Below are 53,802 nucleotides of genomic sequence, written 5' to 3'. Positions count from 1 at the left end.
AGGGTACGCGCCAGGACATAGTCCTTGATGCTCTGACCTTTGAGCGCTGCAATGGCTTTGAGCTTCTGATGCTCTTCCGGGGTGATGTCGATTGAGAGACGTGGCATGGGCTCAACATAGACCCTCCTGACCCACAAAACAACATTTGTTGTAGGACAGGCGCCCACATGACGTCTACGCAGCGGCGCGTTCCATCGACTTCTTCACTGCAAGCGTGAGATTGTCGAAGTCCTCGGCGGCCATGGTCACACCGTATTCGGTTCCGCCATCCTGGTTTTCCCATTGCGACTGACGAAGTGTCCCACGGGCATTCACCAGATCACCGGGAGCGACATTCTCGAGCGCCCATTTCATCACGTTGGGATTGAAGATCGTCACCTCATTCCAGTAGGGATTGGCCTGGAAATCGCCCCGATCATCCTTGCGCCCGTATTCGGCAGCGATCGTGATCCGCACGGTCTTGCCAACTTCCTTGACCTTGCCGACCCGGCCGAGAATCTGAAATTCCGCAAATGTGCGCATGACTGTCTCCTGTGAGGGACTGGCTGCCCCGAGTGAGTATTCGCTTTCTAAACAATATTATAATATTGACAGGTTAACAATCGAACCGCTGCCGGCATAGCGGAAATTCGCCAACACCCGATTGGCTTAAGTCGTAGGAAGCAAGCGCAGCGGAGGAATCACGTGGTGCGTGTCTCGATTTGCCCCCAACAACGAACTTATTCCGGGCAGATCAGTTCCAGGGACGGAAAATAGGTCCGGTACCGCCGCGCATCCCGCGTGAGCAGGGGCACGGACAGCACCGTCGCATGTGCACCGATGAAAAAATCAGGCAGAACATTCTTCTTCGTCCCCTTGGACCGCCGATAGGAGGAGAAGGCTTTCCCTGCCAGGAACAGGGCATCTTTTGGCATCATTTCGTGGCGGAGCCCAGCGGCCTCGATGAAGGCATCGAGCCGTTCCTTCTCGCGATAGCCAACAGAGAGCTCGGCATAGACACTGTCATTGATGAGGAGATCGCCTTGCAGCGCGGCGGCTTCCAATTGCGCAATGGACCATTCAGCGAAGGTCTCGTCATCCGTCACAACATCAAGAAGGACATTCGTGTCGACGAAGATCACCCGTCGCCCCGCGTCAGCGCCATGATATCGTCGGTGCTGAGCTCTGTTCGCGCATGGCCGCGAAGGGCGCCAAAGCGCGAGACCGGCGCAGTCTTATCCTCAGGAACAATCTCGACCCGGCCATCCTTCGTACGATGGAAGGTTACCTTGCTGCCCGCCTTAAGTCCCAAAAAGTCGCGAACGGCTTTCGGGATCGTAACCTGGCCTTTGGTTGTGAGCGTCGTTGGCACGTGCGCCTCCAGTAATACCTTCATTCAATCAGGTATTACTTCGCAGGCCGTTTTGCAAGCTCTGATGCCGGTGATGGCCAACAGCCTGCCCTTTCTGACTGTACGCGGCGAGCTGCCCGGAAGCCTCGCTCTGGTGTCACGAACCAGCGTGAGGGCGGCATCTCTGCCGCCCCTCTGCTCGATATGGTCTTATTCCGTGACCTGGCCATCATCGCCGTCCGCCTTGGGCGGGAAGGCGACCAACTCGGTGACCGCAACCGGGAAGTCGAGCTTGATGGACAGCACGGTCTCGCCATTCTCGCGGGTGTTCTCGAAGACCGCGCCGACGCGGCGGAAGCTGGTTTGATCCTTGCCGTCTTTCTTGAAGGTGACGGGAACGGTGAGGGTGAACATCTTGTTGGACATTGTCGATCTCCTTGTTTCGATGCGGGTGACCCGGCGGATCGACCAAGGCAGATCGCGCAAGTGGAAATTCGGAGGCTCCGCCCTGGAGGGTGGAAACCGTCTTTCTGCTTGCCGGAGCAAAGCGACGGGCACGCGAGCGGCCGAGATCCGCAACCCGTAGATCGGAAAGAAACAAGGCAGATCGACACGCTCCAACGGCTTCAGACCACCCTGATCCCAGAGACATGAGAGACGGGGGTCCATCCCCGCAGCCGACATCAAACGCGGTCTTCAACAAAATCCCGCGCGATGCGCGATACGCACCACCTCTTGCACGCATCCGGGCCAATGGTCGCTATGAGTGGGTTGTTCCCAAAGACGAGCGGTGCTGTTTATTCAGACCTCGGACGACCGACAGACGGGGAGCAGAGGTCCTGCCCAAACACGGTGGACGACATTCAGGCGAGGCGATGAAAACGGCCTGCCCTAGGGATCGTCACCCGCATGGGCGAAGACAGCCTGGCTGGCTTCGTGCGCAGCATAGAGCCCGGTCGGCTCTGCCGAGGGGCCAACCAACAACGAAACTGGAAGAGTCCTACCGATCCTTTGATAACAGGCCACGTGGGGTAATGGCTGTCAGGTTGTCCGGTGTCCGCCGCGTCATTTCCATGCCATCGGAAGAAACCGCGGCCTCGACAAACTCGGTCTTCTTTAGGACACCGCCATCTGCCTCGACCCATGTGGTGCTATCGCCGTCCTCGCGCGTGATCGAACCGTCAGGATTGATGCGGATCGACACGCCGCCGACCTTGACGGCGACGGAATGGGCATCCGCGATGATGCCCTCCCAGGCACCGTCGAAATCCCGGCGCAGCACCACCATGTCGGGCCGTAACTTGATCTGCACATCCTGATCGGCATCGCCATCGGCACTCTTGAGCATCAGGAAGGTTTCCTGGATGTCCGGATCGGCGTGGATGCTGGCCCGCGCATCCTTCGGGGGCCAGACCTTTGGCGCGCTGCGCTGCCGGCCCTCCCGATCCCGGTGAAACCCAATGTAAAGCTGTGCCGATTTCCAGACGCGAGCGGCTTGCGATGCAATCTTTGACATGGTCGGTCTCCTGAGCGGGGCGAATGCGTGGCTCTTGGCTAGTGCTAGCCTGGAGCCGCGCAAACCGAGGGACTTGGGGAAGCGAGGGCAGGGAGGCTGCCCTCGCCACTGTCCACATTCAATCGTAATAGTCCGGCACCCAAGCCTCAATCCGGGCCTTCTGTGCCGCTGTGACGCCGAGCAGTTTCTGCTTGGTCTCGTCCGAGAACAGGTCTTCCAGCGTCTTTGCTTTCTCAGCCTTCTTCAACTTGGCGAAGGCTTTGGCCTCGGCGCTCGTTGGCGCAAGGTCTAGGACGTCGCAGTAGATGCTCTCCAGCATCGGTCCCGCCACGCGTTTGAAGAGGTTCTCTGCCGTAGGCGTCCAGACCTTGCGAATATCGGCACCTGCTTTTTCTGACAGAACCTCGTGGAAGACGGCATCTCCGCCTGTCAGCAGTTTCGCCAGCTGTCGGGTCAGTTCCGCACCGCGATGCTTCGGCCCTTTCTTCTTGAAGCTGGCGAAGGCTTTCTTGAGATCGCCCCCCCAAGCGTCTGCCGGGCTGACACCGGGTTTGCTCAACCGCTTGTCGGTCTCGAACCCGGCCTCGACGGAGGGAGCGTTGCTGGGTGTCCCGAGGCTGACATCGAACACGTCGCGAAACCCGGTTGCGCCGCTCAACTGGAATGCCAGCAGATCGAGCAGGAGATCGGGTTGATCCAGCATGGCGTTTTGCAGCGCGGCCAGCTTGATCGCGTCGAGATCGTCCCGAAGCTTCTGCGAATAGGGGTTCTTCGGTGCCTTATCGTCACCGCTCCCATGCGCGGATGTCTGCAACACGCCCGCCGCAATGGCAGGTTTCTTGTCTTCGGGCCGGATCAACCCGGCCTCGACTTTCAGGCCGCCGCTCTGATCGACAAACACCACGCATCCGGCATGGGCTTTCTGGGCGTCGGAGAAGGCACCCTGCAAAATGGCATGAAGGCCTGCCAGTTCTTCCTCTCCTTCCGCATTGAGAACGTCATTGTCGGCCATTTCGCAGAGGTCCTCGTAGCGCTCCATCTGATCATCGGAACGAACACCTTCGACCGGATAGACGCGGGCGAACTTGTTGTCTTCGATGAAGTTCCAGCCGAGATAGGCTTCGCTGTGGGTTTCCACCCATGCCCAGCCATCGGTGACACGCACCTGCTCCGCCGCTCGGGCCAGTTGCGCGGCAAAGGCTTCATCCAAGATATCCTGATCGTCGAAGAAGACATCCTCGGAGAAAAGATCGCGGGTGATTTTGCCGCCACCGGCCTCGTAGGCCTCGACACCGACAAACACCGCGCGGCGGTCCGTGGCTTTGGCCGCTTTCGGATGCAGGAAGTGGTCCAACTGGCTCACGTTGGACAGGCGGCCCTCTTCAATCGCCTGCAGCGCCTCAAGGACCAGCTTCTCGTCCTGAGCGGTCGTCATCTTCTGCGCCGCCGAGAGATTGATGGTCTTGGCTTTCAACGCATCAAGGGCCGCGTCGGGCAGGTTGGCGAGTTTCAGGCGGCCTTTGACATGGGCGACGGTCACACCGAAGGCGCTGGCAATCGCCTCGGCATTGGCATTGGTTGCAGCCATCCGTCCATAGGCCCGGATTTCGTCTGCCGGATCGAGCGCTTCACGGGCCGTGTTTTCCGCATTGGCCCAGAATTCCGCCTGCTCCAGATCACGGGCCAAGAGAACAGGGATCGAAGATGTGCCCTCGAAGTCAGGATATTTCGCTTCGACATAGGCCAACGCCCTGAAACGGCGACCGCCGGACACGATGCCGATCTTGCCGTCATCGTCCTGAATGCCGCCGAGGTTCTGCAGAAGCCCGCAGGTCCTGATACTGTCTGCAAGTGTCTCCACGTCCTCCTGTGCCACATCTTGGCGGGGATTGAGATCGTGCAGGTAGAGCTGGTCGAGCGATGCATAGATGATCGCCGCGTCGTTCGGGATGGTTGATTGATTGGTCATGTCTTTTCCTTTGATTTTGAATGAAGTTGGGTGCGACGGGGCAGGGGGCATCTGCCCGCCGCCCGCCGTTGCAAACGGGGTGGATCACCTCCTTTTCTTGGGAGTTTTGAGGCCTGCTCCGAGGACGGGTCAGGCGGCTCAGTATTCGGAGGCGTGAAGGATGGTTAGGACGCGGCGGGTCACATTGAGGTTCGCGGGATCGTCGCTGCCCATGGCATAATCCGTGTCGTAAAGATCGATCTTCCAGAAGATGCGATGGCTGTCGCCCGCCATCTCGATATTGAAGGCCCCGAAACTGTGATCTCCGTAGGGATCGTTCTCCTCGGTGAAGGTGTCGAAGGCCTGGACCCGCTGCATGATTATAGCTTTCACGGCAGGCGAGAGGTCAGCCACACCGCGCGTCATCACGATCTGACCGGGCACGGTGAAATCCGCGCCCCATGTCGTCCGGAATCGGTCGTTCTGTTCTGCGATCTTGACGGCGTCGGGTGTAGGGGTCTCTGATGTGGCACGCATCGGCTTGCTCCTTTGTGTCTGGTTTTGAGAGCAGCCCCCGAGGGGCGTCGTCTCTGAAACCTGACCCACTGGCGAAGTGCCGGAGTGAGCAAAGGCACACCCCAATCGATGGGACGTGGCGCGGCCCGCAGCGCCTGGGGCGCGAGGACACGGGTCCTGTCTATTTGGGTTGCCTGCGCGAGAACCCAGCGGGTTCTAAAGTATCCCTTTTGATCAAGCTCTAATTTCGACCCATTCTCTGTCTTCTTTGACGAGTGTGTTTGCGAGGATGAGGAGCTTTCGCATGATTGCTGTGATGGCGACTTTGGATGGTTTGCCTGCAGCTTTCATGCGCTCGTACTGCGCTTTGAGATCTGGATTGAACTGGGTCGTGACGATGGCGGGCAGATAGAGGGCATCGCGTAAGGGTTTTCGACCGCCCTGGATGAAGGACTGCCCGCGCCATCGCCCGGATTGTCTTGTGATCGGAGCGATCCCGGCCAACGATGCGACGGCCTTTTTGCGCAGGCTACCGATCTCGGGCATTTCGATCAGGATCGTAGTGGCGGCAACTGCACCGATCCCCTTGATGCTCTGGATTAGTTGCAACGCACGTTTGCGGGTTGGACAGGTCTCCAGTTGCGTCCGGATCGCGTGATCCAGTTCAGCGATATCAGAAACGACCTGGCGCAGCCGGCGCCGGGTCAGCTTTTACGTCAAATTCTGTTGCTGCCGATCCAGCTGGTTCTGGAGACGCACCTTGTCTTTGATCAGCGCGGCGCGGGCGGCCTGTAACTCTCTGAGAATAGGGCGATCCTTTGCGACTGGCGCGTCTGGTTCCAGGCCATGCGCCGCACCTATCTGTGCCAAGACACGCGCGTCAGCTCGATCTGTCTTGGCCAACTGCCCTTTGCTCTCCGCAAAGCGGCGCGCGTGTTTTGGGTTGACCTTGACCAGCGGCAAATGGTCGGCCAGCGCCGCCTCGAACGCGCCGTGATAAGGGCCTGTCGGCTCATAGACTACACGGGCTGGTAGCTCGGGTCCGATCCAGCGGCGCAGCTTCTGGAAGCCGGGTTTGCTGTTGGGGAACTGCGCGAACTCACCATCGCTCAATCGGTGGCAATCGAGTTTGTCTTTGGAAATGTCTATGCCAATGCTATCGTCTGTCATCTTCGTCATGTCCTATGATTGTCATCCGAAGCTCCAACTTCGGGTATCCCTTCAGGCCTCATGAGAAGACGGTGTGCGATCGCACTTTAGAACGGTCCACTACGACCAAGCGTGTCCCGATCCACACACCGCCTCTGCCTGCCATAAATGGCGTGGCTGGCAGAGGCTCCATCTTCGCATGGAGACAGGCAAAGTCATAAGACAAGCAACGTCCCCGCAGTGGCGTATCGCGCTCGCGCGAACCCCAAGGGGACCAGGAAAAGATCACACATTCTGCGCTTCGTCCTTGGAAACAAGGCGATTCGGTATATCGGGAACACGTGATCTGGCTTCTGACGTGACTGGTTATGGTCACGCCTACGGTTAAGAAGGGAAAAGCTTGGCTAATATCGCGTCAGAGTATGGGTGTCTGGGCGCCAACGGCTGCTTCAAGCGTCAGCTTCTTTGCATGTCCGAAGGCCGTTTTGGAGAGCTGCCTTCTGAGACCTCTCCCGGCTTGGTTATTTCTGTTAGAAATTTGGTTAGGTTTGTTATGGGGTTAGGGTACTGAAAAGACTCAGGGAAATCAGTCTTCTGAGGTTGTTTCGCGTTCCTGATGTACCGAACATGCGTTCCCGATATACCGAGGATGTGTTCCTGTTGTACCGAGCCGGGTGTTCCTGATGTACCGAAAGTATGTTCCCGTTGTACCGAGTCACCAGATCGGGTTGGCTTCGATGTACTTCTTGGCGAAGGCGCGGAAGGCAGCGTTGGCGCTTTTCACGGGATCGTCCTTGCGAGCAGCCCATTCCCGCCAGGCATCGAGGATATACTGGATGTCGTATTCCGGGTTGGCGTGCTTGATCTCGGTCAGAACGGAGTGCGAGACGGTTAGGTCAGACAGATTCGGTACATCGGGAACAGTGAGGTCGTCAAATTTCGGCTGAAACCGTACAAGCGCCTGTTTTCCCTTTGTTTTGAATGGGGTTGACACTTCAGTAGGATCCACGATCTCAACATGGTAATCCGGAATGGTGCCGGCCTCGCAGATCTCATTGATCCGGAACTTGAACTTGCGTTCGGTATCGATCGAGCCGCACTTCTCGGCCAGGCGCTTGATCCCAATATACCATTCCGGTTGACGGCCAACATGCTTGCGGGCCAGCTCGTAGAGGCGGCGCTCAAGACCCTTCGAGAGCCGGAAGTAATCCCGATTGATTGTCAGGACCCGGCGATCTTTGACGATGGCATTGAACATCCAGCGGTTCATCGTGACTTCAACAGCGCCCATGACGCGCTGACCGTTGCGGTTGGTGCGTTCGATCACCCGCCAGTCCTCGATCCAGCCAAAGCCGCGCCGTTCGCGTTCGTCGCCGGCGGTGATGTTCGTCAGGATGTTGGTGGAACGCAGCCGATCCAGCGCGTCGAGAAAGAGCTCATAGGCGCGTTTGCCGGAACTACGTCCCGTCACCTTGAGAAAATCGTAGGCGGAGAACTTGATCGTGCGGTCCTGGACGCTGACCGGGGCGTCCACGTCGAACTGCCCATGTTCGATCCGCTCGTTCACAAGCGATGTGAGGTAGATCAGGATATCCTTGTCCCAGATCGTGGCGATGCCCTTGTGCCCCGGCTGAATCTCGATCTTCACCGTGCCGTCGTCAAAGACGAAGGGGGTCATCCGCGGGCGCTTCTGAAGGGAGAAAAACGGGAACTCCATCAGGGCACGCTCGTCTTTGACCGGGGCGTCAGCGAGCTGGTCCAAGAAGAGGTCTACCTGTTTTTCTGACACGATTGTTCCTGAAGTACCGAATCTCTCTTGTTCCCGTTATACCGAGTTTTGCGTTCCTGATGTACCGAATTTTTCAAGATATTGCGGTACGCTCTATAGTTGGCCACAAGAGGCGTCAGTAGTTCACCTGCTCGAAGCCATAGTTTCCCTCGTAATCGCGCCAGTCCACAAAGACCGACCGGTGGAATATACCCGGGCAATGCTCGCCATAGCGCTCGAGCCCCACATGCGCCTCCGGCAATTGGCTGGGACTGGAGCCGCGTGACCAACGGAAGTCACCTTGCGTGCCATACGTCCCGATCCGCATCGAGAGGTAGCGGTTGCATTCTCGATCCAGCTCGCCGCCGCTCTCGCGCTGGCTGGCGTAGGTGACGTTGTACACCCGAATGGAGCGCACGAAGTTGAACTCCGGGCCACTGATATCGATGTCGGCGCCGGGAGAGGCTTGTGCGAGCGTCACAGCGAAGCCATCGGGTAAACGCGCCGCCGATGGGCCGCCTGAGTGATATGCGGCGGGCTGCGCCTGAGCCCGTTGGATTTCTCCCCAATGCTGAAGAGGTGTTTGGTTTCTGCGTAGCGTTTCGGGAACCAGAATGTCCCAGAACCGGGGAAGGGGCGCATGTTCCTGCGGTGTCTGAAGACTTGCTCCCATCGGACAGCGCCAAATCTGAAGTGGTGGCTCAACGGGCCACGGGGTGATTCGCCGAATGAACTCCGCCCGCGCCCGCGCGCACGGTGTCGAGGCTGGCCAACCACCCGAAAGGCAAAGCAGGATCGCACAATCGATCTGATAGCTTTGTGATGCCGCTGGCTGAAGACCTGGCCCGAGGGTTAGTATCCCGGCGAACGCGGCAGTACATGCGTGTGATATCAAGTCAGGCATGGATGATCCAAAATCGACTGCAATATTATAATAATGAGATAATCTGCGAATGGTGGCAAGTGAAACCCGAAGTAGCCTGAAAAATTCATATTTCCTGAGCGTATTCCCGCTCACGTTAGCATAAACGGGCGGATTTAGTCACAGAACAATGGTCACGCTCCGGTTGAAATTGTAATTATGAGTCTCGTACCGTAACTTCAGGTCAATCTCACGGCGCTCAGGCACATGCAGCGCAGAACACGGAGGCACCGACCTGAGAAAACTCATTCGTGAATTCCTCCAACATCAGATAGCGCATGCCTTCGAGTGGCCGTAACGCGTCCGTTCGAACGTCTTAGACAGTCAACAGATTCAAACGCTCCAATACGCTCGCTCGCCCGCAATTCGTGGGTGTATTCAGATCGCTTGACCAATCCGGGAAGTGGCATGTCGGAAAATGAAGAGGATGAGGCTCGTGCGACCGATCGGATTGTTGAGGTCGAATCGGGCGAGACCGTAGGTTTTGTCTACGAATGGCAAGACGGTACGAAACAGCCTTTGTGGTTTGATGGGGAAAAACCAAACTTTGTCTTAATAGACCTGTAAATGCGAGTTTGTGCCATTCGATTGTGCGGTACTGTGCTTCGTCAAATCAGTTTCGCAAATTTGCCGACTAGGTGCGTCCTAACTTCTCAATGGCATAGCACGGCTGACGACAGGACACTTTGTGACCATGTCAACTGACATCCAGGCGCAATCGAAACAAAACGGTCATGCGCCTGTCACGCAGATGTTTCAATCCCTCGAAATCATCCGAATGAATTTCAAATTGGGGGAATCACCATGAAACTTCGATCTGTCCTGGCTGGCGCTGCGCTGGCGATCACTGCTGCTGTCGCGGCCCACGCTGAAACCTGGAAGCTGGCTGTCACTGATGTTGAGGGCATGGAGCGCCTTCAATTGGAATGGGGTCCGTTCAAGGATGCGCTTGAAGCGGCCACTGGCGACACGTTTGAATTCTTTGCCGTGAACTCGCGCACTGCGGCGGCAGAAGCACTGCGCGGCGAAACCGTCGATTTCGTTGTATCTGGCCCTGCGGAATATGTGGTCATCAACAAGCTGACCAACGCCACACCGATCATCGGCCTTGGACGTCCTGACTATCACTGCGCCATCGTCGTGCGCGCAGATAGCGGCATCAACACAGTGGCCGACTTGAAGGGCAAGAAGGTTGCCTTTGGCGACATCGGTTCCACTTCCAACATGCTTTGCCCGATGCAGGTTCTGGCGGATTACGGCCTCGACCCGGTCAACGACATCGAGAAGACGCACACCAGCCGTAACATCGCCCATGAAGCGCTGAAGAATGGTGACGTAGACGCTTTGGGGTCAAACGCAGGCAGCTGGCTAAACGTGCGCAACAAGGAAACCGACCTGCCCTATGGTTTCTTCAAGATGATTGCGCGCTCGGGCGATCTGCCGAACGACATGATCATGGTTGGTGCCCATGTGCCTCAAGAGGCCGCGATGAAAGTGCGCGATGCGATCCTGGCCAACAAGGACAGCATTATTGCGGGCATCACTGCACATGAAGAGAACGACAAATACGTTGGCATGGACCTCGTCTCGATCGAGGACAGCGCCTACGACTATGTTCGTTCGATGTATTCGAATGCAGGCTACCCACAGTTCGACAATTTCATTGGTGACTGAGTTGAGTGTCGAAACACTGGTCGCGCCCGCGCGGCCGGATCAGACCGGGGCAGTAGTGTCTGCCCCGGTTTTGCCTGTTGATCTGCGTGTAGCGGGGCTCGCCAAAAGTTTTGCCGGAACGCCGATCTTCAAAGATGTCTCGTTTGGTCTGTCTCGCGGCGAGGCCGTGGCCATTGTCGGCGCGAATGGCACCGGGAAATCCACGCTGCTGCGATGCCTGATGGGGTTGATCCCAGCCGATGCGGGCGTGATCAATGTGCTGGGCACAGATGTGCAGAACGCGTCTAGCGCGGGCCTGCGCGCCATGCGGGCGCAGATGGGACTTGTGAGTCAGAAGCACAATTTGGTACCGCGCCTGTCGGTTCTTTCGAATGTCGTGCAAGGGCTGCTAGGCCAGCGCCCCGGCTTCCGCCACTGGAGCCAGAGCTTCGCGCCAATCGCGTCGCGCGAGGCGGCGCTCGCGGCGCTTGAAAAAGTCGGATTGGCGCATCTGGCAAACCGCCGAGCGGATCGCTTGTCGGGTGGACAATCACAGCGTGTTGCCATTGCCCGTGCGCTGGTTGGTCAGCCCAAGATCCTGATTGCAGATGAACCGACCGCCTCGCTTGATCCGGCAGCAGGCGAAGACGTCATGGATCTGTTCTTTGATCTTGCCCGCCAGGAGGGTGTGACGGTGATCTTCATCTCGCACAATATTGACCATGCCCTTCGATACGGCGAGCGAGTGCTTGGCCTGGCTGATGAGGGCATGCCGCTGGATGCGCGGGCATCGAGCCTCAGCGCCCAAGACTTGCGAGGGCTATATGACTGACGCGTCTCGTTACATGGGGCTTCCCTCCCGCTATCAGCGCCCCTCGGCGCTGGCCTTTCTGGGCTATGCCGCCGCGATCGTGATCATCCTGTGGTCCTTTGCGGGGGCAGGCTTTTCCATCGACAAGGTCATCTCTTCGCCGCCACGTTTTGCTGACTTCATAGTCCGTGCTTTCCCGCCCAACCTAGACCCGAAAGTGCTGGCGCGGCTGGGCTGGAAAATGCTGGAGACCTTGCAGATCGCGCTCGCGGGCGCGGTGATCGGGATCATTCTATCGGTCCCGATTGCTCTGTTGGCCGCGCGTGGGCTGATCGCGCCGACTTGGATCAATCAGATAGTGCGCACTGCGCTCGGGTTCATTCGGGCCGTCCCGGATATCGCATGGGCCTTGGTCTTTGTTGTTGCTGTGGGCCTTGGACCGTTCGCTGGTATGCTCGCCATTGCCATCGACACGATCGGCTTCTGCGGTCGGTTCTTCGCAGATGACATGGAGGCCGCAGACAAAGGTCCGTCGGAAAGCCTGACAGCCACCGGTGCGCGCAAACTGGACGTGGTCGCCTGCGCCACGATCCCGGCAGCAATGCCCGCATTCATATCGACCTCTCTCTTTGCGACGGAGAAAGCGGTGCGATCCTCGACCATCCTGGGCCTTGTGGGGGCGGGGGGCATCGGGATCGAGTTGAAGGTTGGATTTGACCTTTTTGACTACCCGACAGCCATGACCGTTATCTTGATGATCGCTGTCGTGGTCATCTCAATCGAATACCTTTCGGGCTGGGCCCGGACCAAGATCATCGGAGAACAACGTTGAACGTCATCACCAAGACCGACACGGCGGACCAGCATTGGAGCAAGATCTGGGACGAGATTGAAGTAGGCTCCAAATGGCTGACGCCCGAGCCGGATGTCAAACGCTGGGCCGAAGGGCTGGCAGCAGGCGCCGCCATCCTTGACCTCGGGGCCGGAGTAGGCCGTCATGCCTTGGCCCTGCAAGCGGCCGGATTTGAACTGACGGCGCTGGACGCCGCCCCCGAGGGCTTGACCGAAATCGACAAGGCAGCCACCGGCGTGACAACCCAACTGGGTCGCATGGATAATCTGCCGTTCGAGGATGGCGCGTTCGACCATGTGCTCAGCTGGAACGTGATCTACCACGGCGACGAAACCGTGCTTCTGAACACCATTGCCGAGGTGCGCCGGGTGCTGAAACCGGGCGGGACCTTCATGCTGACAATGCTGTCCAAGCGCCGCCTTTGGGTCGACCGCGAAAAGCTGAACGGTCCGCGCGAAATATCCCGCAACACATGGGTGTTTGACGAAGACGGATCGGACAAGCGCCACCCGCATTACTATTGCGGCGCGGTAGAGATGCTAGCCCTCTTCCAGGGGTTCGAGGTGATGTGGATGGAGGATCGTGAGCATGAAAAGCCCGGGTCCTGGCACTGGCATCTCATACTGGAGCGTCAGGCATGATCCAGACCTTCGTGGGGGCGGAGGTTTACCTGCCTGGTGAGATTGCGGATACAACCGTCACGATGGAAAGCGGGACCATCGTCGAAATTGGTGGTCCGGTTCAGGGTCTGGAAATCGACGCGCGCGGCAAGATCCTCGCGCCTGCGCTGATCGATGTGCACGGGGATGCGTTCGAGCGGCAGATGATGCCGCGTCCCGGGGTCTATTTCCCGACAGAAACCGCCTTGATTGACACCGACCGGCAGTTGGCCGCCAATGGGATCGCCACGGCCTATCATGCCATCACTTTGGGGTGGGAGCCGGGCTTGCGCGACGTTGCGCGCGGGCGCGAACTGATGCAGGCCATGCAGGACCTCGCGCCGCGTCTGACGGTAGAGAACCGGGTGCAACTGAGGTGGGAGACATTCGCCTGCGAAGCGCTTGATGTGATCGAGTGGGCGCTGAAAGGACCGCTTCTGCCGTCTGTCGCCTTCAACGATCACACCTCGATGACGATGCGCGCCTATGATGTGCCTATCCAGGACCGGGCCTTTGAGCTGTCCCCGGATTTCTCGATTGCGTCGCTTGATGATGAACGGATGAAGAAGCGCACGGCCTCTAAGGCGCATCGTGCGGGCCTCAGCGAAGAAGATTATATCGCCATGCTGGGTAAGGTCTGGGATCGTCGGGGCGATGTGCCGGGGGCCATCGCAAAGGTTGCGAAAATGGCCTATGACGCGGGCGCACCGATGCTGAGTCATGACGACACCCGCGCCGAGACGAGGGCGTACTTCCGCGATCTGGGCGCGTCTGTAGCCGAGTTTCCGATGGTGATAGAGGCGGCCGAGGCGGCACGCGTCGGGGGCGATCTGATCATCTTTGGCGCGCCAAACGCGGTGCGCGGTGGCAGCCATATCGGATCGCTTGGCGCGGGCGATATGGTCGAGGCGGGTCTGTGCGATGCGCTGGCGTCTGACTACTTTTATCCTGCCATGCTGGCCGCGATTGATCGGCTGGATCGCGAGAAGCGCGCGGATCGTCTGGCCTTGTGGTCGCTGGTCTCAAACGGTCCGGCACGGGCCATGGGTCTCGACGACCGGGGAGACATCGCTGTAGGCAAGCGTGCCGATCTGGTGCTGGTGGATTGGCCGCAAGGACAAACCCCAGCGATCCAAGGCACCTGGGTGGCTGGCCGCTGCGCCTATCGCGGGATACCGCTTGCTGCATGACATGGAACCGGGACTACATGCCCGCCATTGGCCTCGGGATCACGCAGATCATGGGCTATGGCACCTTGATGTATGCCTATGCGGTGCTTTTACCGCATATGGCCGCTGATCTTGGACTGAGCCTGAGCCAGATCTTTGGTGTTCTTTCAGCCGGGCTGTTGTTCGGCGGGCTGGTCTCGCCGCTTTCAGGGCACCTGACAGACCGCTTTGGCGGTCGCTGGGTCATGGTGGGCGGCTCGGTCGTAGCAGGACTGGCGCTAATCGCCATGAGCCAAGTCACCACATGGCAGCAGCTATTCGTTACGATCCTTGTGGCTGAAGGCGCAGGCATGTTTGTGCTGTATAACGTGGCCTTTGCCGCTATGGCGCGCCTTGATCTGAATGTACCTGCGCAGCGCTCGATCTCAATCATCACTCTTTTTGGCGGAGTTGCCTCGACGATCTTCTGGCCGCTGACACTGGCGCTGTTCAACGCCCATGGCTGGCAAACAACCTGGGTGATCCTTGGGTTGGCCTATCTGATCGTTTCCCTGCCGATCCATGTTTCTGTCCTGCGTGGTCCGGAACGAGACGCACAAGGCGCGAAAAGGGCAAAAACTTCGGACTGGCCCGAGTTGCAGGGATCGGCGCGCAAGCGTGGGATGCTCTGGATGGTGATCTCCTTCATCTTCTCTGGCTACTTGATGGGGGCCGTGATGACGCTTTGGGTCACGAATGTGCAGGACCTTGGGCATACCGCCGCGATGGCCGCCCTTGCCGGTGCTGTCATAGGCCCTTTCAAGACGGTCGGGCGATTCTTCGAGATGTTGATCACCCGCAACATGCACCCGCTGGGCACCTACCTTTTTGCATTGTCGCTCCAGTTCGGCGGTTTCGCGGTCCTGTTGTCGGTTGGTTTCACCGTGCCCGGTATCCTGATTGCTGCGGCAATTTATGGCATGGGCGACGGAATCAAGACGATCGTGCGCGGCACGCTGCCGCTCGCGCTCTTTGGCCACAAGGGCTATGGCACACGGCTTGGCTGGATTGCGTCTGTGTCGATGGCCGTCAACGCAACGGCGCCGTTCGTCTTTGCCTGGCTCACGCAGGTCTATGGCGGCTGGTGGAGCTTTGCCGTTATGGCGTTTTGCGTGGCTGTTGCATTCCTCGCCTATCTCAAGATCGAAGACCCAAGGAGAGTCCCAGCCTATGACCCCGCTTAAGATTGGCGCTTGCCTCGAACCAAATGAGATCGTGGGCCATCGCGGGTGGCTCTTCGACGCTGCGCGTGACATCGAATTGCAGGGCTTCAGCACGCATAAGGACCTAACCATTGAATTCGAAGACCGCATTAGCGCTGCAAAAGAGGCATTGGACGGGTTCGAGGGGCGTCTCGGGATCCATGGGCCATACGAAGGTCTTGATATGGATAACAAAGACCCCGAGCTGCGCCCGCTCATTACTGCGCGGTATCTCAAAGCGTTGGACGCGGCGGATCGACTAGGCGCCCGGCAGATGGTGCTGCATTCGCCATTCAACCGTTGGTACGCATGGAACCGGCTGAACAAGCCGAATTATTGGGAGGCCAAGCTGGAGCGTATCCATGATGTGATGATGCCAGTCGTCAAAGCGGCGGAGACGGCGGGGATCACGCTGGTGATCGAGAACATTCTGGATGTCGACCCGGCCAGCCGCCGCGCCATGGTCGACAGTTTTGACAGCGACGCGATTGCGCTCTCCATCGACACCGGCCACGCGCATCTTGCGCGCCGTATGTCCGGCGCGCCACCCGTGGACTATTTCGTGCGCGATGCGGGCGATCAATTGCGCCATGTTCATCTGCAAGACCTCGACGGGCACGCCGACCGGCACTGGGCACCGGGCGAAGGCGAGATCCATTGGCAAGAGGTGTTTCGTGCCTTGGCAGATTGCGCATCCGACCCGCATCTGGTGCTGGAGCTTCGTCGGAAATCAGACATCCCTCAGGGCTTTGCCTACCTAAAAAGCCTCGGCCTGGTGGAGTGAACGCGACCTTCAACCAACAGGTCGATTCGCGACGCATCGGCTCGGATTTCAATCGACCCGATTGGGTTTAGCTCCCAAAAAATAAGCAAAAATTGGCATCAACGATCTAGCGTTGGCATGCAGCCTGAACGCGGTTAATCTTCATTAAACTGTTACACAGCTGCTCGCCATGATCATCACTCACTACATCGCCGAGACCGACGGCAGAAACGCCATTGCTGCCATCTGGTTCAAGCCAAAGGGTCGAAAGTCACCTAGAGTTTTTGACGTCGCCAAAGATAGGTTCGACCCGAACGAGGCAGCTGAGTTTTCGGGGGCCTCTGAAGCAGAGATTACCCGATGGCTGCTTGCGCGATCAAAACCGTTCTCTGGGTAACAACACCCTGCTCAGCCAATTTTTGTTCCTTGGCTCCACACCCCGCGCAGAAGTGGCGCCGCTTCGGTTTGGCGAACCCGCAGAACATCGCCCCGCATCCCGACTTGTAGAACGCCGCGATCCTCAAGGCGCGCTGCCTGCGCCGGGTTGCGGGTGACAGTTGCAATCGCGCGCGGCAGATCATCCCAGATTCGAGCGAGATGGAAGGCAGAGAGCAGCAGCGCCGAAGGAACATAGTCAGATGAGACGATGTCCAGCAGGTCCTGCTTAGCCAGATCTTCGGCGGCGACGTTGCCGGAGTGCGACCCACCGCGGATCAGGTTCGGCGCACCCATCATCACGGCGATGCCATGCGCGCGGCAGGCCTGTGCGGCCTCGACCGTCGTCGGGAATTCGGCGAAACCAACGCCGTTCTTGGCGGAGGTCGCAACATGCTCTGCCGTCGTGTCGTCATGGCTGGCCAGAACGGCGCCCAAACGGGTTGCCTCGGCCACCGCGCCCATTTCGTGCTTGGCGCCGAACCGCTCCTGGAGGCTGAGCAGGTTTTCCACATGCTCGGCAAATTCGGCATCGTTCATACCACGCTTCTTTGCGACGTAGGTCTTGAGCGCCGTCAGATCACGGAATTGACGCTGTCCGGGTGTGTGGTCCATCAGGCTGACAATGCCGACGCGATCTTCGGGGCCAAAGGCTGCCAATTCTTCAAGCAAGGTCTCTGAGCAGATCTCGGCGCGCAGGTGAAGAAAGTGGCTGATCTTGAACATGCCCTCCGCGCGCGCGGCCAAGAGCTCGTCGGCCAGTTTGCGGGCATAGTCGATATAGCGGCCTTTGCCTGAATGGATGGACCCGACGCGCATGGCATCGAATACCGTTGTGATCCCGGTCGAGGCCAGTTCTGCGTCGTGGGCCAGCAGGGCGGGAAGATGAGGCCAGTCAACCTCGGGGCGCGGCTCGATGTGGCGCTCGACATTGTCGGTATGCAACTCCACAAGACCTGGCAAAACCAGATCCCCACCGCAATCCAAAGCGCCTGTCGGGATGCTGTCCCCTTCTGCGATCTGGGAAATGACGCCTGCTTCGATCGTGATCGACCCAAGCGCTACCCGATCTGACAAAACAAGCTGAGCATTGGCAAGACAAAGGTCTGCTGACATCGAAGTGTCACATGCGTTTGTCAAAGACGATGCAGGAAAAGGGGAATTCATGTCATACGCTCGTTTCGCAATTTACTATGTGCCGCCCGAGGGCCCGCTGGCCGAATTCGGCGCGAAATGGCTGGGCTGGGATGTTGTGACGGGCCGTAAGGTGCCGGGGTTCGATGTGCCCGGTTTGCATGACATCACGATGACACCGCGCAAATACGGCTTTCACGGAACCCTGAAACCGCCATTCCGCTTGAAAGAGGGGCAAACGCAAGAGGCTCTTGAAGCGGCTGTATCCGGCTTGGCGGCTGTGCTGTCGCCCGCGGTTTGTGACGGACTGAAATTGACGCAGTTGGGTCGATTTCTGGCGCTCACGCCCTTTGGGCCGCTGGACGTTTTGCAGCGTGTTGCTGAGGCATGTGTTCGCGATCTTGACGGGTTTCGCGCGCCAGCGAGCGAAGCAGAGCTTGTGCGGCGGCGCAAGGCGGGATTGAGCCACAGGCAGGAGATGTTGCTCGTGGAGTGGGGCTATCCTTACGTCTTCGAGGAGTTCCGATTTCATCTCACACTCTCGGGCCGGTTGCCCAAAGAGGACGTGCGCCGTTGGACAGACACTTTGCAAGGTCAGATGCCGGATTTGCCAACGCCCTTTGTCGCGGATCAAATCGCGCTTTGCGGCGAACGGCAGGATGGGTACTTTGAACTGATCCATCGCTATACGCTCACGGGGTGAAGCAGTCGAGCTGCGCGCGCGATTGTCTGGTTGAGCGGTCCGTCATTGGAAAGCGTGATGACGTCCAGACCTGTCGGTAGCGGCTTTGTCGCCTCGGCCAAGCGTCTGGCGATATCGGCCTCGGACTCGCGACCGCGTGCCGCCAACCGGGCGGCCAAAGTCTCGGGCTCGGCCGTGATGTTCATAACGACGAAGTTGGGGAACGCATTTGCACCTGCCTGAAGCGCTTTCCGCGAGAAGTTGGCAAGGCAGTCGGTGCCCTTGTTCAGCTGGTATCTCACTGTTTGTGGAATGCCATAGAACAGTCCATGCGCGCCCCAATGAACGGCGAATGCACCATCGCTTACAAGATCCTGAAACTGCGCCTCAGAGACAGCGTCGTAGTCCTCGCCGCCCAGACCGGGAGCGCGCGTGATGACACGCCGGACAAGGTGCAGTTTGGGCATGACCTCGGCCACGCCTTGCATCACGCTGTCCTTGCCTACGCCGGATGGGCCAACAACTGCGATGAGGCGACCCTTGGTCATGCTGCAATTCCGGGCGTGAACGCGCTGACGTCGATCTCGCGGTCGCAGACACGCGCGCGCGCAGCTTCGTCGTGGAAGATGCCGATGATCGCAGCGCCGCGGGTTTTGGCCTCTTCGATCAGGGACAACACGACTTCGCGGTTGGTCGCATCCAAGCTCGCCGTGGGCTCGTCCAGAAGCATCGCGGGATATGAGTGGGCAAAACCGCGCGCGATGTTCACCCGTTGCTGCTCGCCACCGGAGAAAGTTGTCGGCGACAGAGACCAGAGCCGCTGAGGGATGTTGAGCTGCGCCAGCAAGTCTTGTGCGCGTGCCTGAACGTCCTCAGCAGGAACACCCAAGGCCCTGAGCGGGTCGGCCACCACGTCCAGTGTCGGGACCCGCGGAACGACCCGCAGGAACTGGCTGACATAGCCCAGAACCTCGCGGCGCAAGGCGATAATTTCGCGGGGCTCGGCCTTTACGATGTCCACATCGCCGATGCAGATCGATCCCGATTGCGTCAGGTAATTGCCATAGATCATCCGCATCAGAGTTGACTTACCCGCACCCGAAGCCCCGGTCAGCGCCACGCATTCACCTGGTGCCACGTGAAAGGACACATCGCTGATGACTTCAATCACGGCGCTGCCTTGATTGTGCAGCGTGAAGGTTTTCGAGACGTCATTTAGAGTGATCATGCGCATGCCTCCTTTGGCCAGTCGAATTGGCGCAGCAACTCGCCCTGTTGGCCGCCTGTTCGTGCAAACGGGGTTGCGGCTGGCTCGTCCGGAAAATCTGTTGTTGCCCAGACTTCGATCGGTGCTTTTCCGAGCTGCCGTGCTGTCTTTGTAAATAACTTTACCAACTCAGTGCCGATGCCAATCCCGCGACAGTCGGAAGCGACCAAAAGCTCATCCAGCATGACTGAGTCGCCCTGGGCGACGGCGTTCGGGAAGCACCATCCAAGCGCCAGCCCCACGACGGTGTCTTCTTGACGTGCGATTATAAGGATGGACGCGTTATGTGAGAGGACGCGTTGAATCTGCGCGCGGTCTGGCAATTCTGGCTGGCGCCAACTTTCCGGTAAGGCGGTGGCCAAGAACGAAGCCACATCTTGGCAATCCATATCCGTAGCCTGAGTGATTTGAACTGTCATGACTCACACTTGCAAAACGGAAGAGACAAGAAGTTGGGAATAGGCGTGTTGCGGATCATCCAGAACTTGATCGGTCAGGCCCGCCTCGACCACTCGGCCTGATTTCATCACCATCAGCCGGTCAGCGAGCAGTCGCACAACGGCAAGGTCGTGGGTGACGATGATTGCCGACAGGCCCATGTCGCGTACCAGCCCGCGCAATAGGTCCAGCAGCCGCGCCTGCACCGACACGTCCAGCCCGCCGGTGGGCTCGTCCATGAACACGAGACGTGGCCCCGTCACGAGGTTTCGGGCAATCTGCAGGCGCTGCTGCATCCCACCGGAAAAGGTTGTGGGGCGATCATCGACGCGGCCGGCGTCGATCTCGACTCGCTCCAGCCAGTCTGTGGCCTTGCCGCGAATGTCGCCGTAGTGCCGTTCACCGACCGCCATCAACCGCTCGCCGACATTGCCGCCGGCCGAAACGCCCATACGCAGTCCGTCACGGGCGTGCTGATGAACAAAAGCCCAGTCGGTCCGCCCCAGCATCCGCCGTTCGGGCTCGGACATGGTGATGGTATCCTTTGGGCCGTCGGCGCGCGTGTCGAACACGACCTGCCCGGTATCTGGTGCTAGATGCCCCGCCATGCAGTTCAACAGCGTCGACTTGCCCGATCCGCTTTCGCCGACAATGCCCATCACTTCACCGGGATAGAGATCAAAGGAGACATCCGCGCAGCCGATATGGGCGCCGTAGCGTTTGGTGATACCTTGAACTGACAGCAAAGGTGTCATGCCGCGTCCTTTCCTTTGTGGCCAGCGGCGCGCCGGGCTTCGCAATAGTCCGTGTCGGAGCAGACGAACATGCGCCCGCCCTGGTCGTCCATTATGACCTCGTCGAGATAGCTGTCCGTGGCATCGCACAGCCCGCAGGGGTGATCCGCCTTGCTGGCCTCGAAAGGGTGGTCTTCGAAATCTAGACTGGCCACCTGCGTGTAGGGCGGCAGCGCGTATATCCGCTGCTCGCGCCCTGCGCCAAACAGCTGGATGGCGGCCATGTCGCCCAGTTTTGGGTTATCGAACTTGGGGATCGGTGACGGATCCATCACATAGCTGCCTTCGACCTTGACCGGATAGGCGTAGGAGGTCGCAATGTGGCCATGACGGCTGATATCCTCGTAAAGCTTCACATGCATCAGCCCGTATTCCTCAAGGCTGTGCATCTTGCGGGTTTCGCTCTCGCGCGGTTCCAGAAAGCGTAAGGGCTCGGGGATTGGCACCTGGTAGACGAGGATCTGATCCTCGGTCAGCGGCTCTTCGGGGATGCGGTGACGGGTTTGGATGACGCTCGCCTCTGAGGTCGCGGTGGTGGTCTCAACCCCCGCCGTGCGTTCAAAAAACGACCGAATGGAAACGGCGTTGGTGGTGTCATCCGCACCTTGGTCGATCACCTTGAACGTATCATCCGGCGTCAGAACGGCGGCAGAAACCTGCACGCCTCCGGTTCCCCAACCATAAGGCATGGGCATCTCGCGACTGGCGAAGGGCACCTGATACCCGGGGATCGCCAACCCTTTGAGGATCGCTCGGCGGATCATCCGCTTGGTCTGTTCATCGAGATAGGCGAAGTTATATTCGGACGCTTCTGTCATATCCCTGTGTCATTCCTGTGTTTGATGCACCCCAAGACGACAAACCGGTCTGGGGGAAAGCGCGATGTTGTTTTATATCTGGATAGGTCTGGCAACTTTGCTGGCACCGTTCGCAGTTGATGCGCTGCTACGGTGGAGCCTGGGCATCGTAGCACGGTATTATCCAAGCGATATGGCCGGGCCGGATGGCTGGTTGATCGACACGCGGTCGCAGGCCGGGGTGTTCGACACCAAATAGGGGCGGGCCAGGTCATTCTGCCGCCTCCGGCACTTGCGCGGAGATTGCATCCTCGCGCAGTTTGCGCACCAATTCCAATTCCGCCTGGAAATCAACGTAGTGCGGCAGCTTGATGTGCTCCAGAAAGCCCGTCGCCTGAATATTGTCCGCGTGATAGAGGACGAATTCCGTGTCTTGCGCAGGTGCGCCAACATTGTCTTCGCCCAATTCTTCCCATCGCAGCGCGCGGTCAACCAGGGCCATGGAAATCGCCTTGCGTTCGGACTGGCCAAAGACCAGCCCATAGCCACGCGTGAATTGCGGCGGTTCGGTCTTTGATCCTTTGAACTGGTTGACGGTTTCGCATTCGGTCAGGGTCATTTCGCCAATCTCGATGGCAAAGCCCAGCTCGGGGATTTCCATTTCCACCGCGACAGGACCAATCCGCAACTCGCCGACAAAGGCATGGTTGCGCGCGTAGCCGCGCTGTGTGGAATAGGCGAGACCAAGCGTGAAGCCTTCATCGGCGCGGGTCAGCGCTTGCAGCCGAAGCGCGCGGTCAGCCGGCATTCCAAGCGGCTCGCGCGTCAGGTCAGGCGGCGGTGTATCATCGCGGGGGGCTTCTTCGATCAGGCCTTCGCGGTTGAGAAACTCTGTCACATGCGGCACGTCGCCTGGAACGCTCTCACGTGTTGGGGCTTCGGGCACGTCACCATCGGCGGCCAGTTTAAAATCGAGCAGTCGGTGCGTGTAATCGAAGGTCGGCCCGAGAACTTGCCCGCCGGGCAGATCCTTGAACGTGGCCGAGATGCGCCGATCACAGGCCATTGCACCCGTGTCCACCGGATCCGATGCGCCGAACCTCGGCAGTGTGGTGCGGTAAGCTCGGATCAGGAAGATTGCCTCAATCAGATCACCGCGCGATTGCTTGATCGCCAACGCAGCAAGGTCAGGATCATAGAGCGAACCTTCGGCCATGACGCGATCGACGGCCAGCTTCAACTGTTCACGGATCTGCGCAATGCTCAGTTCGGCGACATCCGTATCGCCACGGCGTTCCTCCGCAAGCCAGGCATGGGCGCTTTCAATTGCCCTCTCGCCACCTTTTACAGCCACATACATCAGGAGACCTCCGTACTGCGCGGCAATGCCGCCAACTTGTCGCCACAGGTGAAGATGAAATCGAGCCCGAGTGGAAACAGTGCGCGGTTGCTTTGGAAGGCGCGGGTTTCCGGCAGGGACAGCGCAGCTTCGGATTTGATCCCGGGTCCGCGCAGCGTTGCGCCGGCCGCTTCGAGTTCACCATATTCAACGATCAGGGTTGTCGAGCGGTCGGGATATTCCGGCGTTCCAACGGGATAGCTGCCAAGCGGCAACAATGCGTCCCAGTCGCCGACGGCAAACATCGCATGTGACGGTCCTGCCAGCGGGGCGCCTGTATGAAAGGCCAGCCATTTGCGGACATCGTCCGTGTCTGCCTTGCCAGCGAGATAGACGGGCGTGTCAGTGTCGCACAGGGTCAAAAGAACGGTTCCGGCCGCGGCGGACAAAGGCTCGGGCGGCGCGCCACCCTGAATACTCTTAATCGTGCCCGGTCGCGCCATGGCTTCCATGACACTCCGGAACGCGTGGGCGGATTGGGTGGCGGGATTTTCGAACCCACCTGCCAGAGCGGTTGCCTGCATCAGTCCTCTCCCCGTGCCATTGTGAAAAACTCGACCTTCGTTGCGGCAGCTTTTTCGGCGCGGGCGGTCTTTGCGGCGAACCGCTCCGCCTCGAGCGGGTCAAGAACGGCCTCCCGGACGGCTGAGGCATTGGACCCTTGCATCAACGCGTCGACAAGCGCCGCCGCTTCTGCATCAGATTTGCGGCGACCCTGAATATATGCGTGGCCGACTTCACCGCTGGCGAGCGTCAGCGCGCAGCGCGTGACAGTCATCTCTCCGATGTTAAATGGCGCGCCAGTCCCACCGGCGCGGCCACGAACCATTGTGCTGCCAATCTCAGGCGCGCGCAGCCATGTGAATTCTGGACGCGACATGGCGGCATCCAGCAGGGCTGCAACGCGGCCTTCCGGAGCCTTGGCAAGCAGACCCATCCAGGCTTTTCGCTCGGCGTTTTCGTCGAAAGTGTCTTTCATCTCGACAACTTTTCCATATACTATACAACTATACATATCATAACAGAGTTCACCTCTCACGACAGAAGAGATTTGTGAAACTTGCGTGACAATTCAGGCAAAACACCCATCTGGCAGGCCATCGCAGATGCGCTGCGCAGTGATTTGGCGGAGGGTAAATATGCGCCCGGAGACAAACTGCCGACCGAGGCAGGTTTGGCCGAGCGCTTTGGCGTCAATCGGCACACAGTTCGCCACGGTATTTCGGCTCTGGTCGAGGAAGGTCTGATCCGCACCCGTCGTGGTTCTGGTGCTTTCGTCGCAGCCACGCCGACGGACTACCCGATTGGGCAACGTGTGCGGTTCCACGAGAACCTGATCGCCGCAGGCAGGCGGCCCGACAAGCGCGTTCTCCAGGTCGAGGAGCGTTCCGCGACGACGGGCGAAGCCAAAGCGCTGCAGATTGCCCCGGGTGATCCGGTTTGTGCCTATCACGGGCTGTCGCTCGCCGACGGCCAGCCGATCGCCGTGTTTGAAAGCTTGTTTCCAATCGGGCGTCTTACCGGCATCTGCGAGGCCCTGAGCCAAACCAGCAGCGTAACGGAGGCGTTGCTTATGGCTGGGATCTCCGACTACACCCGCGCCTCTACCCGTCTGACTGCGGTACGGGCCACGGCAACTCATGCGCTCCATCTTCTGGTTTCTGAAGGCGATCCAATCTTGAAGTCCTCAGGTGTCAACGTGGATCATGCTGGTATGTCGGTTGAGTTTGGCCGCACATGGTTCGCCGGTGACAGGGTGACGCTGACACTGGAAGGCTAGGTCGCGTATTTTTCGAGAAAGGCTTCGGCTGTGAGGGACCTAAAATCTGGAAGGGCTTGCCGGATATCCTCATGCGACCAATCCCACCATGCCAGCGCAATCAGCCGCTCAGCGATCTCGGGCGGTTGGCGCAAACGCAGCACTTTGGCAGGGGTGCCTGCAACGATGGTGTAGGGGGCTACGTCCTTGGTCACGACGGCGCCCGCAGCAACGACCGCTCCATCGCCAAGGGTCACTTCCGGTTTGATCATTGCGCCAGCACCGATCCATGTGTCACGGCCGATATGGGCCGTGCGGGACCGGCGGTGCGCGAAGAAGTCCTCATCCCGTCCGGCATCGTCCCAGTAGTCATCCGACCGATAGAGGAAGTGATGACAGGCGGCCGTATGAAGCGGGTGGTCAGTGGCCCCGACCCGTGCGAAGGCTGCGATGTTGGCGAATTTGCCGATCTGGGCGTTTGCGATGTCTGCATAACGGTCGCAATAGGAGTAGTCACCGAAAAAAGAATTTTTGACCCGGCTTCCTTTGCCGATCTCGACATAAGCACCAAAGCGACTATCGGTGATTTCGCAGTTCGAGTGAATGAAAGGGTCTTTTGCAGTCAGTCGCGCCACGTCTAGAACTCTCTTTCCTCACCTGTGAAGCGGAAAAACTTCCCAGTGTCCTCTAGGGTCAAGTCGCGGGCAATGTTCAAAACACCGCAGGCCACGTCATGTGGGTCTTCCTCTGCATCTGCGCCGCCCATATCGGTTCGCACCCAGCCAGGGTCGACCAACGCAACCGAAATTTCTTCGGGTTCGAGAGCGGTGGCAAGCCCCTGCATCACTTTGTTCACAGCGGCTTTTGACGCCCGGTAGGCAATGCGATCAGCTTTGCGATACCCCATCCACGCCATCTGCGACGAAATCGTCAGGATCTTTGGCGCAGCACTCTGGCGCAGTTGGGGCAAGACGGCTTGCGCGACAGCCAACGGAGCGATGCTGTTGATCGTCAGCGCGTGGGCAAAACCTGCAAAGTCCATATCGAGCGGTGACTGTCGGTCAGGCGAGATCACGCCCGCGTTGTTGATCAGGATATCCAAAGGACCAACGCCCGAAAGTTGTTCCGCGATGGTTTCAGGCGTGTCCAGCACCAGGGGAACTGTGCTATCCCGCCCGTCACGGGTGGTGCCGATGACCTGATGTCCAAGGGCAACGGCCTTAGCATGAAGCGCCGCTCCGATACCCCGGTTCACACCGGTGATCAAGAGGCGCGCCATCAGTCTTTTCGTCCGATCAACTTTCCACGCAGCCAGCCGGAGAACCAATCCATGAACATCACCATGACCACGATCAGGACGATGTAATAGGCGACCTCCTCCCAATCCTTCTGGGTCTGGATTGCTTGGGTCAGCATAAGGCCAATACCGCCGCCCGTGATTGCGCCAATGATGGTGGCCGAACGCGTGTTAGATTCCAGAAAGTACAGGATCTGCGCCAATAACACCGGCACCACCTGCGGGATCACGCCAAAACGGTAGCGTTGCAGCGGCTTAGCCCCGGTGGACTCGACGCCTTCGATCTGCTTCTGATCGACGTTTTCCAGCGCTTCGGAGAAAATCTTGCCGAAGGTCCCGGTGTCGGTGATCAAGATGGCCAGTGCTCCCGTCAGCGGCCCAGGTCCAAAGGCACGCGCCAGCACCACGGTCCAGATCAAGGCATCCACGCCACGCACAAAATCAAAAACCCGGCGTGTCGCCGCACGCAGCATCATGACGGGCGAAAAGCGTTTCGCCGCCATGAAGGCCAGCGGAAGGGCGATGATCGCCGCACCCATGGTGCCAAGGAAGGCCATCAGGATCGTCTCGCCAATCGCCCAGGCGACGTCCTTGTGCCGCCACATGGCATTGTTCCACCAGTCGGAAATGGCACCTGTGATATTGGAGCGCGTCGGATCGATCTGTTCGCCGAACAGGATCGCGCCAAGGCCTTGCCCGTGGTACGGGCTGTCGAGGGTGAACCAGAAGAGCTCCCACCCGGGGAAGTAATTGAAGACTTCGGTTCGCGCCCCTGTCAGGGTGATGCGACCTTCGGGCGTGGTGATTCCAATGCGCCGGTTCGAAGCGGAAATCCAATCCGGCAGGTCGGCGGGCAGGTTGCTGGTCAGGCTGCGACCTTCCGCCTGAACTTCGATCAAAGGGAAACCGGGGATTTCGATTTCGGTCCGGTTGTCCGGCAGGTAGCGCACGATGTGATCGCCGCCAAGATCAATGGTAATTACCTCATCGCCGCTTACCCAATCGGGCCGCTGACCTTCGGGATACGTGCCCTTGCGCTCGCCTTCGACCGCGTAAGTGATCTCACCAGACCGGTTGTCGCGTGTGACGTGAACCTTGTGCGACCAACTGTCAGAGGCCAGCGTGACCGCGTTGTCGAGGTTGGCGCGCCCCGCCAACCCAGAAATATCGAAAGCAAAGAAGATGTAGACCAGATAGGCAAAGATGAAGGCGGGGATACCAAAACCGATCAGGCGCTTGCGCTGAAACAGCTTGTCTGCGTTGTGTTTGGTGAGGCTCAGATCAGTCGCGGTCATTGGCCTTGCCCCTCTGTCAGACGGTTGCGGTAGCGGCTGGACACCTGATCGAAGAAGACGATCGTCCCGAAGAGCAGGATGAAGATGGCGGCGGCCTCGTCGAACCGCCCCGGCCCCCAGGCCATGGCGTTGCGCAGTTCGTAACCAAGCCCGCCCGCACCGACGAAACCCAGAATGGCCGAGGCGCGGATGTTGATTTCAAAGCGCAGCAGGGAATAGCTGAGATAATTCGGTGCGACCTGTGGCAGCACACCCAAGAGCATGCGCTGCGACCAGGTTGCGCCGGTGGAGGCGAGGCCCTCGACCGGCTTCAGATCGGCATTTTCGGCCACTTCGGAGAACATCTTGCCAAGGGCACCCGCGGTGTGGATCGCGATGGCGATCATCGCAGGCACCGGCCCGCCGCCCAGAACGAAGATCAGCACAAGCGCGATTACGATCTCCGGCACAGCGCGCATAATGTCGGAGATGCGGCGGAACAGAGGGATCAAACGCGGCCATTTCGCCAGACCGCGCGTCCCGAGCAAGGACAGGAACAACCCACCGATGGCGCCGATGAGGGTCGAGACAGCGGCAATGTTGATCGTTTCAACAAGGGCCGGGAAGTATTTGGCAACCAAACCGGGCAGATCGGCCCGCTTCTCCCAGGCTTCGGACAGGACGTCGGCAGGATAGTCACTGATCTGGTGCAGACCTTCCCAGAAACCGCCAGCGTTGCGGTCGTCCGCGACGTTGAAACCGGACACCATCAGAACGACAAAAATCAGCAGAGTCAGTCCGCCATAAAGCCGGCGCCTGTGAACCTGCGCCATATAGCTCGACTGGATGCTGCCCACGCTTTGCGCCGCGCCGCCTAAGGAAATGTCAGCCATGCTGCCCCCGGATACAAAAATACCGACAGGCCCGAAGGCCTGCCGGATACGTCATGAAAATGGCTTAGCCGCCGATTTTCGCTTTGCGCGCTTCGACGATCGAGATGTAGGTATCATGGGTGACCGGCTGGAAGCCCAGCGTGTCACCAGCGGCCACACCATAGGCGCAATCAGGGTCACGCTCGTGCAGGCCATCGACCAGCGCGGTCATGGTTTCGCGGACGTCAGCAGGTAGAGCCTTGCGAAGCACAACGGGGCCCTCGGGAATCACGTTCGATTTCCAGATCTGGACCATGTCGTTCATGTCGACGAGGCCAGCATCAACCGCCTTGCGCAGCGCGCCGGAGTTGTAGCCGTCTTCCCAGTTGCCCTGGCCATCAGCCCAGGTCACACCGCCGTCGATGTCGCCGTTGTTGACCGCAACGATGGTCTGCTCGTGGCCGCCGGTGAACTTCACTTCACCGAAATACTCACCGCTCTCCATGGTCACGCCGTCTTTGTACTGCGGGATCTCGATGGACGGGATCAGGTAGCCGGACGTGGAGTTCGGGTCGCCAAAGCCAAAGACTTTGCCTTCCATGTCGTCGAGCGAGGTGATGCCGCTATCCTTGCGGGCAAAGCCAATGGAGTGGTAGCCGATGGAGCCGTCCACGTTGACCTTAATCAGTACAGGCTCAACCGCTTCGGGGTCTTGCAGGTAGGTCGCGGCATACGACGAGGCGCCCAACCAAGCCATGTCGATGGTGCCGCCCAGCAGGCCCTGGATCACGCCGTTGTAGTCGGCGGGGGCAAAGAGTTTGGTTTCGACGCCGAGCGCTTCGGTCGTGTAATCGGCAAGGCACTGGTAGGAGTTCATGCGGTCTTGTGCGTTTTCGCCACCCAGAATGCCGATGCGGAATTCGGTAATTTCCTGAGCGAAAGCGCCGGTGCTGAGCGCGGTTGTGGCGGCAACCGCCAGTGCGAGGGTCTTTTTCATCGTTCTCTCCGTCTAGGTTTGATGAAGGTGGCCCGCGCGTCGCGCGGGAAAAACTGGCTCAGACGTAAGCTTCCGCGGCGCGGAGCTCCGGTCTCTCCAGTGTTTCGATTTCTGTGGATGTGGCGGCTTCGGAGAAATCCGCGCCAGCGCCGTAAATGTCACGCGCAACGCCGGTGGTCAGTTGCTCCGGCGTTCCGTCAAAAACGATCCGTCCGTCCCGCATCCCGATCACGCGATCACAATAGCGCCGTGCCGTGTCGAGCGTGTGCAGGTTGGCGATGACCATGCGCCCGTCTTCTTCGTGGATCCGGCGCAGGGCCTGCATCACGACCTGGGCGTTCATCGGATCAAGCGAGGCAATCGGTTCATCGGCGAGAATGATCTTGGGATCTTGCATCAACGCCCGGGCAATGGCGACACGCTGCTGCTGACCGCCCGAAAGCGCTTCGGCGCGCTTCGGGGCCTGCTCGGCGATGCCCAGCCGGTCGAGAATTTCGATGGCCTTGTGAATGTCCGATTGCGGATAAAGGTTGAACAACGTCGCAAATGTCGAGCGCTTGTTCAGAGTGCCGTGCAGCACGTTCGACACCACGTCCATTCGCGGCACCAGATTGAACTGCTGAAAGATCATCGCGCAGCGCGACTGCCAGTCCCGTTTCGCGGCACCGCGCAGGGCGCTGATCTCTTCACCTTCGAACGTGATTGTTCCGCTGGTGGCGTCGCTGAGGCGGTTGACCATCCGAAGCAGGGTGGATTTGCCAGCCCCGGAACGGCCGATGATCCCGATCATGGTTGGTTTGTCTACGAAGATGTTGGCTGCATCCACAGCCGTCTTATCTCCGAACCGCTTGGTCAGCGCGTCGATTCTTAGCATATCGCCCCCATGTTTAGAGGGCGGATAAGGCTGCTACGCTACATCTGCGTGACAGTTTTGATTCAGTTTCTTGGCATTTGCGAAACGGATTTGTGACAGCAAACCTTCTGATGGACGGGCGTGGGACAGTGATAAACCGCACGCAGTAAGGAAATTTTATCCACAAGCTGTCATAAAACTGTTACGTTCGTCATCCGGGCCATCTATGCTGTAACTATGATTGATCGACTTTTTCTCTTGCTGACGATTTGCGTCACTGCGCCAACCCTTGCAAGCGCCAAGATATCGGATGTCAGCTGCGATGACAGCGCTCGTATGCTTTCGATGCTGACCGAGGTTCTCGGGGCAGAACGTCAAGGCATGGGACTGCGTGACCCGGAAACCATGCTGGAAGTGTGGGTGAGTCCACGGGATGGCGAATGGATGATTGTGCAAAATTACGCGAATGGCACGTCTTGCATCGTGGCCATGGGCGAACATTGGGAGGCTGGTCTGGCTGGACCGGCCTAGGCCCCTGCTTCTTCCAAACGGTCAGTCGCGGGAGCCGGCCGCGCAGACAGCGCTTCGATCTGCGCGTATTGCTCCACAGTCAAGCAAACACTCAAGGCATTCAAAGACGGTTCCAACTGCTTAGCATTGCGTCCACTGATTATCGGAGCAGAAACAGCAGGATGTTTGGCGGCCCAAGCCACAGCCAAAGTGGCAGGGTCAATTCCCCATTCACGGGCCAAAGCGGACAGGGACTTCGCCGTCTCCGCCATCCACGCTTGCCCGTAACGGGCCGCGTAGCGTCTGTCCGTTGAAAGGCGTCCCTCGCCGCCGCTCTGGTATTTGCCCGTGAGCAGACCGCTGCCCAACGGTGAATAGGGTGCGACGGCAATATCCTCGGAAATCGCCATCGGGAAAAGTTCGACCTCAGCCTGCCGCTTGATCAAAGAGTACATGGGCTGGATGATATCGATGCGGGTTCCAAGTTGTTCTGCAACAGCTTGCGCTTTCATGACCTGCCAGGCCGCGAAATTGGACACCCCGATGTGCCGAATCTTGCCTTGAGATTGCAATTCGCAAAGCGCTTCGAAGGTTTCAAGCAAGGGGGTCTTCGGATCCCAACGGTGCAGGTACAAGATATCGACAACATCCAGCCTGAGACGAGATTGGCTTTCGTCGAACTGAGTCAGAATATTCTCGCGGCCACTGCCCCCGGTATAGCCGGTTTTTGTCGCGATTATCAGTGCTTCGCGGTTCTGTTGAATATGGTCGCCCAGCAGTTCCTCGGACTGACCGCCTGTATACGTGTGGGCAGTATCGAAGAAGTTGATACCGGCGTCTCGGCAAGCATCGAACATGGCGCGGCTTGCAGCGGCATCTGCGGTTCCGCCGAACTGCATGCATCCAAAGCACAAGGGAGAATTGTCGTTACCGTCAAGTGCCTTCAGCCTGGCCATGCCTTATGTTCCAGATGTATTCCGCCAATCGGGGTCGCTTAGACTGACCGCGTGAAGGTTTTGTGACAACTGCTGCAACCTTTGGTTTCAAGTTTCGGCCGCTATGCCCAAATCACCAGTGATGGCCATGGTCGAAGACGTCAAACAAGTGGCAGGTGAATGCGAAACAGCAATTCTTCGCCCCTTCCATGCGTTGGAGCTTTGTCGCGGCGCTCAACGAGCAGCCCGCCGTTCTTTTCTATCACGCGAATCGAGGCTGTGTTTCCCGGGTCGGTCGTAAGGTCCACGAAGGTCAGGCCCGTGCGCCGCGCATCGGGCAACAGCGCACTAAGAGCTGCTGTTGCTAGACCCTCGCGCCTGCGCCATGGCACAACCGCATAACCGATATGTCCGAGACAAGTCGGTGGCAGGGCATTGGTACCATGCTGCCATCTCAACTCGATACTACCGCAAAAGCCGGCGTGCCAAATCCACCGACGGAAGCTTGGAAGGCGCTTCACGAAGTTGCCGTCTTGAAGTTGGATATCGCCGCCGCGCGCGTCGGGATCATCAAGAGATGCAATGAAGCCCTCAGGATCCAAGGAGATCGCGTGCAATTCCTCTGTCGCCGCCTCTGGCCGGGTGGTGCGAGGTGACCAGCCGGTTTCAAGCGCGGCGCGCTAAGCGTCCAGATACTCCAGCGACGGCGTGACGAGCCGCATCTACCGATACTTTTCGATGAAGGCGTCGATCTCCAACGCGCGTATGTCTGGCAAAGCTGCCTTGTAGGCATCATGGCTCCAATCCCAGACGGCGATCTCTTGCAGGGCGTCGGCCTGCGCCTCGTTGAAACGGCGCTTGAGGACACGCGCTGGCACCCCGCCGACCACGGTGTAGGGCTCCACATCCTTGGTGACGACCGCGCCCGCGCCGATCACGGCGCCCGTCCCGATGGTCACGCCAGCGGTCACGGTCACCCCATGCCCGATCCAGACATCATGGCCAATCGTCACCCAATCAGCTTTGCGCCATTCGAAAAAGTCATAATCGTCGGATCCAAGCCCATAAGCTTCGGCACGATAAACAGAATGATGCTGCACAGCGCGCCATGTCGGGTGGTTTCCGGGATTGATACGGGTCGAATTGGCAATCGAGCACATCTTGCCGATCGTCGTCCACACCACATGGCAATCGCGGGTGATATAGGACCAATCCCCCATGGACCCATGTTTGAGCGTGGTGCCACGGCCCACCTCGGTCCACTGGCCCAAATCGAAATCATCGACAACTGCGGCGTCATGAATCGTTGGGGCCTCAGAGAGGGCGTTCTTCGAGCCAGCACCTGCCATATGGGTCTCTCCTACTTTTGGAAATCTGGGTTCGCATCCACGTAATTGTCGAAATGCACGATGGTCTTATCTGCATCGCTCAGAACCACGGCCATCTGCGCAGGTCCGGTTCGACGAAATTTGTTTTCCCGGCCTCCGAAGTCTTCGACGGAAGTTGTATGGCCACCCGCGATTGTCGTGAACGGAATGCCCCTGAAGAAACTCGTTGTCGTCATGTGGATATGGCCGCTGATGACGTGCCGTACCTGGCCATGCGCGACGAGCCGGTCGATCAACGCTTCTGGCGAGCGTAGGATCCAGTCATCCAGGGTGATGCATGTTGGTATCGCGGGATGGTGAAAGACAATGAGAACCGGCATGCCTTTGGCAGAGGCCAGTTGATGATCAAGCCACGTCAGCCGTGCCGGACACAGCTGTCCAGCCGGGTCTCGCGCACCGCGCATCCCCTCAGGTGCGGGCTCTTCGGACGCACTGTCCAGGACGATCACGCGCGTTCCGTCCAAATCATGGGACGATTGGACAAACCCGTTTGGGTCGCAGTGCCCAACGCCAAAAACGGATTTGAAAGTCTCGCGATCGTCGTGATTTCCCACCGTGACCGTCCAAGGCGGGATCAAACAGGACAGCGCCGCATACGCATCTTGATAGGGCCGCAGCAGCTTTCCGCGGTCGGCAATGTCTCCGGCGACGACCACAAGATCGGCGTCGGGATAGGCCGTGTTGATCCGCTCTACGGCGCTATACAGACGCGCATGATTTCCCTGATCGCGCACTGGGTCGTCCTGCATAAGGTGCAGGTCGCTGAGTACAATCAGCTTCATGGAAGCTGCTCCAGAAACTTTTGAACGTCCCGAGTAGACCGCAGATGAAACGCTTGTGCTTTTTGCGACATGGTTTCGTAGCGGTCCGCGGCTTTTGCCCTCTGCCGTTTGCTCGATGACAGGATGTAATGAATGAACTCCACCGAGAACCGCTCCGGACAGCCCGCGGGAAGATAGGGGCGGCTTTGGCCGTAGTATTTCAGTGTGCGCCGGGCGACCCGCCACAGCCTGCGACGCAGAGGGATGTCGAGCCAGATCAGCGTATCAGCGCGTGCGATGCGATCCTCGACGGTGGACGAATAATTGCCGTCGATAATCCAGCTTTCGCGGGTGATCACGTCCCGGACCTGCGCGTCCCTCTTGGCAGGGTCAACTTCGGCCCAGCCAAAGTCGAATTGCAACTGATCGATATGGGTGACGGGCAGTCCGAGCTTGTTGCCCAAGGCCCGGGCCAATGTGGATTTCCCAGAGCCCGGACCCCCGATGATCATGATGCGCCGCATCGCATTCAGTGCGCGCCTTCCCATTTGCCGATGACGCGGGTGCGGATGAGGCCAGAGAGGTAATCGACGATATAGACCATAGCGATGATCAGGAAGATAATCGTCCAGACCTGGTCCCAGAACAGCCCAGCGATCCGGTCCGACAACATGAAGCCGATCCCGCCAGCGCCGACGATGCCAAGGATGGTTGAAGAGCGGACATTGGATTCAAAGTTGTAAAGGATGATCGACAGATGAACCGGCAAGACCTGCGGCATGATCCCATAGAGGATGGATTGGAACCTTGACCCGCCCGAGGCAACAACGCCTTCGACGGGGCGTTTCGACGTGTTCTCCAATGCTTCGGAGAAGAGTTTGCCGAAGGTGCCGATCTCAGACACCGCAATGGCCAGAATGCCCGCCAAAGGGCCAAGACCAAAGGCGCGTATGAAGATCAGAGCGAGGATCAGTGTCTCAAAAGCACGAATGATGTCGTAGCCGCGCCGCGCTGTGTGACGCAGAAAAAAGATGCGTGTGATGTTCTTTGCCCCGAGGAAAGACACGGGGAATGCGATGATCAGACCCAGCACTGTTCCAAGGAACGCCATGGCAACCGTTTCGCCGAGGGCCGTGAACACCTCGACCCATTCGGGCCAGGTTTCCCACAGATGCGGCGGGAACATGAACGAGATCACAGTTCCGAGCCGCTGGAGGCCAACCCAGATCCGTTCAGGTGAAAAGTTGAAATCATAAAGGCACCAGGCAAAGAGCCCAATGAAAAGCGCCCAAAGGCTGATCTTGCGGAGGCGCACGGCGGGTGTGTCGCGAAAAGCCTGCGGCTGCTTGTCCATCCAGTCTTTGATTTGCGCGTCGGTTGGGGTCATGTCGCTGGCCCTTTCTCAAGTCCGATGACCCGGTGGCGCAATTTTTCCGAGCCGTAGTCGATAACCATCACAGTCACAAAGATGATCAGAAACAGAGCCGACAGGTCGGTATATTCCTGCAAGGACAATGCCTCACGAAATTCCTGGCCGAGGCCCCCGGCACCCACGTAGCCGATGATGGAAGAGGCACGCACGTTGATCTCGAACCGAAGCAATGTATAGCTGATGATGTTGGGCATGACCTGCGGGACGGCACCATAGCGGATCTGGTCAAACCATGTGCCGCCTGCGGCTTTTACGCCTTCCAGCGGTCGCATATCGATGTTTTCGTTCACTTCCGAATACAGCTTGCCCAGAGCGCCAGCCGTATGCAGACCGATGGCCAACACCCCCGCCATAGGCCCTACCGAAAAGCAGAAGACGAAGATCAGCGCCCAGACCAGTTCTGGCACGGTGCGCGCAATCTCAAGATAGCGCCGACAGATCCACAGCACCCATTTGTTGGGGGCTAGGTTGCGCGACGCGGGGAAGGACATCACAAACCCGCCGAAGACGCCAAGGGCCGTTGCCATGAAGGCAATCAGGACCGTCTCAATCAAAAGGTTCAGCCAGACCTTCCAGCGCCAGAACCATTCGGCAATATCAGCGCCAAGGCTATCCCATCGCAAAACGGGAAGCGTCTTTTCAATGAACTCTCCAAGGCGCGGCAGACCCGCTGGAATGATCCAACGCCATTCCCGGGAGCCATCGACATTGGTCACCTGCGTGACTTTGAAGAAATCACCGAGCCAGGCCGAGAAAGCAAAGAAAGCAAAGAACAGCACGCTGGCGATGAACCAGCCAAGCTTAGCCCGCCGCCTTTGGGCGGCATAGTCCAATTCGAATTGGTCCATGGGACGCAAGGGCGTCACATCAGCAGCAGCGGTCATTTCGGGTATCCCAGTAAGAATGGACCCCCACTGTATTGGCGGAGGTCCACGTCTGTGATCTTATGAGCGGCGCTGCTTTTTCAGCCAGGCGCGCATGTCTACGATCCACTGATAACGCTCATGGGTCGCAGGCTGCCAGCCGACCTGCGGGTTCGGCGTGCCTTCGACTTCGCCGATCATCGCTTTGAAGGCTTCGGGGTCTTTTTCAGGCACATCGATCACCAGCTGCTGCATGGTGTCTTTGAGCTCTTGCGGTAGGTTCACGCGCGCCGTGAACGGGCCCGATGTGATCTCGGGGCTTTCCCAGATCGGGCAGATTTCACCTTCGGAGATCATCTCCTTTTCGATCATGCGCTGCCAGCGGCCATCGGTGGCGTTATTCTGCCATGTGGCGGCTGCGTCAAAGGTGCCCTGGGCAACGCCAGCGACACCGGCTTCGTGTGAGCCAGAGAAGGGAATGGCCGAGAAGAAGGTCTTGGGGTCAACTTCCTTGGCAATGTTGAAGTAAGGCACAGCGTAGCCAGAGGTGCTGTCGGGGTCAGCAAAGGCCAGAACCTTGCCTTCGAGGTCCTGCAGCGAGGTATAGCCATCTTCGCAGCGCGTCACGACAACCGAGAAATAGCCTGAGGAGCCATCCTGACGGATACGCGTCACCAGCGGCTCGACCTTGCCGTCGGTGGCGGTGTAGGCAGCAGCGTAGGAGGACGAGCCGAGGAAGGCGAATTCGATCTGATCGGCGCCGAGCGCCTGGATCACGCCATCATACGCACCTGCGGTGAAGATTTCGACTTCGACGCCCAGTTCGCGCTCGAGATACTCTTCGAACGGGGTATAACGTGCGATCCGGTCTTTTTCGTTCTCACCCGATAGGATGCCGAATTTGATGACTTGGTAGTCTTGCTTCCAGTCTTCCGCGACGGCAGACGTGGCAAGCACGGCGGCCACTGCGGTTGTGATAAGGTACTTCATGGTCAGGTCCCCCTGGTTTGGTTTGGCGATTGGATTTCTTGTCAGGCGGGCAGGGCGACCGATTGGGTCGACGTCACTGCCTCGTTGAATTCTCTTAGGCCTTCGAGGCCATAGATGTCGCGCACAACATCGTCGGTCAGTTGCGCGGCGACACCGTCAAAGAAGACTCGCCCATTGCGCATCGCGATGATCCGGTCGCAATAGGCGCGTGCGGTGTCGAGCGTGTGAAGATTGACGAGAACGGTCAGCCCGTCCTCCTTATTGATCTGGCGCAGGCCATCCATCACGAGGGTCGCGTTGGCCGGATCGAGTGAGGCGATCGGTTCATCGGCCAGCATAATCTTTGGCTGTTGTACAAGAGCTTTTGCAATTGCGACGCGTTGTTGTTGGCCACCGGACAGCGTGCCTGCGCGTTGCAGCGCCTGCGGAACCAGATCGAGCCGGTCGAGTGCCTGCAGAGCCATCGTGCGTTCGGTATCGGTGAACTGCATGGCCATTGAACTGAGAAAGCCGTGCTCGGCCAGTCGCCCGATCAGGACGTTAGTCAACACATCCAGACGGTCCACAAGGTTGAACTGCTGAAAGATCATCGCGCAGTCGCGACGCCAATTGCGCAGATCGCGGCCGCGCAGGCTGGTGATCTCTGTGCCCCCAAACGAAATCGACCCCTGCGTGGGGTCGATGAGGCGGTTGATCAAACGGAGCATGGTGGACTTGCCAGCGCCAGAGCGTCCGATGACACCGACAAACTGTCCTGGTTCAATCTTGAGTGTGACGTCATCGACAGCGCGCGTCTCGTCAAAGAGCTTGGAGACACCGGTGAGAGTTAGGGCAGCTTGGGCAGACATAGCGATTCATCCGAATGAATTTCCCCCAGACTGTGATTGTCTTCTGTGACGTCCAAGAGTCCGTTTTGTAAAACTTTGGTTACGCGACGGCGGCGACTGCTGGCTGTTCGGCAGTTTCTGGCCCGGTACCATTGGAAAAGATGATTTTTCCGGCACCAAAGGTCTGGACCACACAGTCTGCGGCATCGACAACCGCCAAATCGGCGCGTTTGCCTGTCGCGATTTCCCCCCGATCTGTGAGGCCGAGAGCCTCGGCAGGGTTCTTTGATGCCAGACGCACCGCACCGACCAGACCATCGGGGTCCTGCGGGGCCAGCACTCGGATCGCGGGCAAAATCGCGGCCGGGTGGTAGTCTGCAGCCAGAATATGCAGCAACCCGGCCGCATGGGCTTCGCGGGCCGAAAGGTTGCCGGAGTAGCTCTTACCGCGCATCGCATTGGGTGCCCCCATTGCAATCATCAGTCCACGATCTTTGGCGATTTGAGCGGCCTCGAAGGTCACCGGGAATTCGCTGATCACAGAGCCGATATCGGCCATGAGATGCGACTTCTCGACCGTGTCGTCGTCATGGCTTGCCATGGCAACACAGTGCGACTTGCAGAGCCGTGAGATACGTTCAAGGTTTTCGAGAATTTGTTCTGCTGGCACGGCGTCTTTTATCCGACGCGCGACATGGGCACGCGCGTCTTCTTCGCTGAGCCCGCTTTTCATCCGGTTGGCCACTAATGTCTCGACGTTGCGATACTGGCCTTGACCCGGCGTGTGATCCATGACCGACACAAGATCGACAGCGCCGGCGCCAAGCAAACCGTCAAGCGCGTCAATCGCAGCGGTGTAGGTCATGTCAAACCGCGCATGAATGCGGTGGTCAACGCGCAATCCTTGGATATTGTCTTTCAACGCACGAATGATCGCGGAGGTATGCTCAAAAGAGCGCCGCTCACCATCGACCGCTGTCCGCGAGAACGACACGCCTGCATAAGCTGTCGTCACCCCGGCAGCTGCGAGACGTGCATCCAGATGGCTGACTGCGACCTCCATCGGGAAGTCCACTTTCGGGCGGGGCTCCAGTTCAAGTTCGATCATGTCGCCATGCATGTCGATGAAGCCCGGAAATACGGTGAAGCCGGATGGCTGGCTTGCACTCTCAGTGATCTCGGCAATCACGCCGTTTTCGATCCGCAGAGCGCCGTTCTCAATAATCCGGTCCGCCAATATGATCTTTACGTCAGAGAGCCACATCATCTCTTTCCTCGGTCGGGGTGTGGTCGGGTGTCAGATCGACGATACGGTCGATCAGGTGCAGCACGTCGTCGGGATGGTGGAACACACCGATCATCGCCGTGCCCTGTTCTTTCAACTCTTGCAGCCGTTCCACCAGAGCCCCGCGCGCATTCGCGTCTAGCGAGGCTGTCGGCTCATCCAGCATCAACAGTTTTTGCGGCAGGATCAGCGCGCGGGCCAGATTGACCTTTTGCTGCTCGCCACCAGAGAAGGTTGTGGGGTAGGCGGCCCACAGGTCTGGCTTTACACCAAAGGTTTCAAGCGCCTTGCGGGCGGCGTTCAATGCGGCCTCCGGCTCCCACCCCGCGAGGCGCAAAGGTTCGGCCACGATGGCCTCTGCGCTCACGCGCGGGCGCGCTGTCAGGAATTGCGTGACAAATCCAATTTCCGTGCGCCGCAAATGCGCAACGTCTACATCCGCCGCCCGCGCAAGATCGATCAAACCGTAACTGGAATGAAACCGTATTTTACCGGAGAGCGGTAGATAAGACCGATAGAGCGTGCGCAGTAGCGTCGATTTGCCTGCGCCGTTTGCCCCCTTGAGCAACACAAACTCACCAGCTGCAACGGTAAAGGAGATATTCTCGAAGGCCGGGATATCCTTTTCCAGATGGTGCAGTGAAAAACCCTTTGTGAGCCTGTCAATTTCCAGAACCTGTGTCATAGTTTCGCGTGTACCAATTGTTGTGTGTATGGATGCTGCGGATCCTGGAAAATCTGATCCGCAAGCCCTGTCTCAACCACTTCGCCGCGCCGCATCACCATGACACGATCTGCCAGCGTGCGGATCACGCCAAGGTCATGGCTGACGATGACCATGGTGATCTGTCGGTCTTGTTGTAGGCGCTTGAGCGTGTCGAGCACCAGCGCCTGCACACTCACATCCAAACCCGTGGTCGGCTCATCCAGCAGCAAAAGCGCCGGTTCAAGCGCAATCGCCTTGGCCAGCTGCACGCGCTGTTGCATCCCGCCTGAGAGCTCAATCGGCGGCGCGTCAAGGCGATCCAGCGGAAACTCTGACGCATCCAAGGCTTCAGTCGCCGCCTGCCGCAGGGTCGCAAAGCTGCGTTCCCCCGCGACGAGAAGACGTTCGGCGACATTGCCTGACGATGAGTGTTTCATCAAAAGGCCAAGATGGGGGTTCTGATAGACAATTCCGATCTTGGTCGCGCAAAGCATCCGGCGGGCAAATCGGTCAAGCTCAAAGAGATTGCCAGACACATCGGGCAAGTCGAGCGTGTAACTGCCGGTCTCGGGGATCTCTTCAAGGTTCATCATCCGCAGCAGCGTCGATTTTCCTGATCCACTTTCGCCGACAATGCCAAGCACCTCGCCCTGATAGGCATGGGCCGAGACATTGCGCACGGCCCGAATGGATTTATATGATTTGGAAACGCCATGCACCTCAAGCAGCGGACGGGTCTCAACAATGCGCGGGGCGTCAAGTGCAAGGGTCATTGCGGCATCTCCCCGTTTTTGTACCAGGTCTCGCCCCGGCTTTCGCCGTCTCCATCCCGTGCGCGAATGGTTTTCACACCCCATTCGCTGTCCGAGACCTCAAAACTGGACGTGCCGTCATCCCGCGGGATTTCGTTCATGAAGAAGCCTGTTGTGCCGGAGCGGGTACAGGTCAGGTGGCCATGCTCTTCGACCTTGTAAGGCACATCCGAGAATACCAATGGCTCAACACGCGTGTAGGGCGGCACTGCGAAGATGCGCTTTTCCCGACCTGCCGAAAGGATCGTCAGGTGCTTGGCCATGTGCAGTTTCGGGACATCCCAACGGGGGATGGGCGAGGGTGTCATGACATGCCGACCATGCACAAGGCTGGGATAACTTGCGCCCTGCATGACCCGGCCGGAGCGCACGATCTGCTCATAGAGCTGCAGCCACATCCGCCCATAGTCTGCATCCGCATGCATCTGGCGCGCGATAGACATATTCGGCTGAACAGGTCGCAGCGGCTCTGGGTTCGGAACCTGCAACACCAAAATCTGGTCTTCGCGCAGGATTTCCTCGGGTATGCGGTGGCGCGACTGAATGAGATCCGCCTCCAGCGTGTCCATCGTCGTGGGCGTCCCCGCAACCCGCGCGATAAAGCGCCGGATCGACGCCGCGTTGACGCTGTCATCGGCGCCCTGGTCAATGACTTTCACGCGTGTTTGCGGGTTCACCAGTGTCAGTGACACCTGAAGCCCGCCCGTGCCCCAACCGCGCGCCATCGGCACCTCGCGGCTGGCATAGGGCATCTGGCATCCCGGCACCGCAACGGATTTCAGCATCTTGCGGCGCAGTTCGCGCTTGGCCGAGCCGTCAAGGAAGCCATAACTCATCGCTTCCCAGGGTTTTGTGAGGGTTGAGAGGCTCATTCCGCCGGCTCCATGTCAGAGGATTTGGATTGACCGGCTTTTTTGGCTTTGGCATCCCGCATCGCGTCCAACGAAGATTGGAACGTTACATAATGCGGCAGCTTGAAGTGAATGCAGAAGCCCGAGCTTTCGACACCTTCGGTATGGTAGAGAAAGAATTCCTCTTCGGTCGCAGACCCCTTCTCGGCGCCGGGACTGTTGAGGTCGAGCGTCGCCGCCGCGATGCATTTGACCTCGTTCCAGCCAAAGGTGGCGGCATAGCCGATGCCCAGCTTCTCGCCCTTTTTATCAACGACTTCGGCCTGAGAGACCTTGACCCGGCCCGCCGAAAATTGGCGCCCATCGGGATGGGTGACGGCTATCTCCGCTTCGGCCAGACGCAATTCGTTGACCGTTGGGTGCGCCTGCCCATAGCCGCGCATCGCGGCATAGCCGAGCGCCAGAACACCGCCGGTTTCGGCCCGTGCGAGGCTTTGCAGCGTGTGTGCGCGTTTGGATGGAAACAGCAGCGGCTCACGTGTGAGGTCGGGAATGTCGTTGCCCTTGGTCGGATCCTCCGCCGGGGGATCCAGCAGATCGTTATCGGCCTGCCATGCGCTGACGCTGGGCTGATAGGCCGGAGAAGGGGTGTCCGCAGGCTCAACGGGATCAGGTGCGTAAGACGCGCCTTGCAGCACATCGGTTGCCAGAATGCGGTGCGCGTAGTCCAGCGTTGGCCCCAAGACCTGCCCACCGGGAATGTCCTTGAAGGCCGCTGATATGCGGCGATGGGTGAACAAGGTGTCCTGCTCAATCGGCGCGGCGACCTGCAAACGAGGCTGCGTGGTCCGCCATGCGCGCAACAGCAGAACAGCCTCGTAGAGCTCTCCGCCGGTTTGGGCCAGAGCGAGCGCGGCAAGATCTTCGTCGTAAAGCGAGGCCTCGCCCATGACCCGGTCGATCAGATAGGGCAGGCTTTTCCTCACCTCTTCGACGCGGTCGCGGTCAAAGCCGCCCATCTCTTCACGGAAAAGTCGTTCGGATTGTTCGATGGCCCGCTCGCCACCGCGTGTTGCGACATAGGCCATTAGATTTCCTCAACCGTTGTGGATCGGGGCACGCCGACGACGCGAGCGCCGTCAACGAAGAAGAGGTCAAACCCCATCGGGTATCTCAGACGCGCGGCGCGCGCTTTCCAGAACCGGACTGGCAGGCCTTCAAGCTGAAGCGTCACCGCGCCGTCAACGCCCGGACCGGTCAGCCGCAACGCGGTCCCCGACCCGATGTTGGCGCGGATGATCACGGTGGCCCCGTCGTCGGGGTAATAGTCGCTGCCGATCGCAATGTCGGCCAGGGGATCGGACGTGGCCATCGCCCCCAGAAAGACGTGATCAGCCTTGTCGATGTCAGCCAGTTCGGCGCCCGAGCGCATAATCTCGGGCATCAGGAGCGGGTCGGCTGCGTAGACCAGACATTCCCTGTCTAGCAGGGCGGTGACAATGCTTTGCTCTCCCGGCTCTGGCAGATCCCGGGGCAATCCGGGGCGGCTCAACGTCCACAGCAAAGCGTCAAAAGCTGCGTTGTCTCGCGTCTCGGCCGGGCTTGGCGCGGGTGTCGCTAGCATCAGAATGTCTCCATGTTCACGCGGGTGGCCTCGACGCGGCGCAACACGTCATCGTCTGCCTTTTGCAATGCCTCGGCCTGCGCGTCGCAAAACGCCTTACAATCGGCGCGGCGCACATCCGTGGCCATCGCAAGATCAACCAGCGCCATGGCCATTGAGGCCTCAAGATCATGCCCGCGCCGCATCCCGTAGCCTTGCACGTCGCCCTTACGAATATGCGCTTCGCTCATCAGCACTTCGCCAAGGTGAAAGGCGACCCCTTTGGCCGTGTCGCGCATCGGCAGCATCACCAGACCGCTTCGCGATTGCAGCACTTCGATCTCACCCAAATCCGGGATCAGGGTTTCCGCAAAACTCTTGAGCCTTGCTCCATCGGCGCGCGCCAGCACGCTCAACGTGTCATCCATCGGAATGCTCCATTGTGAAATTCACCCGCGCCGCGGACCAGATGACCCGGCTGCTCGAGATCGGCGTCCCGTCAAGCGTGGCGTCGATGGCCGTGACGACCAGCACGGGAATTTCCGGGTGTTGTTTGAGGGTTTTTGCTTCGTCAAATTTTGCTGCGCGCGAATAGATTGACGTGTGCTGGCGGACATAGTCTTCGATGCCGAAGGACCGGTATGTCTCTGTCGTGGACCCAAGAACATCCCGACGCTCTGCAAAATCGGGGAAGCGTTCGGCGCAATGATAGGAGGAACCGAAGGCCACGGGCAGGTCATTGGCCAACGTGATCCTCTGGCTTTCGGTCACTCGAGCGCCAGAGTTCAGCAGCAGAGCCTGCGATACGTGATCAGGCGCGGGTATGCGGTCAGCGGAGACCAACCGACTGGTCACATCCACGCCTTGCGGGATCAGGTTGCGGCGTAGCCGGGTCCGCCTGCCGATTTGATAGGTCAGCCGTGGCGCGTCGGCAACAAAAGTGCCGCGCCCTTGTTCAATGCTGATCTTTCCGTCGCGCGCGAGCGCTTCAAGTGCGCGCCGCACCGAATGACGGCCGATCTCAAATCGATCGGCCAGTTGCGTTTCTGTGGGCAACTGATCCCCTGATGACAGCCGCCCCGAGCGAATGTCATCTGAAAGTGTGTCCCGAATTATTGTCCAGTTTTCGCGCGTCATGTCCGATTCATCCGAATGAATTTTGGCTACCCTGTCTGCGTGACAGACGCATGACAAAATGAAAAGAAAGATGCCTCGCCAAGGGCGATACACCGGTGCCAAAAGCCGAATCTGTGGGCTAGTTTGAGCCGTCGCGAGACTTTCGGACCTAGAGCAAAAAACTCTGAGACCTGTCCGCAAAGTCGTGCAAGTGAACTGTCACTTGGTTGTCACCCAGCAAAACGACCCCATATGCGGGCGGTTCGAAGTTACCCCTGATCTGTTCCGCTGGCGATTGAAGGTCCAGCGCGACCTGATGATTGAGCCCGCGCATGCACGAATAGCTGATGCCGCGCCAAGTGCCCCAGATCGCCCGGTGGACGTGGCCAAAGAATAGGTGACGAATGCGCGATGTATGCGGCGAGATAACGTCGTGGAACGCTTCTGCGTCATGCATCATGATTGCGTCCATGGCCTTGATCCCGACCTCGAAAGGGGGGTGATGCATGAAAAAGAAAACCGCGCCGGGCGCCTCCAACTGGCGGGCCAGCCAATCGCAGCGCGCCTCACAATAGGCCCCGGCATGACCTTCGGGAGCCTTCGTGTCGAGCAGCAGGAAACGCCCGTGCGCTGTGTCGATGGCCTGCTGCACAAAACCGTTCTCATCGCGCGGTAGGTCCGGGAAGGTCTGCATCAGGGACGGAGTGTCTTCGTGATTGCCGACCATAAGATGAAAGGGAATTTTCAGCTTCGTGATCTCGTTGGCAAAACGCGCATAGGCATCTGCGTCGCCCCAATGGGTCATATCACCCGTGACAATCACAAACTCCGCATCACTGTGTTCGGCGTTGATCGACGTAACAGCCTCGGTCAGTCGCTCTGCCGGGTCCTGACCATAGAGCAGACCGGAGGCGACAACATGCGTATCAGTGAGATGGATGAACTTCATTCAGCTGCGACTGGCTTGGCCCAGTCGTCCCAGCCTGTGCCCGAGGAGAATACCGGGCCATCCCATGTGAAAGGAATGTCATGGATTACGGTCGTGTCCTCGCTGACCTCGATCACTGCAAAGGAGGGCGCCATGGGCGCGCCATGCAGGAGTTCGGTCTCGGTGAAGTCGGGCAGGGACTGATTGCCGGTTGAACGGACGGAAGCAAACGGGATACCGCAATAGGTACCAGTGCAGAGCGCATGGATATGGCCGAAATGCAGATAGTCGACCTTGTCGGCAAAGCGTTTGAGTAAGTCGGCAAAGGCAGGCCGGTCCTCTGAAACCAGCGCAATTTTGTCCTCGGCGGGCTGGCCGAGTGTCATGACGTTGTGATGCATGAACAGTCGCGCGCGTTTGCAGCTTTCAAGTTGTTTCTCAAGCCAAGCAACCCGGTCCGCACCGAAATGGCCAGCATGGGTGCGCGGCGCGGTGGTATCGAGATAGATGAGCCGCGTGCCGTGAAGGTCTTCGGCATAGTTCACATAGCCGTTGGCATCGCGCGGTTGATCTGGAAAGGCCGCTAGAAAATTCGAACGATCATCGTGGTTGCCCATCAGCAGTCGAACCGGGCAAGGGAGATTAAAAAGCGCGTTTTTGAGCGCGCTGTACGCTTGCGGCTCTCCCCAATGGGTGAGGTCGCCAGTGATGATGATCCGGTCGGCATCGGCGTGTTTTGCGCGCACCTCATCCAGGGCCTGCGCAAAACGGCGATGGGGATCGAGCCCGCCCATCCGTTCGCCCGGAACGGTCAGGTGAATGTCGGAGATTTGGACGAGTTTCATTGCGGTGCCTTTCGAAAGAGAGCTGGCCGCCCAGTGGTTCAGGCGGCCAACAAAATTGATTAGCCGTTCGGCAGCAGGTCGGCGATTTCCTCGACCAGCTCTTCTTGCAGCTCTTTCATGTCGGTGGCATCGCCAGTGACGATCCGCTCGATTCCGTCATAGATCACCTGCGTGATCGCCAGACCATTGTCGCCCGGATAGGCCAGCCAGTCGCGCAGCAGCGGCAGTTGGTCTACAGCGGTTTGCTTGTTCGGGTTCTGCTCGTAGAAATCCGCAAGGATGATCTCGTTGGCGGCCTTGTTTGGCGGCATGTAACCGGTGGTCTTGGCCACTTCGGCCGCGCCTTCGCCCGAAGTGATATACTTGAGCCATGTCCAGGCGGCTTCACGCACTTTCGGGTCGTCCGAAGTCGAGGTCAGCATCGCAGCGTTGCCGCCGGCGGGAAGACCCATCGGCGCGCCGTTCAGACCCGGGAAGGGGCCTGTGACCAGTTCGAAATCGCCTTGGCTGCGCTCAACGGCGCCCAAAGCCGACGTGGACCAGAACATCATGCCGATCTCACCCGCGGAGAAGGATGCCAGCGCGGCTTTCCATTCGAGGTTCTTCATCTCACATTCGGTGAAGATTTCTTGCATCTGTTCCAGCGCGACGAGCGCCTCTGGGCTGTCCATCGTCACGCGGCCGTCTTTGACAATCGCGCTATCCTGGCTCCACAGCAGGGCCTGCATGAACCAGTTGCCGGTGATGTTCCAACCCCAGAAGATCGGGTTATCGATGCCATTGGCCTTCATGGTCTTGCAAGCAGCGATAACGTCGTCCCATGTCTTCGGCAATTCGGTGATGCCGCCTTCTTTCAGGATATCGAGGTTGTAGTAGCCAACCGGCAGCGAGATCGAGAATGGCAAACCGTAGACTTGGTCGTCAAAGGTTGACAGGGAAAGCATCGCTTGATGATAGCCGTCCTTTTCGAAATCAGCTTCGGCGGAGATGAACGGCTCCAGCGACTGGGCGATGCCCTTGTCGACCAGCGGCGCCTGACGGTTCAGGCCCTGCATGGTCACGTCCGGCAGGTTGCCTGAAACCGCTTCGCGTAGGACGGTGTTGGTGCCGTCTTCATAGGATTCGTAGGTGGCGCGGAACTTCACCTCGATATTCGGGTGCGCCTCATTGAAGGCGGGCATCATCGCCTCATAGGTCACGTCAAAGAGGTGGCTATAAGGATAGGCAAACTCGATTGTCACCTTTTCTTCGGCAAAAACAGCGGTGGCGGAGAGCGCCACAGCCATTGCAGTCAGCGTCGTTTTCATTACATCTACTCCAGTTGTTGGGGCTGACGGTTTGGCGATTGGCAGACCCCGGTGATGCGCCCAGATGGGCGATGGTAGGGTGGGAGCGATCCCACCCTATTTCATTCCAGACAGCGTGATCCCCTCGATAAAGCGGCGTTGTGCGACCAGAAATGCGACGATAAGCGGTGTGACGATGATGGTGGCGGTGGCCATCATCGGCCCGAAGAAGGAGCCATCTGCATCGCCCTTGAACTCTCGCAGGCCAAGCGGTGGCGTGAACAGCTCTCGGGAGCCGGTGACCACGATGCGCGGCCAGAAATAGTCGTTCCAATGGGCGACGATGCTGAAGATGGCAAAGGCGAGCAGGGCAGGGATGGCGGTGGGCAGCATGACGCGCCATACGATGGCGAACTCGGTCATCCCGTCCATGCGCGCGGCATCGATCAGATCATCCGGCACAGTCATGAAGAACTGCCGCATCAGGAAAATCCCAAAGACCGAGATCGTCCAGGGCACCACCAACGCGGCATAGGTATTGGTCAGCCCAACCTTGGCCAGCATGATGTAAAGCGGCAGGGCAATCGCGTGCACCGGGATCAGCAGGCAGAACAGCACCAGCCCAAACACCGCCTCTCGGCCCCAGAATTTCAGCTTGGCCAACGCATAAGCTGCGGGCAGGGCGACCAGCACCTGAACAAAGAAGATCGACACGGTGACGATCACCCCGTTCAGCAAATAGCGCAGCAGCGGCGCCTCGATGAAGGCTTTGGAATAGTTGAACACAACAGGGCGCATGGAACAGTCGATTTCGGCCTGCGCCATGATCACGGCACGGATCTCGCTGTCAGATTTGCCGGGATACTGCGGGGCGGCGGCTGCTATTTCGTCGCGGTTCGGGTCGCGCAGTTTGACGCAGCGCGGGTCGACCATCATCTCTTGCGCACCAAAGAAGCCGCCCACACCCCGATCAATCTCGCCCGGGCTTTTGAACGAATAGCTGAGCATCATGTAGAACGGTGCCAGGACGATGATCGCTCCGATCACAAGGATCAGGTGTTTCCAGATGTCGCGGGTCATCAGTAATGCACCTTTCGTTCGACCAGCCAGCGCTGGATCAGGGTAAGAAACATCACGAAGACCAGAAACAGCATGGTGATGGCCGAGCCGATGCCAATCAGGTTCTGCTGCACGCCTTTCTCAAAGATCGCGAACATCATCACATAGGTGGACTTGTTGGGCCCGCCGCCTTGAGGCCAGAAGGCTTCGACTGTGTCAAAAACCTGAAAGGCGCGGATGCAAGAGATTGTCACCACAAACACAGTCGTCGGCCCAAGTGCGGGCCATGTGACGAGCCGGAACCGTTCCCATGCGCTTTTGGCCCCATCCACTTCTGCGGCATGGTAAAGCTCACGATGCACCGCCGTCAGCCCTGCGAGGTAGAGCACCATGTTGAAGCCAAAGCCTTGCCAGATTCCGATGAAACAGAGCACCCAGATGGCGTAATCCCGATCCCCAAGCCACAGCGGGAAACCGTCGGCGCAGCCATTGGCTAGGAAGGGGACCACCTCAAGGAAGGTCCCGCAGGACAGCTCAAGCGTTTGATTGATTACACCGATCGTCGGATGCAGCATGAATTCCCAAACAATCGCCATCGCGAGCAATGTCGCCATAACCGGCAAAAAATAGATCGTCTTGTAGACATCCCCAATCCGCCCCAACGAATTGACCAACAGCGCCGCGCCTAGCCCCAGGGCAACCGAAATCGGCACGACCACCGCTACGTAGGTAAACGTCGCAACAAACATTTTCTCATAGGTCGAGCGGGAGAACAGGCGGTCGTAATTCTCAAATCCGACCCAATCAAAGCCGGAATTGCCCAGCGAATAGTTCGTGAAAGACAGAACCCCAGCGACGACAACCGGCACCAAGAGGATCAGAAACATCAAAGCCAGTGCCGGAGAAGCCAAGCACCAGGCTGTCCGGGCCTGCCGGTTCACTTCGCGCGGCGCGCGTGCGGCGGCTGGCGCGTCAATCGCAGCCATGTCAGGCCACCTCGCGCACATGCGTGACAGCGACTTCGATGCGCCGCTGACGCTTGCCAACCGCGTCGAAAATCAAACCGTCCTGCAGATCAAGGCCAAGGCCCACCTCGGCACCCAGTTGTAGCTTGTGGCGCTCAGCAGGAGCTGCACGCAGGGTCACACGAGAGGTTTGATCCGCCAGTGCGATTTGTGCATAAACTTCGGAGCCAAGGTTCTCCATATGCGCGACAGTCCCGGTCATCACCGGCTCTGTTTGCGTGAGTTTCAGCGCTTCGGGGCGCAGGCCCAACTGATAAATGCCGGCCTGAGCCGCCTCAGTGATGCGGCCCAAAACTTGGCCAAACAGGGTCAACTCGGCATTGGAAAGTTCAATCGGCAGGATATTGATCTTTGGCGAGCCAATAAACTCCGCCACCCTGATATCGCTGGGATCTTCATATATGACGCTAGGCGCGTCGCATTGCAGGATCTCTCCGCCCATCATGACCGCGATGCGGTCTGACATGGTCATTGCTTCGACCTGATCGTGGGTCACGTAGATGAATGTCGCGTTCAGGCGTCGGTGCAGTTGCGCGATCTCGGCCCGTGTCTGAACCCGCAGCTTGGCATCCAGATTGGATAGCGGCTCATCCAGCAGAAACGCGGCAGGATCCCGCACCAAGGCGCGGCCCAAGGCGACCCTCTGACGCTGCCCACCTGAAAGTTGGCCGGGCTTGCGATCCAATAGCGGGCCGATCTCAAGCATTTCGGCGGCTTTCTGCACCGCCGTAGCGATCTCGGCTCGCTGATCTTTGGCACCCGGCAGAAAAGGGCCGATCAAAGGCAGCCGTTGCGTGGTCGTAAGCGACCGCATCCGCAAAGGCACAGCGATGTTTTCGGCGACGGTCAAATGCGGATAAAGCGCATAGGATTGGAAGACCATCGACAGGTTGCGATCCGCCGCGCGCATCCCGGTGACGCCTTTGCCATCAATCGCAATGTCGCCGCTGGTCGGATCCTCAAGACCTGCAATGATGCGCAGCAATGTCGACTTCCCGCACCCTGACGGCCCAACAAGCGACACGAACTCCGCATCCGCGACGTCCAGCGTCACACCCTTCAGCACCTCGGTGTCCCCAAAGCGTTTGGTCACCGATGAGATCGACAGGCCTGCCATGCGATTCCCCCATACGTTGACACAGGGCTACTGGTGCTGAGCCACAATTTTGTGACGTCATATTAGTGAAACCGATGGGGTCTATGGGTTGCGCGAAAGGAGACTTTATGCGCCCCAATCACTATCAGTTCGTCGCCTACGCTTATGTTGTCCGCGAGGGTAGCTTTTCGGCCGCAGCGGCCCGTATGGGCGTGACGCAATCCACGATCACGCAACATATTGGAAATCTGGAAAAGACCGTCGGCACGCTTCTCCTGCGCCGCGGCAGAGACGGAGTGGAGCTGACGCCCACAGGGCAGGAATTTTATGATCTGGCCGACCGCATGGTGTCATTGGACGCCGAAGTGTCGGAGCGGCTTGAAGGCTTCAACGCCATGAAAAACGGGCGCTTGAACGTCATTGGCAACGCACCGCAACCAGCGCTCAGGATTATCGCAGCCTTCAGGCAGCGCTTTCCGGACATTCAAGTGAACTTTGGCCTTTATGATTGGTCGACCGCGACGAATATGCTCCGCAACAGACTGGCCGATGTAGGTTTGATCACGGATGCACCCGTGTCTGACGCGTGGGAGCGCATTCACATAGAGAGCGCCGAATATGTTGTTTACTGTCCAAATGAACACCCTCTGAGCGCGCAGGCATCCTTATCTCTCAAAGACTTACAGGAAGAAACGATCATTGTTCCGGAAAGAGGGTCCTTGACGAGAAAGCTGCTTGAAAACGCCTGTCGGGCTCACAACATTGCGCTCGAACGAACGGTAACGATGGCCACTTTCCCTCTGATGTACGAGGCTGTTTTGCAAGGCATCGGAGTCGCGGTATTTCTGTGCAACAGTAGTCTAGTCAAAAAGTCTGCAACGGAAATTCCGATCCGCGAGATGCCGCAGAAACATGAGACCCATTTGATCGCCACAAAGGACAAGGTGGGTTTGAAACTGATTTCCGAGTTCATCAACTCAGCGAATTAACATAAGAAAGATTATGCGTTATGTCAGTAGTACTGACATATTTCTTCCTTGCCCCGCCCTCACTCAGGTCCGGCCCTTAGCGGGCTTACAGTACATATCCCAATGCCGCGGCGCAGCTTCCGAAAAGCGGTCATACAGTTCAACCGAGACGATTGCGTCGAGCATCATTCCCAACCAAGGCAAAAATGGAGATCGTAGATACAGAGTTGGAAATAGGTGCCAACTTCGAGTCAGTCAAAAGCACAATTGGTGAAGGGTGAAAACCCTACGAAACGACTTTCAGATTGTGTGCCGTTCGACAAAGCCCAAGTCTTTTGTTTGGTCAAATATCTTCATGCTAGGATGAACCTTCGGTTGCCAAACTCGACCGAACTCAACAGCACACGAGACCGGGACAGCCGGGAACACCAACAATTCAGCATCCATTCCATGAGAATTTTTTATTTCGTCGAGTGTTGAGCGGACTATCGCTCTGTATCGGCTTAAATCATCTCTTCGTCTTAGGGCTCCGTGCTTTTGCGGGCTGCTTCGAATTTCCCAAATCGAAACATCGTTCCCAGCCACGGAAGTCACTCGGTCATCAGCAATGTCGGATGTGATCGAGATTTTCAAAGCGACACGCTTCGGTCCTACAATCCCGTTTTGGCGGTCGAATTCGACTACTTCGCCGCTTTCCGGCCAAGCCCACTGCGCGGGCTCTCTGTGGCGGTCATAGACGTCCACTTCAGAGATGTCTGAAAGGAGACGCCCCAGTTCCATCAAGAGCGGTATCGGCGCCAACCCAAACACGGAAAGATGACGAATTTCACCACTCTCAAAACGGCCTGCGATGTTCTTCGCAAAGGCTACCCTCAGTACTTCGGTCTGGACAGACCAGTAGGTCGGATCATCGTCCTTAAAGTGCATACCCTTGACCTTGATTTCGGTGGCTCGCCTTTCTGCGGGGGTCCTATTAGGCAGGATGGCGTTCACGCAGTCATCAAAAGGTACGGCAGTTTCGTTTGGTCCAATCGGCGCTGAAAACTGCAAGATGTGCGAGCGACTATCAGGGCCGGCAGAAAGAACTGTATCAACCCATTCCTCGTGCTCTCTCTTCCACTCAAGGAGTAGGTCTTCTGGATAGTCTTGCCATGTCCTGTCACCATCAATCACTCGATGATGGGCATCGCACATCAACATGATGTTTTCGGCGCTATCTGAAAGCGCGTGCGACCTTGAGGGGTGTCCCCTTTTTCCACCAGGAGAAGAAGCCACAATGTGAGCAAGGTACGCGCTATTGAAGTCAAACACACCCGCAAGAAGATCGTGATCCAGAGGTTTCCGACAGTTCTTGAACTGGCACCTTCCTGCTGCGCGCGCCCATACAAGAAGCTTCGTTACTTCACGTGGTGATGGTCCTCTATTGGACATTTTTCATAAGCTCCGACATATCTTCGAGACTTGCGCGTTTAGGGTGTGATGCATCGCGCATGCGAGCATTTGGTGCCCCCACTTCGTCAGGCGATGTTCACAACAAATGGACCGCTCCGCGCGACAAGATAGCCATCCTTTACAATAAAGCACTCTATGCTGTGGGACCCGGTATAGGATGTGGTCTCTTTGCGAACGAGACCTCCGGCTTCCGTTCTTACGTCATTTATTTCGCCACGAAGACCTTCCACGCCCTTCGCTTCAGCTTCCGGCCCAGTGTTGGTTGTCTGCCAGAAAACATCAAAAAGTTTTGAGACCGTCGTTTTGGCGCGAAAGCGTAGATCGCAGCCTTTTGGCAGAGGTTTGTCCCCACTCCGAAACCTGACGGACCGCCACCGGCTCTTGCCCGCCCGAGCTTCAACGATCTGCACCTCCCCCGTTGCGGTCGGATGTTGCGCCCATGCTGCCGGTTTTCTGTGAGGAGCTAGCTGAATAATTTCAGGAACTGGCCGAACTGCAAAACTGTTGCTCGCTGGCGCCAGAGCGTACTCAAGCTTCGGACCGATAGCCTCATCGAGTGCCTTTGAATAGCCAGATCCCAATCGCTTAGCCAAGTGATTTGGAAGCGCCGCACCAGAAGAAGCGCCGGCGATAGTCTCAAAGTCGTCGCGCGCTTGCTCCAACCACTCGTAAAAGCATTCCTCAAGCCTAGGCTCCAGTTCCCATTTGTCAGCGAAGTTTTCGAGTGGGTCGGTTGGATTTTGAACCCATGCAACGCCATCTCTATCC

Annotated in this window: 65 protein-coding genes (1 of these 65 only partly in view); 13 read left to right on the top strand and 52 right to left on the bottom strand. The window is 58.5% G+C overall.

Annotation, left to right across the window (positions count from 1 at the left end; genetic code table 11):
* The 12 genes from FE702_RS16980 to FE702_RS16930 form a co-directional block, all read right to left on the bottom strand.
* On the bottom strand, window positions 1–107 hold the beginning of the coding sequence (locus FE702_RS16980; RefSeq protein WP_147127530.1) for a type II toxin -antitoxin system TacA 1-like antitoxin. Its footprint begins 160 nt before the window's first position; the window shows 107 of its 267 coding nt (coding positions 1–107); its start codon is at window positions 105–107; its stop codon lies beyond the left edge, outside the window.
* Between the two features lie 67 nt (window positions 108–174).
* Window positions 175–522: a single-stranded DNA-binding protein gene (locus FE702_RS16975; protein ID WP_147127529.1), complete on the bottom strand. Its 348-nt coding sequence runs from the start codon at window positions 520–522 to the stop codon at window positions 175–177.
* A gap of 197 nt (window positions 523–719) precedes the next feature.
* The gene (locus FE702_RS16970) at window positions 720–1,121 is read right to left on the bottom strand and encodes a type II toxin-antitoxin system VapC family toxin (protein ID WP_147127528.1); all 402 of its coding nucleotides are present in this window, start codon (window positions 1,119–1,121) and stop codon (window positions 720–722) included.
* Window positions 1,118–1,375: an AbrB/MazE/SpoVT family DNA-binding domain-containing protein gene (locus FE702_RS16965; RefSeq protein ID WP_222611832.1), complete on the bottom strand. Its 258-nt coding sequence runs from the start codon at window positions 1,373–1,375 to the stop codon at window positions 1,118–1,120. Before FE702_RS16965 ends, FE702_RS16970 begins: the two co-directional genes overlap by 4 nt.
* A 165-nt stretch (window positions 1,376–1,540) precedes the next feature.
* Window positions 1,541–1,756: a hypothetical protein gene (locus FE702_RS16960; protein ID WP_050532604.1), complete on the bottom strand. Its 216-nt coding sequence runs from the start codon at window positions 1,754–1,756 to the stop codon at window positions 1,541–1,543.
* Window positions 1,757–2,330: 574 nt separating this feature from the next.
* Window positions 2,331–2,846, bottom strand: coding sequence for a hypothetical protein (locus tag FE702_RS16955; RefSeq protein WP_147127527.1), 516 nt, complete (start codon window positions 2,844–2,846; stop codon window positions 2,331–2,333).
* A gap of 118 nt (window positions 2,847–2,964) precedes the next feature.
* Complete coding sequence (locus tag FE702_RS16950; RefSeq protein ID WP_186827140.1) at window positions 2,965–4,815, bottom strand: ParB/RepB/Spo0J family partition protein; 1,851 nt, start codon at window positions 4,813–4,815, stop codon at window positions 2,965–2,967.
* A gap of 138 nt (window positions 4,816–4,953) precedes the next feature.
* Entirely contained in the window at window positions 4,954–5,331 is a 378-nt protein-coding gene (locus tag FE702_RS16945) for a DUF3768 domain-containing protein (RefSeq protein ID WP_147127525.1), read from the bottom strand.
* 213 nt (window positions 5,332–5,544) lie between these two features.
* Window positions 5,545–5,919: a transposase gene (locus tag FE702_RS18915; protein ID WP_255449721.1), complete on the bottom strand. Its 375-nt coding sequence runs from the start codon at window positions 5,917–5,919 to the stop codon at window positions 5,545–5,547.
* A 102-nt stretch (window positions 5,920–6,021) separates the two neighbouring features.
* On the bottom strand, window positions 6,022–6,480 hold the full coding sequence (locus tag FE702_RS18910) for an IS110 family transposase (RefSeq protein ID WP_255449720.1): 459 nt from the start codon (window positions 6,478–6,480) through the stop codon (window positions 6,022–6,024).
* A 694-nt stretch (window positions 6,481–7,174) separates the two neighbouring features.
* A complete protein-coding gene (locus tag FE702_RS16935; protein WP_222611831.1) occupies window positions 7,175–8,221 on the bottom strand; it encodes a replication initiator protein A in 1,047 nt (348 codons plus the stop codon).
* 142 nt (window positions 8,222–8,363) lie between these two features.
* Window positions 8,364–9,131: a hypothetical protein gene (locus FE702_RS16930; protein WP_255449719.1), complete on the bottom strand. Its 768-nt coding sequence runs from the start codon at window positions 9,129–9,131 to the stop codon at window positions 8,364–8,366.
* Between the two features lie 426 nt (window positions 9,132–9,557).
* Between FE702_RS16930 and FE702_RS18690 the strand changes: the two genes are divergently transcribed.
* The 8 genes from FE702_RS18690 to FE702_RS16895 all read left to right on the top strand — a co-directional run bounded on the left by FE702_RS18690 (window position 9,558) and on the right by FE702_RS16895 (window position 16,319).
* Window positions 9,558–9,716: a hypothetical protein gene (locus tag FE702_RS18690; RefSeq protein WP_186827139.1), complete on the top strand. Its 159-nt coding sequence runs from the start codon at window positions 9,558–9,560 to the stop codon at window positions 9,714–9,716.
* 237 nt (window positions 9,717–9,953) lie between these two features.
* Window positions 9,954–10,823, top strand: a complete 870-nt coding sequence (locus FE702_RS16925; protein WP_147127523.1) for a phosphate/phosphite/phosphonate ABC transporter substrate-binding protein — start codon at window positions 9,954–9,956, stop codon at window positions 10,821–10,823.
* On the top strand, window positions 10,783–11,634 hold the full coding sequence (locus FE702_RS16920) for a phosphonate ABC transporter ATP-binding protein (protein WP_147127522.1): 852 nt from the start codon (window positions 10,783–10,785) through the stop codon (window positions 11,632–11,634). Before FE702_RS16925 ends, FE702_RS16920 begins: the two co-directional genes overlap by 41 nt.
* Complete coding sequence (phnE, locus tag FE702_RS16915; RefSeq protein WP_147127521.1) at window positions 11,627–12,445, top strand: phosphonate ABC transporter, permease protein PhnE; 819 nt, start codon at window positions 11,627–11,629, stop codon at window positions 12,443–12,445. The genes FE702_RS16920 and phnE (FE702_RS16915) overlap by 8 nt, the downstream gene beginning before the upstream one ends.
* Window positions 12,442–13,107 carry a class I SAM-dependent methyltransferase gene (locus tag FE702_RS16910; protein ID WP_255449718.1) on the top strand — a complete coding sequence of 222 codons (666 nt, stop codon included), beginning with the start codon at window positions 12,442–12,444 and terminating at the stop codon, window positions 13,105–13,107. Before phnE (FE702_RS16915) ends, FE702_RS16910 begins: the two co-directional genes overlap by 4 nt.
* Window positions 13,104–14,315 carry an alpha-D-ribose 1-methylphosphonate 5-triphosphate diphosphatase gene (locus tag FE702_RS16905; protein WP_147127520.1) on the top strand — a complete coding sequence of 404 codons (1,212 nt, stop codon included), beginning with the start codon at window positions 13,104–13,106 and terminating at the stop codon, window positions 14,313–14,315. The genes FE702_RS16910 and FE702_RS16905 overlap by 4 nt, the downstream gene beginning before the upstream one ends.
* Complete coding sequence (locus FE702_RS16900) at window positions 14,312–15,517, top strand: MFS transporter (RefSeq protein WP_147127519.1); 1,206 nt, start codon at window positions 14,312–14,314, stop codon at window positions 15,515–15,517. The genes FE702_RS16905 and FE702_RS16900 overlap by 4 nt, the downstream gene beginning before the upstream one ends.
* Window positions 15,504–16,319 carry a sugar phosphate isomerase/epimerase family protein gene (locus tag FE702_RS16895; RefSeq protein ID WP_147127518.1) on the top strand — a complete coding sequence of 272 codons (816 nt, stop codon included), beginning with the start codon at window positions 15,504–15,506 and terminating at the stop codon, window positions 16,317–16,319. Before FE702_RS16900 ends, FE702_RS16895 begins: the two co-directional genes overlap by 14 nt.
* 387 nt (window positions 16,320–16,706) lie before the next feature.
* On the opposite strand, the gene FE702_RS16890 is transcribed toward FE702_RS16895, so the two are convergent.
* The gene (locus FE702_RS16890) at window positions 16,707–17,849 is read right to left on the bottom strand and encodes an alpha-D-ribose 1-methylphosphonate 5-triphosphate diphosphatase (protein ID WP_147127517.1); all 1,143 of its coding nucleotides are present in this window, start codon (window positions 17,847–17,849) and stop codon (window positions 16,707–16,709) included.
* Window positions 17,850–17,898: 49 nt separating this feature from the next.
* Between FE702_RS16890 and FE702_RS16885 the strand changes: the two genes are divergently transcribed.
* Window positions 17,899–18,570: a DUF1045 domain-containing protein gene (locus tag FE702_RS16885; protein ID WP_147127516.1), complete on the top strand. Its 672-nt coding sequence runs from the start codon at window positions 17,899–17,901 to the stop codon at window positions 18,568–18,570.
* Here the strand turns inward: FE702_RS16885 and phnN are convergent.
* From phnN to FE702_RS16860, 5 genes are read right to left on the bottom strand one after another with little or no spacing between them, the layout of a single operon-like run.
* Window positions 18,552–19,097, bottom strand: coding sequence for a phosphonate metabolism protein/1,5-bisphosphokinase (PRPP-forming) PhnN (gene phnN, locus FE702_RS16880; RefSeq protein WP_147127515.1), 546 nt, complete (start codon window positions 19,095–19,097; stop codon window positions 18,552–18,554). The two genes, FE702_RS16885 and phnN, sit on opposite strands and share 19 nt — an antisense overlap.
* Window positions 19,094–19,777, bottom strand: a complete 684-nt coding sequence (gene phnL / locus FE702_RS16875) for a phosphonate C-P lyase system protein PhnL (RefSeq protein WP_147127514.1) — start codon at window positions 19,775–19,777, stop codon at window positions 19,094–19,096. Before phnL ends, phnN begins: the two co-directional genes overlap by 4 nt.
* Window positions 19,774–20,235 carry a GNAT family N-acetyltransferase gene (locus tag FE702_RS16870; protein ID WP_147127513.1) on the bottom strand — a complete coding sequence of 154 codons (462 nt, stop codon included), beginning with the start codon at window positions 20,233–20,235 and terminating at the stop codon, window positions 19,774–19,776. The genes phnL and FE702_RS16870 overlap by 4 nt, the downstream gene beginning before the upstream one ends.
* A gap of 3 nt (window positions 20,236–20,238) precedes the next feature.
* Window positions 20,239–21,009 (bottom strand): phosphonate C-P lyase system protein PhnK, encoded by a 771-nt coding sequence (gene phnK, locus FE702_RS16865; RefSeq protein ID WP_147127512.1) that lies wholly within the window; start codon window positions 21,007–21,009, stop codon window positions 20,239–20,241.
* Entirely contained in the window at window positions 21,006–21,866 is an 861-nt protein-coding gene (locus FE702_RS16860) for an alpha-D-ribose 1-methylphosphonate 5-phosphate C-P-lyase PhnJ (protein ID WP_147127511.1), read from the bottom strand. Before FE702_RS16860 ends, phnK begins: the two co-directional genes overlap by 4 nt.
* 64 nt (window positions 21,867–21,930) lie before the next feature.
* On the opposite strand from FE702_RS16860, the gene FE702_RS18685 reads away from it, so the two are divergent.
* A complete protein-coding gene (locus tag FE702_RS18685; protein ID WP_186827137.1) occupies window positions 21,931–22,104 on the top strand; it encodes a hypothetical protein in 174 nt (57 codons plus the stop codon).
* A gap of 12 nt (window positions 22,105–22,116) precedes the next feature.
* Here FE702_RS18685 and FE702_RS16855 read toward each other — a convergent pair whose 3' ends face one another.
* The 3 genes from FE702_RS16855 to phnG are packed head-to-tail and all read right to left on the bottom strand — an operon-like array spanning window position 22,117 to window position 24,223.
* A complete protein-coding gene (locus FE702_RS16855; RefSeq protein ID WP_147127510.1) occupies window positions 22,117–23,205 on the bottom strand; it encodes a carbon-phosphorus lyase complex subunit in 1,089 nt (362 codons plus the stop codon).
* Window positions 23,205–23,768, bottom strand: a complete 564-nt coding sequence (gene phnH, locus FE702_RS16850; protein WP_147127509.1) for a phosphonate C-P lyase system protein PhnH — start codon at window positions 23,766–23,768, stop codon at window positions 23,205–23,207. Before phnH (FE702_RS16850) ends, FE702_RS16855 begins: the two co-directional genes overlap by 1 nt.
* Window positions 23,768–24,223 (bottom strand): phosphonate C-P lyase system protein PhnG, encoded by a 456-nt coding sequence (gene phnG / locus FE702_RS16845; RefSeq protein ID WP_147127508.1) that lies wholly within the window; start codon window positions 24,221–24,223, stop codon window positions 23,768–23,770. The genes phnH (FE702_RS16850) and phnG overlap by 1 nt, the downstream gene beginning before the upstream one ends.
* An 81-nt stretch (window positions 24,224–24,304) precedes the next feature.
* On the opposite strand from phnG, the gene phnF (FE702_RS16840) reads away from it, so the two are divergent.
* The gene (gene phnF, locus FE702_RS16840; RefSeq protein WP_147127507.1) at window positions 24,305–25,024 is read left to right on the top strand and encodes a phosphonate metabolism transcriptional regulator PhnF; all 720 of its coding nucleotides are present in this window, start codon (window positions 24,305–24,307) and stop codon (window positions 25,022–25,024) included.
* Here phnF (FE702_RS16840) and FE702_RS16835 read toward each other — a convergent pair.
* From FE702_RS16835 to phnC (FE702_RS16810), 6 genes are all read right to left on the bottom strand, one after another.
* Window positions 25,021–25,638 (bottom strand): DapH/DapD/GlmU-related protein, encoded by a 618-nt coding sequence (locus FE702_RS16835; protein WP_147127506.1) that lies wholly within the window; start codon window positions 25,636–25,638, stop codon window positions 25,021–25,023. The genes phnF (FE702_RS16840) and FE702_RS16835 overlap by 4 nt on opposite strands.
* A 2-nt stretch (window positions 25,639–25,640) precedes the next feature.
* Window positions 25,641–26,282 (bottom strand): SDR family NAD(P)-dependent oxidoreductase, encoded by a 642-nt coding sequence (locus FE702_RS16830; RefSeq protein ID WP_147127505.1) that lies wholly within the window; start codon window positions 26,280–26,282, stop codon window positions 25,641–25,643.
* Window positions 26,282–27,595 (bottom strand): phosphonate ABC transporter, permease protein PhnE, encoded by a 1,314-nt coding sequence (gene phnE, locus FE702_RS16825; RefSeq protein WP_147127504.1) that lies wholly within the window; start codon window positions 27,593–27,595, stop codon window positions 26,282–26,284. The genes FE702_RS16830 and phnE (FE702_RS16825) overlap by 1 nt, the downstream gene beginning before the upstream one ends.
* Entirely contained in the window at window positions 27,592–28,467 is an 876-nt protein-coding gene (gene phnE, locus FE702_RS16820) for a phosphonate ABC transporter, permease protein PhnE (RefSeq protein ID WP_147127503.1), read from the bottom strand. The genes phnE (FE702_RS16825) and phnE (FE702_RS16820) overlap by 4 nt, the downstream gene beginning before the upstream one ends.
* Window positions 28,468–28,531: 64 nt before the next feature.
* Complete coding sequence (phnD, locus tag FE702_RS16815) at window positions 28,532–29,443, bottom strand: phosphonate ABC transporter substrate-binding protein (RefSeq protein ID WP_147127502.1); 912 nt, start codon at window positions 29,441–29,443, stop codon at window positions 28,532–28,534.
* 58 nt (window positions 29,444–29,501) lie between these two features.
* Window positions 29,502–30,317: a phosphonate ABC transporter ATP-binding protein gene (gene phnC / locus FE702_RS16810; RefSeq protein WP_147127501.1), complete on the bottom strand. Its 816-nt coding sequence runs from the start codon at window positions 30,315–30,317 to the stop codon at window positions 29,502–29,504.
* A gap of 216 nt (window positions 30,318–30,533) precedes the next feature.
* Here phnC (FE702_RS16810) and FE702_RS16805 point away from each other — a divergent pair, with 216 nt between their 5' ends.
* On the top strand, window positions 30,534–30,827 hold the full coding sequence (locus FE702_RS16805; protein ID WP_255449717.1) for a hypothetical protein: 294 nt from the start codon (window positions 30,534–30,536) through the stop codon (window positions 30,825–30,827).
* On the opposite strand, the gene FE702_RS16800 is transcribed toward FE702_RS16805, so the two are convergent.
* The 23 genes from FE702_RS16800 to FE702_RS16690 form a co-directional block, all read right to left on the bottom strand.
* On the bottom strand, window positions 30,824–31,762 hold the full coding sequence (locus FE702_RS16800) for an aldo/keto reductase (RefSeq protein ID WP_147127500.1): 939 nt from the start codon (window positions 31,760–31,762) through the stop codon (window positions 30,824–30,826). The genes FE702_RS16805 and FE702_RS16800 overlap by 4 nt on opposite strands.
* A gap of 140 nt (window positions 31,763–31,902) precedes the next feature.
* Window positions 31,903–32,343 carry a GNAT family N-acetyltransferase gene (locus FE702_RS16795; RefSeq protein ID WP_222611829.1) on the bottom strand — a complete coding sequence of 147 codons (441 nt, stop codon included), beginning with the start codon at window positions 32,341–32,343 and terminating at the stop codon, window positions 31,903–31,905.
* 120 nt (window positions 32,344–32,463) lie between these two features.
* On the bottom strand, window positions 32,464–33,090 hold the full coding sequence (locus FE702_RS16790; RefSeq protein WP_147127499.1) for a DapH/DapD/GlmU-related protein: 627 nt from the start codon (window positions 33,088–33,090) through the stop codon (window positions 32,464–32,466).
* An 11-nt stretch (window positions 33,091–33,101) separates the two neighbouring features.
* Complete coding sequence (locus tag FE702_RS16785) at window positions 33,102–33,911, bottom strand: metallophosphoesterase (RefSeq protein WP_147127498.1); 810 nt, start codon at window positions 33,909–33,911, stop codon at window positions 33,102–33,104.
* Entirely contained in the window at window positions 33,908–34,402 is a 495-nt protein-coding gene (locus FE702_RS16780; protein ID WP_147127497.1) for a P-loop NTPase family protein, read from the bottom strand. The genes FE702_RS16785 and FE702_RS16780 overlap by 4 nt, the downstream gene beginning before the upstream one ends.
* Before the next feature lie 17 nt (window positions 34,403–34,419).
* Complete coding sequence (gene phnE / locus FE702_RS16775) at window positions 34,420–35,277, bottom strand: phosphonate ABC transporter, permease protein PhnE (RefSeq protein WP_147127496.1); 858 nt, start codon at window positions 35,275–35,277, stop codon at window positions 34,420–34,422.
* Complete coding sequence (gene phnE, locus FE702_RS16770) at window positions 35,274–36,206, bottom strand: phosphonate ABC transporter, permease protein PhnE (RefSeq protein ID WP_147127495.1); 933 nt, start codon at window positions 36,204–36,206, stop codon at window positions 35,274–35,276. Before phnE (FE702_RS16770) ends, phnE (FE702_RS16775) begins: the two co-directional genes overlap by 4 nt.
* Before the next feature lie 60 nt (window positions 36,207–36,266).
* On the bottom strand, window positions 36,267–37,175 hold the full coding sequence (phnD, locus tag FE702_RS16765; protein WP_147127494.1) for a phosphonate ABC transporter substrate-binding protein: 909 nt from the start codon (window positions 37,173–37,175) through the stop codon (window positions 36,267–36,269).
* A gap of 41 nt (window positions 37,176–37,216) precedes the next feature.
* Window positions 37,217–38,023: a phosphonate ABC transporter ATP-binding protein gene (gene phnC, locus FE702_RS16760; RefSeq protein WP_147127493.1), complete on the bottom strand. Its 807-nt coding sequence runs from the start codon at window positions 38,021–38,023 to the stop codon at window positions 37,217–37,219.
* Window positions 38,024–38,102: 79 nt separating this feature from the next.
* Window positions 38,103–39,269 carry an alpha-D-ribose 1-methylphosphonate 5-triphosphate diphosphatase gene (locus FE702_RS16755; RefSeq protein WP_255449716.1) on the bottom strand — a complete coding sequence of 389 codons (1,167 nt, stop codon included), beginning with the start codon at window positions 39,267–39,269 and terminating at the stop codon, window positions 38,103–38,105.
* A complete protein-coding gene (locus FE702_RS16750) occupies window positions 39,253–39,972 on the bottom strand; it encodes a phosphonate C-P lyase system protein PhnL (RefSeq protein WP_147127492.1) in 720 nt (239 codons plus the stop codon). The genes FE702_RS16755 and FE702_RS16750 overlap by 17 nt, the downstream gene beginning before the upstream one ends.
* Complete coding sequence (locus FE702_RS16745) at window positions 39,969–40,766, bottom strand: ATP-binding cassette domain-containing protein (RefSeq protein ID WP_147127491.1); 798 nt, start codon at window positions 40,764–40,766, stop codon at window positions 39,969–39,971. Before FE702_RS16745 ends, FE702_RS16750 begins: the two co-directional genes overlap by 4 nt.
* Window positions 40,763–41,677, bottom strand: coding sequence for an alpha-D-ribose 1-methylphosphonate 5-phosphate C-P-lyase PhnJ (locus FE702_RS16740; RefSeq protein ID WP_147127490.1), 915 nt, complete (start codon window positions 41,675–41,677; stop codon window positions 40,763–40,765). Before FE702_RS16740 ends, FE702_RS16745 begins: the two co-directional genes overlap by 4 nt.
* Window positions 41,674–42,744, bottom strand: a complete 1,071-nt coding sequence (locus FE702_RS16735) for a carbon-phosphorus lyase complex subunit PhnI (RefSeq protein ID WP_147127489.1) — start codon at window positions 42,742–42,744, stop codon at window positions 41,674–41,676. Before FE702_RS16735 ends, FE702_RS16740 begins: the two co-directional genes overlap by 4 nt.
* Window positions 42,744–43,280 (bottom strand): phosphonate C-P lyase system protein PhnH, encoded by a 537-nt coding sequence (phnH, locus tag FE702_RS16730; protein ID WP_147127488.1) that lies wholly within the window; start codon window positions 43,278–43,280, stop codon window positions 42,744–42,746. The genes FE702_RS16735 and phnH (FE702_RS16730) overlap by 1 nt, the downstream gene beginning before the upstream one ends.
* Window positions 43,280–43,687: a phosphonate C-P lyase system protein PhnG gene (locus FE702_RS16725; protein ID WP_147127487.1), complete on the bottom strand. Its 408-nt coding sequence runs from the start codon at window positions 43,685–43,687 to the stop codon at window positions 43,280–43,282. Before FE702_RS16725 ends, phnH (FE702_RS16730) begins: the two co-directional genes overlap by 1 nt.
* Entirely contained in the window at window positions 43,680–44,396 is a 717-nt protein-coding gene (gene phnF, locus FE702_RS16720) for a phosphonate metabolism transcriptional regulator PhnF (protein WP_147127486.1), read from the bottom strand. Before phnF (FE702_RS16720) ends, FE702_RS16725 begins: the two co-directional genes overlap by 8 nt.
* A 148-nt stretch (window positions 44,397–44,544) precedes the next feature.
* Window positions 44,545–45,324: a phosphodiesterase gene (locus FE702_RS16715; protein ID WP_147127485.1), complete on the bottom strand. Its 780-nt coding sequence runs from the start codon at window positions 45,322–45,324 to the stop codon at window positions 44,545–44,547.
* The gene (locus tag FE702_RS16710) at window positions 45,321–46,148 is read right to left on the bottom strand and encodes a phosphodiesterase (RefSeq protein WP_147127484.1); all 828 of its coding nucleotides are present in this window, start codon (window positions 46,146–46,148) and stop codon (window positions 45,321–45,323) included. The genes FE702_RS16715 and FE702_RS16710 overlap by 4 nt, the downstream gene beginning before the upstream one ends.
* Window positions 46,149–46,207: 59 nt before the next feature.
* The gene (locus tag FE702_RS16705) at window positions 46,208–47,455 is read right to left on the bottom strand and encodes an ABC transporter substrate-binding protein (RefSeq protein ID WP_147127483.1); all 1,248 of its coding nucleotides are present in this window, start codon (window positions 47,453–47,455) and stop codon (window positions 46,208–46,210) included.
* 96 nt (window positions 47,456–47,551) lie between these two features.
* Window positions 47,552–48,514 carry a carbohydrate ABC transporter permease gene (locus FE702_RS16700; RefSeq protein ID WP_147127482.1) on the bottom strand — a complete coding sequence of 321 codons (963 nt, stop codon included), beginning with the start codon at window positions 48,512–48,514 and terminating at the stop codon, window positions 47,552–47,554.
* The gene (locus FE702_RS16695; RefSeq protein ID WP_147127481.1) at window positions 48,514–49,479 is read right to left on the bottom strand and encodes a carbohydrate ABC transporter permease; all 966 of its coding nucleotides are present in this window, start codon (window positions 49,477–49,479) and stop codon (window positions 48,514–48,516) included. Before FE702_RS16695 ends, FE702_RS16700 begins: the two co-directional genes overlap by 1 nt.
* Before the next feature lies 1 nt (window position 49,480).
* Window positions 49,481–50,635: an ABC transporter ATP-binding protein gene (locus tag FE702_RS16690; RefSeq protein WP_147127480.1), complete on the bottom strand. Its 1,155-nt coding sequence runs from the start codon at window positions 50,633–50,635 to the stop codon at window positions 49,481–49,483.
* Between the two features lie 107 nt (window positions 50,636–50,742).
* On the opposite strand from FE702_RS16690, the gene FE702_RS16685 reads away from it, so the two are divergent.
* Window positions 50,743–51,603, top strand: a complete 861-nt coding sequence (locus tag FE702_RS16685) for a LysR family transcriptional regulator (RefSeq protein WP_147127479.1) — start codon at window positions 50,743–50,745, stop codon at window positions 51,601–51,603.
* A 279-nt stretch (window positions 51,604–51,882) separates the two neighbouring features.
* Here the strand turns inward: FE702_RS16685 and FE702_RS16680 are convergent, their stop codons facing one another.
* Entirely contained in the window at window positions 51,883–52,893 is a 1,011-nt protein-coding gene (locus tag FE702_RS16680) for an SAVED domain-containing protein (RefSeq protein WP_255449715.1), read from the bottom strand.
* Window positions 52,894–53,099: 206 nt separating this feature from the next.
* Window positions 53,100–53,802 (bottom strand): nucleotide-binding domain-containing protein (locus tag FE702_RS18680; protein ID WP_430303257.1); only part of this gene is annotated, 703 nt, incomplete at its 5' end.

Source organism: Shimia ponticola (genome assembly GCF_007995215.1).
Taxonomy (GTDB): domain Bacteria; phylum Pseudomonadota; class Alphaproteobacteria; order Rhodobacterales; family Rhodobacteraceae; genus Shimia_B; species Shimia_B ponticola.
Note: the sequence above shows the minus strand (reverse complement) of the source record. Positions and strands in the feature narration are given on the sequence as shown.

Excerpts from the sequence above, each read along its gene's own strand:
- phnC (WP_147127501.1), bottom strand. The coding sequence starts at position 30,317 with ATGCTAAGAATCGACGCGCTGACCAAGCGGTTCGGAGATAAGACGGCT.
- FE702_RS16860 (WP_147127511.1), bottom strand. The coding sequence starts at position 21,866 with ATGACAGAAGCGTCCGAATATAACTTCGCCTATCTCGATGAACAGACC.
- FE702_RS16890 (WP_147127517.1), bottom strand. The coding sequence starts at position 17,849 with ATGTCAGCAGACCTTTGTCTTGCCAATGCTCAGCTTGTTTTGTCAGAT.
- FE702_RS16855 (WP_147127510.1), bottom strand. The coding sequence starts at position 23,205 with ATGTATGTGGCTGTAAAAGGTGGCGAGAGGGCAATTGAAAGCGCCCAT.
- FE702_RS16780 (WP_147127497.1), bottom strand. The coding sequence starts at position 34,402 with ATGATCATCGGGGGTCCGGGCTCTGGGAAATCCACATTGGCCCGGGCC.
- phnL (WP_147127514.1), bottom strand. The coding sequence starts at position 19,777 with ATGATCACTCTAAATGACGTCTCGAAAACCTTCACGCTGCACAATCAA.
- FE702_RS16945 (WP_147127525.1), bottom strand. The coding sequence starts at position 5,331 with ATGCGTGCCACATCAGAGACCCCTACACCCGACGCCGTCAAGATCGCA.
- FE702_RS16930 (WP_255449719.1), bottom strand. The coding sequence starts at position 9,131 with ATGCCTGACTTGATATCACACGCATGTACTGCCGCGTTCGCCGGGATA.
- FE702_RS16785 (WP_147127498.1), bottom strand. The coding sequence starts at position 33,911 with ATGAAGCTGATTGTACTCAGCGACCTGCACCTTATGCAGGACGACCCA.
- FE702_RS16750 (WP_147127492.1), bottom strand. The coding sequence starts at position 39,972 with ATGACACAGGTTCTGGAAATTGACAGGCTCACAAAGGGTTTTTCACTG.
- FE702_RS16965 (WP_222611832.1), bottom strand. The coding sequence starts at position 1,375 with ATGAAGGTATTACTGGAGGCGCACGTGCCAACGACGCTCACAACCAAA.
- FE702_RS16870 (WP_147127513.1), bottom strand. The coding sequence starts at position 20,235 with ATGACAGTTCAAATCACTCAGGCTACGGATATGGATTGCCAAGATGTG.
- phnE (WP_147127521.1), top strand. The coding sequence starts at position 11,627 with ATGACTGACGCGTCTCGTTACATGGGGCTTCCCTCCCGCTATCAGCGC.
- FE702_RS16805 (WP_255449717.1), top strand. The coding sequence starts at position 30,534 with ATGATTGATCGACTTTTTCTCTTGCTGACGATTTGCGTCACTGCGCCA.
- FE702_RS16790 (WP_147127499.1), bottom strand. The coding sequence starts at position 33,090 with ATGGCAGGTGCTGGCTCGAAGAACGCCCTCTCTGAGGCCCCAACGATT.
- FE702_RS16735 (WP_147127489.1), bottom strand. The coding sequence starts at position 42,744 with ATGGCCTATGTCGCAACACGCGGTGGCGAGCGGGCCATCGAACAATCC.
- FE702_RS16975 (WP_147127529.1), bottom strand. The coding sequence starts at position 522 with ATGCGCACATTTGCGGAATTTCAGATTCTCGGCCGGGTCGGCAAGGTC.
- FE702_RS16740 (WP_147127490.1), bottom strand. The coding sequence starts at position 41,677 with ATGAGCCTCTCAACCCTCACAAAACCCTGGGAAGCGATGAGTTATGGC.
- FE702_RS16895 (WP_147127518.1), top strand. The coding sequence starts at position 15,504 with ATGACCCCGCTTAAGATTGGCGCTTGCCTCGAACCAAATGAGATCGTG.
- FE702_RS18685 (WP_186827137.1), top strand. The coding sequence starts at position 21,931 with ATGTTGTTTTATATCTGGATAGGTCTGGCAACTTTGCTGGCACCGTTC.
- FE702_RS16800 (WP_147127500.1), bottom strand. The coding sequence starts at position 31,762 with ATGGCCAGGCTGAAGGCACTTGACGGTAACGACAATTCTCCCTTGTGC.
- FE702_RS16955 (WP_147127527.1), bottom strand. The coding sequence starts at position 2,846 with ATGTCAAAGATTGCATCGCAAGCCGCTCGCGTCTGGAAATCGGCACAG.
- FE702_RS16885 (WP_147127516.1), top strand. The coding sequence starts at position 17,899 with ATGTCATACGCTCGTTTCGCAATTTACTATGTGCCGCCCGAGGGCCCG.
- phnG (WP_147127508.1), bottom strand. The coding sequence starts at position 24,223 with ATGAAAGACACTTTCGACGAAAACGCCGAGCGAAAAGCCTGGATGGGT.
- FE702_RS16725 (WP_147127487.1), bottom strand. The coding sequence starts at position 43,687 with ATGGATGACACGTTGAGCGTGCTGGCGCGCGCCGATGGAGCAAGGCTC.
- FE702_RS16905 (WP_147127520.1), top strand. The coding sequence starts at position 13,104 with ATGATCCAGACCTTCGTGGGGGCGGAGGTTTACCTGCCTGGTGAGATT.
- FE702_RS18690 (WP_186827139.1), top strand. The coding sequence starts at position 9,558 with ATGTCGGAAAATGAAGAGGATGAGGCTCGTGCGACCGATCGGATTGTT.
- phnD (WP_147127502.1), bottom strand. The coding sequence starts at position 29,443 with ATGAAAAAGACCCTCGCACTGGCGGTTGCCGCCACAACCGCGCTCAGC.
- phnE (WP_147127496.1), bottom strand. The coding sequence starts at position 35,277 with ATGACCCCAACCGACGCGCAAATCAAAGACTGGATGGACAAGCAGCCG.
- phnH (WP_147127509.1), bottom strand. The coding sequence starts at position 23,768 with ATGCAGGCAACCGCTCTGGCAGGTGGGTTCGAAAATCCCGCCACCCAA.
- FE702_RS16755 (WP_255449716.1), bottom strand. The coding sequence starts at position 39,269 with ATGATGTGGCTCTCTGACGTAAAGATCATATTGGCGGACCGGATTATT.
- FE702_RS16705 (WP_147127483.1), bottom strand. The coding sequence starts at position 47,455 with ATGAAAACGACGCTGACTGCAATGGCTGTGGCGCTCTCCGCCACCGCT.
- phnN (WP_147127515.1), bottom strand. The coding sequence starts at position 19,097 with ATGACCAAGGGTCGCCTCATCGCAGTTGTTGGCCCATCCGGCGTAGGC.
- FE702_RS18910 (WP_255449720.1), bottom strand. The coding sequence starts at position 6,480 with ATGACAGACGATAGCATTGGCATAGACATTTCCAAAGACAAACTCGAT.
- FE702_RS16695 (WP_147127481.1), bottom strand. The coding sequence starts at position 49,479 with ATGGCTGCGATTGACGCGCCAGCCGCCGCACGCGCGCCGCGCGAAGTG.
- FE702_RS16900 (WP_147127519.1), top strand. The coding sequence starts at position 14,312 with ATGACATGGAACCGGGACTACATGCCCGCCATTGGCCTCGGGATCACG.
- phnE (WP_147127495.1), bottom strand. The coding sequence starts at position 36,206 with ATGACCGCTGCTGCTGATGTGACGCCCTTGCGTCCCATGGACCAATTC.
- FE702_RS16950 (WP_186827140.1), bottom strand. The coding sequence starts at position 4,815 with ATGACCAATCAATCAACCATCCCGAACGACGCGGCGATCATCTATGCA.
- FE702_RS16685 (WP_147127479.1), top strand. The coding sequence starts at position 50,743 with ATGCGCCCCAATCACTATCAGTTCGTCGCCTACGCTTATGTTGTCCGC.
- phnE (WP_147127504.1), bottom strand. The coding sequence starts at position 27,595 with ATGACCGCGACTGATCTGAGCCTCACCAAACACAACGCAGACAAGCTG.
- FE702_RS16960 (WP_050532604.1), bottom strand. The coding sequence starts at position 1,756 with ATGTCCAACAAGATGTTCACCCTCACCGTTCCCGTCACCTTCAAGAAA.
- FE702_RS16710 (WP_147127484.1), bottom strand. The coding sequence starts at position 46,148 with ATGAAACTCGTCCAAATCTCCGACATTCACCTGACCGTTCCGGGCGAA.
- FE702_RS16920 (WP_147127522.1), top strand. The coding sequence starts at position 10,783 with ATGCAGGCTACCCACAGTTCGACAATTTCATTGGTGACTGAGTTGAGT.
- phnF (WP_147127486.1), bottom strand. The coding sequence starts at position 44,396 with ATGACGCGCGAAAACTGGACAATAATTCGGGACACACTTTCAGATGAC.
- phnD (WP_147127494.1), bottom strand. The coding sequence starts at position 37,175 with ATGAAGTACCTTATCACAACCGCAGTGGCCGCCGTGCTTGCCACGTCT.
- phnE (WP_147127503.1), bottom strand. The coding sequence starts at position 28,467 with ATGGCTGACATTTCCTTAGGCGGCGCGGCGCAAAGCGTGGGCAGCATC.
- FE702_RS16745 (WP_147127491.1), bottom strand. The coding sequence starts at position 40,766 with ATGACCCTTGCACTTGACGCCCCGCGCATTGTTGAGACCCGTCCGCTG.
- FE702_RS16700 (WP_147127482.1), bottom strand. The coding sequence starts at position 48,514 with ATGACCCGCGACATCTGGAAACACCTGATCCTTGTGATCGGAGCGATC.
- FE702_RS16830 (WP_147127505.1), bottom strand. The coding sequence starts at position 26,282 with ATGGCGCGCCTCTTGATCACCGGTGTGAACCGGGGTATCGGAGCGGCG.
- FE702_RS16925 (WP_147127523.1), top strand. The coding sequence starts at position 9,954 with ATGAAACTTCGATCTGTCCTGGCTGGCGCTGCGCTGGCGATCACTGCT.
- phnK (WP_147127512.1), bottom strand. The coding sequence starts at position 21,009 with ATGACACCTTTGCTGTCAGTTCAAGGTATCACCAAACGCTACGGCGCC.
- FE702_RS16690 (WP_147127480.1), bottom strand. The coding sequence starts at position 50,635 with ATGGCAGGCCTGTCGATCTCATCGGTGACCAAACGCTTTGGGGACACC.
- FE702_RS16715 (WP_147127485.1), bottom strand. The coding sequence starts at position 45,324 with ATGAAGTTCATCCATCTCACTGATACGCATGTTGTCGCCTCCGGTCTG.
- phnH (WP_147127488.1), bottom strand. The coding sequence starts at position 43,280 with ATGCTAGCGACACCCGCGCCAAGCCCGGCCGAGACGCGAGACAACGCA.
- phnC (WP_147127493.1), bottom strand. The coding sequence starts at position 38,023 with ATGTCTGCCCAAGCTGCCCTAACTCTCACCGGTGTCTCCAAGCTCTTT.